Below are 55,076 nucleotides of genomic sequence, written 5' to 3' on the forward strand. Positions count from 1 at the left end.
AACAGGTCGAGGAGCTTGGCCGCGTCGTCCAGACCGTGTGCTCCGAACGCATCGCCCAGCTCGAAGAGACCGCCCGCGAAGCCAGCTGATCGGCTGGCTTCCTTTCCTCTTTAAACGCTCTCTTCGACCACGATGTCGAGGGTCAATTGCAGCACATCCTCGTCCGCATCGGCGGCTTCCGGCTGCAGGGTTTCCTGGCCGCAAGCGAGCGTGATCCACTCGAAATTTGAGTCCAGATCGACCCGGTCACCGTCTTCGTGACGCGTGATGCAAACTTGTGCCGCGCCTTCGACCGCGAGGGCAAAACGGCAGCTGGAAGCATCGTCCAGAAACGTCCCACGCAGCAAGGTTCCATCCGAAAACGCCAGCGAGAAGCCCTCGGCAATCCCGCGCGCAGGCACATCGAGACGCGTCTCGATATCGCCTGTCAGAAGCAGGCTCGATTTGCCTCCAACCTCAATGTGAACACCCATGCTGCCATGCCTCCATGCGACTCGATGCGGGTGCTCTGGTATAGAACATAGAGCGAACATCGTGAAGGCCGTTTCCTCGGCGGGTCGGATGAGGGGAGGCAGACGGGGGTGATCGCAGGAGAGGGGAATAGGGCGTAAGGCAAGGTAAAGGCAGGTGTCTCGCACCCCCTGCTAACTATCTGTCTGCACATCGTTTTTGTGGGAGATTAGGTGTGCTTGGCGATGCTCGCGTGCCTCCACGACGAGATTGCGCGGGAAAATCGCATGGATTTGCGTGGGTTTGGCGCGAGACATCGGTGGAGGACCTTGAAGCGTTGGGGCGGTCCTCCCTCATCGGGTCTTTTGGACCTGGAGGTGAACCTGATGGACGACGACTTCGATGTCTGGCTTGGCCATATGGGCAAGGAGCGCCCCCTTCGCCACGACCTGCGCCGCGCGGTCAACCAGGCCGGAGGGTACGGAGCCCGCAAGGCCCTGGCCCGTGGTCGGTTTACCGGCAGCCGGATAGGGCGGGGATCAACGATCGGAACGGTGCTGGGAAACGCCGGGCGTTTTTCCAATCCGCGCGCCCGGCGCGTGATCGTCAAGGCGCGCTTCGTGAAGCTGGCGGGGAAGGGCGGCAAGGCCGCCGCCGCGCACCTGCGCTATCTGCAGCGCGACGGCACCACGCGCGAGGGCGAACGTGGCGATCTTTACGGCCCTGATCGCGACGAGGTCGACGGCAAGGCTTTCCTCGAACGCGGCACTGGCGATCGCCACCAGTTCCGCTTCATCGTCTCGGCCGAGGACGGAGCGCAATATCCGGACCTCAAGCCACTGACCCGCGATCTCATGAAGGACGTCGAGAAGGACCTGGGCACGCGCCTCGACTGGGTCGCGGTCGACCACTTCAACACCGGCCATCCCCACACCCATATCGTTGTGCGCGGTGTCGATGAACGCGGGCACAATCTGATCATTGCCCGCGACTACATCCGCCACGGCATCGCCGGACGCGCGAGCGACATCGTCAACCGCGATCTGGGCCCGCGCACCGAGCACGAGATCGCGCAAGGCAACGCGCGCGAAGTGAGCCAGGAACGCTTCACCGGGATCGACCGCCGCCTGCTGCGCGATCGCGACGAGAACGGCATGGCTTCGGCCTGGCACCGCGACCCGGCCGAGCAGGCCTTGCGTGCCGCTCGGCTCGGCACCCTCCAGCGCATGGGACTGGCCCACGAGGAGGGCAAAGGGCGCTACCGGCTCGAAGAGGGGCTGGAAGCGTCGCTGCGGAGCATGGGGACGCGCCACGACATCATCGCCACCATGCACCGCGAGTTGAAAGCCACCCCGCAGGTGCTGGCGCATGACTACGCGATCTACGAACCGGGCAAGAGCCAGGAGCTGCTTGGCCGTATCCAGGCGCGCGGGCTCTCCGATGAAATCCGCGATCGCCACTACCTCATCGTCGAGGCGACCGACGGGCGCTCGCACTACGTCGATCTGGGCCACGATCTGGCCGATGGGGCGATGACCGGGCGCCTGGTCGAGATCGCGCCCAGCCGCCACGGCCTGCGCGCCTCGGACAAGACCATCATGGAGGTCGCTGAGGCGAATGGAGGGCGCTACAGCATTGCCGCGCACCAGGCCCACGATCCGGGCGCGACGCGCACCTTTGCCGAGGCGCATGTCCGAAGGCTCGAAGCGATCCGCAAGGCGACCCGGAAGCTGGAGCGCGCAAGCGATGGCAGCTGGGCGATCGGACGCGATCACACCGCGCTCGTTGAGGGCTACGAACAGGCCCGTGGCCAGCGCCAGCCCGTGCAAGTCTCTGTGGTAACCGAGCGCGACCTGACGAGCCTTGCCCGTCACGACGGTCCGACCTGGCTTGACCGCAAATGCCTGGAGCCCGGACGGCTGCAACTTGACGGCAAGATCGGCGTCGAAATCCGCGATGGGCTCGCACGGCGCCAGCAATGGCTGATCGAGCAGGACCTGGCCCGGCAGGAAGGGGAGGCGATGGTTTACAAGCCCGACCTGATCGCGAGCCTCAAACAGCGCGAGCTGACGCGCGTCGCCGGGCAGCTCGCGAAGGAGCTGGGCCTCGACTATTCGCAGAGCAAGGGCGGGTATCTGGAGGGCATCTACAAGCAGCCCGTCCAGATTGGCGAGGACAAGTTCGCCGTGGTCGCGCGTTCGCGCGACTTCACGCTGGTCCCCTGGCAGCCGGTGCTCGAACGTGAGCGGGGCCGCTTTGTCTCGGGGATTCAGCGCGGAGGCGCGATCAGCTGGACCATCGGCAAGGGCCGCGATCGCGGTCCGGAAATCGGCATGTAGATCGGCAGGGGCCCTAGCTGGCACCGGAGAGGTTCTGTCGGACCATCGCGCGCCGGTGCATCCTCGTGCGCATGCAGACGACCAAGACCCGCCATCAGTTCTACCTGCCCGACGTTCTCTCGGCCAAGCTCGAGGTGGCCGCCGCCGCGCCCGAGAGCTCGAAGACCGACGTCCTGACAAAGGCGCTGACCGCGTGGTTCGCGGCCGAGGAGGGGCAGGCGATCGAAGCGAAGTTCGGGGTGACGCTTGCCCGTCAGGTGAAGGCCAGTGAAGCCCTCGAACGGCAGATGGCGCATCTCACCGAAGTGGTCGGTTTGCTGGTGCGCCATCAGCTCACGATGACCGCGCACCACCCCGCCTTCGACGCCGAGACCCGCCACCTGGGCAAGCTTCGCTACGAGCAGTTCGTGCGCATGGCTGGTGAGCTTGCCGCGAAGGGCAAGGCGCCGGGCCCTGATCCCAAACCGGAAATCCAGCAGGAGTTCGATCTATGAGCGACAAGACCCAAGCCCCGACCGAGCCCATCTCGGTGCGCATACCCGAGGCCTGTCGGCTCACCGGGATCGGGCGTTCCAAGCTTTACGAACTCATCGCCGAAGGCCGCATCGAGGTTGTCAAGGTGGGGGCGATCACCCTCGTGCCCTACGCCAGTCTGCGCGGACTTATCGAGAAGGGCTGAACGTCCCGACAATCACGAAAGGAGATCGATCCCATGAATACCCTGGACCTGCGCCGTATCGAGGCGGTCATCACCGCCAGTATCGTGACCATGCCGATGAAGCTGCGCCGTGAGTTCGCCGGCGATTGCAACCAGTTGCTCGGCGATCAGGACTACGTTCTCATCCGGCGGATCATGGATGCGTTGCGAAACTGGGAGAAAGAGATGGATGAGGCGGAGGCGAGGGATCGTTAGGCTATCCATCGATCAGAAGCTCGATCGAGGTAGTTGGACTGGCCGCTGATGGGACATCCGCGACAGTCAGGTTCGGGGAAGCCGCCCGAGGAATGCGGACATTCTCGACGACACGCTGTGACGACCGCTTTTGGGACCTTCGCGACCGTCGGCTTCGGAGGGCCGCATTTTCGGTTCCGGACGCCGAGTAGAAGCGAAGCTACCGTCCGTTGGCGCTCACTTAGCAGACGTTAAACCGTCAAAGCCGGCCGCCGTTTACCAGAAGTCCCGAAACTGATGCCGTTTCGGGTGAGAATGTTCAGGGTGCGCAGAATTGAATACCCAGGGGCGGGCGACGGCAGAGATTGATGAAAATGAATGCCTACCCCCTTAATAACCGTTCTCGAACAGCTGCTTTGCGACCCGAGGAAGTTTGCTGAAATTTCCAATCCCGAGCTGATGACACTCTATCTTGCTGCGCGTTGTAATTTCCGAAGTCTAGGCGATCGATGTGCTCAAATTTCGCGAGGACCCGGTGGGTTTCCATCAACCGTAAACGAATGTACTGGGCGTCGATCCTATTCACCCGTATCCGGGATTGCGGTTGGATCGGAAATCAGATTTTTGGCACGGAGGATTTGTACTCCCGCTTACGTTGCAACTTGACTATGATCGCAGTCGACTAGCCGCAGCCGAGATATTTGAGGGGTGAATAGATAGTGCATGGAAAACTCGGGGGGCGGGGGCAAAACCGTCCACGAAACTACGTCGATACGGTGTCGATCAATTTCTACCGGCTTGAGAACCTGATCCGCATCTTTGCTGACAGGGCTAAGGATCGTGTCTTCTGGTGGACCCCACTTGGTATTGCCGTCACCCTTCTGTTTACGCTCGTCGTATCCGACTTCAAAGCGAACTTCGCCGGCCTTTCGGCCGAGCAGTGGCGTCTCCTCGCCATGCTCGGTTTGGCCGCCGCGTTCGTCACGATGGTCATCGCGATTGCACGCGCAATTCGCGGTCAGGACCTCAATGAGCTAATGAATTCCATCTGCGCCGAAAGTATCTCACGCCCGCGCCACTATGGTATAGCTCTCTTCAAAGCCATGGACTCGCGCGGGGTCGCGCAACTGCTCGTTTATCATGACGAGGTTTGGGACTGCTTTCTGCTTCCCTATGTCCGACTACATGAAGGCCAGTCCGATCCCGAAGACGTGTCGGAACCCGCAGCGGACCGGTTCGGCCTGTCGAAGAATGAGCTTTCTGCGCGTGAACTGGATGGCCACGTATTAGATTCCGAAAAGATTTCCGCAGCCACGGGCAAGATGACCAACTACCGCTTCGCCTTTTACATCATGAGGGTTACGGGGAGGCATGCGGCCCAGTTCCGCTGCAGGGAATTCGAATTGCAGTCGCGAAAGTATAAATGGCTTACGATCGAAGAGGCGATGGCCCACCCGAAGAGTGCAGAAAAGAATGGCGATGTTTTCCGCCACCTGCGCGACCACTATCGCGCGATCTTCCAAGATGATCGCATACCCAACGCAATCGATGCCGTAATCAAATGACTCTTCCCATTTGCGAAACCGGTGGTTTGTTGGAAGCGGCGGGAGCGCGCCTCGAAGATACGAAATATGCAACAATCCCGTGGAATTATGTCGAGCGAACGAGAATCGCCGCTGCGGCATTACATCGCGCCGCTGCGGTGCTGCGCGATGGTGGCGAAAGTGTGATTCACCCTTTGGGCTTCGCCAGGATTCCTTTGTCGGCCTGGACGCTTGAACAACCGCGCATCGCCGTCCATGTTTGGTGTGGCGACTGGTCAGATGCGTATGCTCACGATATCCACGATCATTGCTATAATTTCGTTTCGATCTGTATCGCTGGTGAGATCCGTCACAGCTTTTTCGAGCCATGCGATACTGCGGAAGCAATCGCCTTTGACGCCTTGCACTACAGGGCGGGATGCTGCGATGAAAGCGAAAGCGCGCCGGGTGAAGGCCAACGGCTCGCACTAGTGGACGAGCAAACTGTAGCTGCTCCTGAGGCATTGTTGCTCCATCATAGCCAGCTTCACCGAGCTCTGCCGCTGACCGATTTTGCGATCACTGTCCAGTTTCAGTCGTCGTGTATTAAGCCTGCGGCTCGCGTTTTCCGCGCCGCCGATATCCGCGAGCATAGAAAGATCAGAAGCATGGAATCCCTATCGCGGGAACGGCTCGCATTGATGCTCGAAAGCCCGGGCCTATGACCGGTTCGTCAGCCACGATGTTGGACCTTGGCGAGAAAGGATTCCTCGCTCGAATCCTTCCTAAGCTCAGTGTCGATCCCCGCTTCGTGAACGGCTTCGGCCACGATGCCAGCGTGATCGACCTTGGCCTCGAGCATGACCTGGTGATGAAGATCGATCGTGCGGCATCGCCTATCGCTTCGTTGAATGGCTGGGCCGACTACCGCGTCTGGGGACGCATCGCTGTCACCGCGAACTGTAGCGACATCCTGGCGGTTGGGGGCGACCCGAAGGGCTTCATGCTGTCACTCAGTCTTGCCCCCGACACGCCTGCTAGCATCGCCGAGGAAATCATCAGGGGCGCCGCCGAGGAGTGCGAAAGATGTGATATCGCATTCCTCGGCGGCGACACCAAGGAGACCATTGGTCTCAACATCGTCGGCTCGGCAGTCGGGACAATCCCAAAGGGCCGGCACCACGACCGGCGTCAAGGACTTCCGGGCGACCTTCTTGTACTGGCAGGGCAGCTTGGTGGGTTCCTCGGTGGATATCGGCAATGTGTGTCCCAAGCCGCTGCTGGCGAGGCATTGCGCTACCTGTGCGAACCAAGTGCGGCATGGCGCGAGGCGCGCGCCTTGTCGCAAATCGCAGGTATTCGCTCGGCTTGCGATCTCAGTGACGGCTTGGCGTCGAGCGTTGGGCAAGTCTTGGTCGCTGGGGCCGGGGCAGTCCTGGATTTCGCTGCGTTGCCGTTCCACTTCTTGGCTATTCGCAACGCGTTGGAACGCGGTGTAGATCTCCTTAACTACGCCTTCGGGGTCGGCGATTGGGGCATAGTCTACGCCATCGCACCTGAGGATAAGGCGCGGATCGAGGATTTGCGGCTGGCCGGTCTGACAATTGCGATCGTGGGTACCGTGGTCGACGAACCCGGGCTGTTCGTTAGGCGCGACAGCCTTTTCGAAGTCTCGATTTTCGAAAACGAGCATTTCCGGCGACGTATGGAGGACCAAGACAGTTATTTCGACGAACTCGAAGCGTGTCTGGAGCTGCGTCCGATCTAGGAGCGGCACAGCCGTGCGTGGGTATGCGTTCGGGAGCCTGTCGTCAGCGACAAACTCTCGAGGGCGCCGATTAGCAAAACTTGCTTTCCTCGCGACAGTGGCTATTCCAAAAGCGAAAGGGCAATGACGATTAATGACCGCACGCGCTGAGCCACTTTCCCACCACGAGCGGCCTACCCTCGATACACTTATCTCTCGCTTCCGATCCGAAGGTACTGCGGTTGAGGTCAACTTTCGGCGCCTCATGCCTTCAGCTACGCCGAGTCGTGGCGCGCACGCCATTCATCCCTATCCGGCAAAGCTGCTGGTCAATATCCCACAGTTTTTTCTAGCGGCTCTTGCCCCAGATAGTGGAAGCAAACTTCTCGACCCATTTTGCGGTTCTGGCACCGTCCTTTACGAGGCGGCTCTTGCGGGACTGCGTCCCTTTGGTTCCGACTCCAACCCCTTGGCCCGGCTAGTGACGCGGGCGAAGCTGACCCCAATCGACCGCGAGTTGGTGAGCGAGGAGCTGGCGCTAATTATGCAGCGCTATCCACTGCTGGAGCCCGACATTCCCGACGTCGTCAACCGGGAATACTGGTTCTCAGACCGGATATCGCAAACGCTCGGCAAATTGCGGGCAGCCATCTTGCAATGCGTATCACTGCACCATCGGCCACTATTCGACACCAGTTTCTCTGCTACCGTCAAGCGCGTAAGCTACGCCGATCCGAGGCTTTCGGTCCCCGTCAGGATCAACCCTGCGCGAAGCGCGCGCTACGGCGCTAAAGGCGAAGAGGTCCTGCGGCGACTTAAGCGCCTCGAAAGCGTGGATGTGGCGGGCGTGTTCTGGAGTATCGTCAATCAGAATAGTCGACGATCGCGTCAGGTGCGTGAGAGCTGCGCGGGGAGCTCCGTCACAATCTTCGACGACGCCCGCTCCCTCAAGCTCCCCGATGCAGCGATCGACATTGCGATCACGTCGCCGCCCTATGTCGGGGCGCAGAAATATATCCGCGCGTCAAGCCTTTCTCTCGGCTGGCTTGGCTTCACGCCTGAATGCAAGCTGCGCCCACATGAACGGATGTCGATCGGCAGGGAGCACTTGGGACGCGATGAGACCTGGCAGAGTGACGGTATCGGAATCCCCGTCGCAGATGCCTTGCTTGACGAGATCGCAGTGCGAAACGTGCTTCGCGCGCGAATCGCGCAAAGATACCTGCTCGAGATGCGGGATGCTTTGGCCGAGCTCGCCCGGGTTATGAGGCCCGGGGCGCAACTCGTCCTCGTCGTCGGCCCCAATCTGGTCGCAGGCCTCGAGTTTCCAACGCCGGCGTTCCTAGAACAGCTGGCTTGGCGTGCCGGTTTCGCGACGCAACTACATCTGATCGATTCGATCGATTCTCGCGGGTTGATGACCAAGCGAAACCGTACGGCGGGAGTAATTCAACAGGAATCGGTCTTCCTGCTTACGCGCGATCCGATCAATGTATAGCCGCAGCGCGCACGATGTGATCGTCAATGAACTTCAGGCGAAGATTATGACTCTTCACAAGTCGATCTGGGAGCGCCGGGCCGCTTGGCCGCAAGTGATCAAATGGCTCGAGCAGTTCGACGAGGATGCCGATCCTGCGGCCGACGAACAGCTACATGCGCTCCGGCTGCTTTCAAACTTCATGTATTTCGGCGTGAACGAGATCCGCGCCCTGCTTCGTTCGCTCTATCGCGATACGTTTCGGCCGCAGGTGGCTAAGGAGGTCAGGACCCGCCTCGGCGCGTCGGTCGACTTTACCGCGATCGCCAGACAGGTGCATAGCGATCTTGATCGCACGCGCTTTGTATCGCTCGGCAACCCATCGGAAAGCAGCGCGCTCCTGCTATATTATTTCCGGCAGGAGAATTCGTTGCCGAAGGACCTATTCATTCACGCCTCTGATATATTCGATTTATCCAGTGTGGGAATGAGCGGGTCAGTAAGCCTACGCGATCCCACGATCTCGCGATACGTGTTTATTGACGACCTGTGCGGTTCCGGCCACCAAGCCGAGGAGTATGCCAAAAACATCGTGGCCCCCCTCAAGCGCATCGATGCGGCTATCCGCACATATTATTACCCGCTCTTCGGGCTTTCCACGGGTATTGAATATCTGAGAGGTTGTACTGAGTTCGATCTTGTCGCTCCGGTGATGGAGCTCGACGATTCGTTTCGGGCCTTCGCCCCCGAGTCACGCTTGTTTGTCGACGAAACACTGGCCCTCCTGCGGCCCGCGATCGAAGCTACTTGCCGGCGCTATGGCGACCAGCTCTTGCCTGGCCATCCACTCGGCTATGACGACGGCCAGTTATTTATCGGCTTTGCACACAATACGCCCGACAATAGTCTTCCGATATTCTGGAGCGATAATACTGCACCCTTACCCTGGCTCCCGATATTTAGACGATACCCGAAGGTTTTCTGGTGATGGCAGGGATCGAACCCGACAATCCGTTCAGCCTGACCAAGGCAAACGATCTGAGTGACGATCAGATTCTTGACCTGTGGGTCGACATCGCGTCGCCCGACAAGCCGCAGTCTCTTTTTAGCTCTGGGAGGTTCGCCTCGCCGATGCCCACTTACATCTTGGGCAGCAAGGGCAGCGGCAAAACGCATCTAATGCGCTATGCTTCATTTCCGCTTCAGAAGAAGCGATTTGCGCGCGATCAGCTCGGGTTATGCGATGGCGCCAGGCGGGATGGTTACGTCGGCATCTATATGCTGTGCAGCGGTTTGGAGACAGGAAGATTTCAAGGTAAGGACCAGTCGGCTGAAGCTTGGCATGAGGTATTTTCCTATTACCTAGAACTATCGCTCGGCGTCGCTGCGCTTCGCGTGGCGGAGGAACTCGTCTTCGCGAGCGACTCAGTTGACAAAACGCCCGCTCTTTGCGCCGAGATAGGCAGACTTTTTGACATCGATGCTCCGGTTGGCAGGAGCTTTTCGGATTTGATCGGCGAGTTTGAGGGGCGGCGCCGCGCGCTCGACGCCGAAGTGAACAATGCCGCCTTCACCGGACAACTAAAGCTGAACATCACCGCCAGCCGGGGGAGGTTGATCTTTGGAATTCCGCAAGCGGTGCAGGCATGCATCCCCGAACTCTCCGGTATTCTGTTCGCGTATCAGATCGATGAAATGGAAAATCTCACTGAAGCGCAGCAGAAGCACGTCAATACACTAGTGAGGGCTAGGAACGGCCCAGCGAGCCTGAAGATCGGCGCGCGGCAATTCGGAATCAAAACGCACGAGACAATGAGCGCCGGAGAGATCAACCTCAAGGATTCTGAGTTCGAAGAACTGCGGCTGGACCAGTTATTCCGTCGCAACGAAACCACGTATCGCAGCCTCGTCAGCAATCTAGTGGAAAGGAGACTGGAAAGTTTCTGGCCACATTCTCGTTCTGGTCTATCAGGACGCGGACGGAAACTGTCTGAATGGTTCGAGGAACCCAAGCGCGACCCTTTCGACCCGGTGTTCATGAGCCTCGTCAAATCAGCACCATCTGGGGAGCGCCTGCACATGGCTCGGCTTCGGTCTGCGCTCGAGGCATACATGGCACGCGGTGAAGTCCCAGGCGTATCCGAGGCAGCGCACATCGATCAGATAATGTGCGATACGGCAGTCGCTGACGCGCCCCTTCTCGAAAAGCTAAATACGGTAATCGTGTTCAATGCCTGGGCCAAGAACTCCAACGTGTGCAATGCGGCTGCAAACGTCCGGGACGACTGCGCTGATTTTATCATGACGCGTCAAAAGGGGCGCTATCGTCAGAAGCTCGATCATTATAAATCGGACTTAGTAGCACAGATGTATCGGGAAGCGTCGGTCCGTCAGGCCTATGGCGGCCTCGATGAATTCACCCGCATGTCCGAAGGGCAACCCCGCGCGCTGATAACCTTGCTTAAGCAAACATTCGACTGGGCCACATTCCAGGGCGAACATCCATTCGAGGTCGGTAGTATAAGCATTGATGCTGAAAGCAAGGGAGCGCTCGCAGCGTCTGACTGGTTCTATAACAATTTAAGCAGGGCGGGCGATGATGGCAGAGCCATCTTGATCGCCACGGATCGCCTTGCGGAACTTTTTCGAATCAATCGTTATGCGGACAATCCTGTCGAATGTTCCCTCATTGGTTTCAGCGTCAGCCAAAGTATTGGGTCAGATGCGGCGCGCCGGACCCTGCGTCTAGCGCTTGACCACTCCTTTCTAGTGGAGATCCTGGGCGGGCAAGCGGAACGCAATTCGGAGCAGATTACTGGCAAGTATCAGTTAAACAGAATGCTGGTCCCAAAATGGGGACTTGCAACTGGAAGGCGCGGCATCAAGCCATTGGGCGAAAAAGAGTTTGACGCGATCTTTGATCCTAACGCCCAAGAGGACTTCAACTTGCTTAAAGTCGATTGGTCGAGCCGCATGAACGCACCCTTTCAGCGGGCGCGAAGGCCGGCTACCAAGCTTCAATTAAGAGATGATCGGGATGATCAGGCCGATTTATTTCAGGATTAATTGATGACTTTTGATTACGGCCTTTTTCTCCGCGAAGAGATCTACGGCACCAGCGGCTGGCAGCGCCTGGAATCATATGACCTGTTCCTCTCCGCATTCAACCTTGGCGAGCGAATAAAGATTGTTTTCAACGAAGTGCGCGCAGCCAAGAAAATCTGGTTGATTCATGAGGAATACGAGCTCGGCACCGAAGATCTCCCGGAGGGCGACCGATTCGCGCAGTCGGGCTCGGATGAGTCAACTTATTGCCGCGCTTTGATCGACGGCTTGATAGCCGCGGGCACCTTAGACCCAGCGACCTCACGGCTATGCATCGATATTACTGGAATTTTGCGCCCGCATCTGATGTTTCTGATTCTATATCTAAAACGCCTCGGATTTCGGTGCGTCGATCTGATCTATGCTGAGCCGAGGCACTATGCGCTTAAAGAGAAAACACCGTTCTCAACTGGCTCGATCTACGATGTTCGGCCGGTGCGAGGGTTCGAAGGTTCTCCCAGTGCCCGCGGCAGCAACGATTTCCTAGTAATCGGCATGGGTTACGACGACCGGCTTCTTGGAGCTGTCGCCGAGACGAAGGACAAGGCGGACAAGCATCAAATCTTCGGTTTGCCATCGCTTCGCGCCGACATGTATCAGGAAAGCGTCTTACGGTCGCGTAAAGTTGCCGACGAACTCGGCGATCCGGGATTCTCAGAGTACCACCGCTCCTTCGCTCCTGCCAATGATCCCTTCGGGACGGCGGCTGTGTTGCGCGAAATCATCGAGCGACGGTTGTCAAGTGTGCCCGACACGAGCGTCATGCTCTGCCCGCTCGGCACCAAGCCTCAAGCGCTAGGCTTTGCCCTCTATCACCTGTTCGATTGCGAGCAGATCGGTGCGCGGATATTGTTTCCGTTCAGCAAAGGGTACTCTGCAAAAACTGGGACTGATCTCGCTCGGGCCTGGCTATACCGCGTCGAGCTTTGAGCGCAGGTCAAATCATGAAAATGAAGGCGGGTTGTCCACCTGTTCTGAGCACGGCCTATTCTCTTGCCCAAGTCATAAGCCGACCTTCAGGATTGTCCGAATTTCCTGACAGTGGGCGATCTGGACGAAAGCAGGAGAACATGTCCGCTTTTGGGAAGTCGAAAACCGGCCCTGGACGACTTAGAAGGGTCGGTTGCAGCCCTGCCTTGTGGTTACTCAGAAATCTTGGCGATGGAGCTCACGCGCGACCAACGCGCATAGAAAATTTGGCCCAAGAATTCATCAATTCTCGGCGCTTATCGAAAAAATCTGTGCGGCGATAGGCGGCCTCGACTGCCTTGGGCACCGTGTGGGCAAGGGCCGCTTCGGCCACTTCACCGGGAAAGTTCGTCTGTTCCGCAGCCCAATCACGAAATGTCGAGCGGAAACCATGTACCGTGAAGAGGACCTTCATGTCACGAAGTGCCTTGGTCAGCGTCATGTCGCTCAATGCTTTCCCACTGGCAGATGGAAAAATCAGATCGGTCTCTGGGCTCCTTTTCGAAGCCGCCTTGCGCAATAGCGCAACCGCTTCAGGCGATAGCGGAACGCGATGCATGCGGCGCGCCTTCATGCGTTCAGCCGGGACCGTCCAGACCGCAGCTTCGAGATCCATCTCGTTCCAGGTCGCACCGCGTACCTCGCCGCTACGAGCGGCGGTCAGGATGACCGCTCGCAAGGCTAGCGCGCCCATGCCTCCCTTGTCGGTTAGACGAGCCATGAGTGCGGGTAATTCGGCGTATGGCATCGCATCGAAGTTCCCCCGCTTGGGCTGCGCAGGCAAACGGTCGGCAACTGCTGGACCCAGTGTGCCGATAAACAACGCGCCATCGGGCCGGGCAAAGCGCAGTGTGCGAATTATGAGGCTGCGAACTTTGCGAGCCGTTTCGGGCTTGGTGCTCCAGATCGGACGAAGGCAAGCGGCAATGACGTCGGCGTCGATGCTTTGCACCTGAAGCTTGCCAAGCGCGGGGAAGGCGTAGGCCTTTAGCTGCGATAGGTTTTGCTTGTACTTTGCATCGGAAATTTTTGCATCTGCGGACTTGGCGTCGAGAAAGCCTAGCGCAGCTTCCCGGAACGTACGCGTCATTTCTTTGGGTGGCTTCAGCTCAAGGTGTGGATCGCGCCCGGCCACGAGGGCCGCTTTTACGAGCATGGCCTTTTCGCGTGCTTCCCTGAGCCCAACAGCCTTTAGGCCGCCTAACCCGAACTCTCGGCGCGCGCCGTCTTGCTGAATGCGGGCGACCCAGCTCGCCTGACCGGATTCGCGAACGAACAGGATCAGCCCGTCACCGTCATGGTGCCGTCCAGGCTTGCTCAGCGCCGCCCGGATATGTGCCTGTGTCAGTTTGCCCATCGAGATTCGAACATTTGCCTGAAATTCGTTCCCCCATTCCGTCCCCCGCTCATAGCGCAAAACGGGCGAAAAGGGAAGGACGCGAGCGGACGCTTGCGAAGCAAAATGTCTAAGTTTGGAGGGACTTTCCCGGACGTTCGTGAACGTCCGAGGAAAGGAAAGTGGCTCCCCGAGTAGGATTCGAACCTACGACAACTCGATTAACAGTCGAGGGCTCTACCGCTGAGCTATCGGGGAGCAGCCAGTCAGTGTTTCCACCGCCGCGGCAGGACTGGCCCTATACGCAGGGTGTTTTGGGTTGGCAACCCTGATCTTGGCAAAAATTTGATTTTTTTTGAGGGGCTCGCAGAAAACCGCCTCAGACTTGGAATTGTTCGGCGAAGATGCGTTCCTCGAGGGTGAACCCGGGGTCGAAGAGTAGGGTCATTTCCCTTTCGGTCGAGGTGCTTATCCGAACGGTGCGGACGTCGCGCACTTCCTTCTGGTCGGCGACGGCCGCGACCGGGCGCTTGCCTGGCTCGCGGATGCGGAACTCCACTTCGGCGCTCTCGGGCAGGATCGCGCCCTTCCAGCGGCGCGGGCGGAAGGGGCTGATCGGGGTGAGGGCGAGCATGCGGCATCCCAGCGGCAGGATCGGCCCGTTGGCGGAGAGGTTGTAGGCGGTCGAACCGACCGGCGTCGCCACGAGAATGCCATCGCCCGCCATCTCGCCCATGCGCACGCGTCCGTTGATACGGATCTCCAGCTTGGCGGTCTGGCGCGTCTCGCGCAGGAGCGAGACCTCGTTGATCGCGTAGTAGCTGAATTCCTCGCCCGACTGGGTGGTGGCGTGCATGCGCAGCGGGCTGACCGGAATGCGCCGTGCGGCGTGGATCCGTTCGAGGACGGTCGCATCGCCATGGAGGCTGTTCATGAGGAAGCCTACGGTTCCCAGGTTGATGCCGTAGCAGGGCTTGGAAATTCCCTTGTCGAGCATCTCGTGCAGCACATGCAGCATGAAGCCATCGCCACCCACGACCACCAGGATTTCGGCCTCCTCGGGCTCCACCCAAGGATGGGCCTCGCGCAGCTCCTCCGCGCGGGTCTGAGCCTGTGCGCTGTCAGAGAGGATGAGGGCGAGCCGCAAGGGCGGGCTAACCGCTTCATCCGAAGGGGAAATCTGACTCATGGAAACTCCGCAGCAATGTGTTCCCGAACGGGACAGCTGTTCCCGGCCTGGGCCATGGGGCTGGTAAATTTTGAACGGTTTGGCAAGGCCTTTGCCATAAAGGAGAAAAGATGACGACGTCGCACCCTGGCCAGGCCGAACGCCTTGCGCTGAGACTGGAAGATCGCCTGAGCGGCCTTCCCGGCGTGGAGCTCGTCAATGAACGCATGGCCGCATGGCAGGCCGAGGCGCTGGAAAACCTGGCTCCGGTGCACGTCCACGCGATGCTCATCAGCCTGCGCCGCCTTGATGCCATCAACATGGCCTATGGTGCGGCTGCCGGCGACGGCGCGCTCGAGGAAATTGCCGCCCGGGTCAGCCATTACGCTTCGGAAGAGCTCGACGCGCCCTGGGTGCTGACCCGTACAGGCGGCGGCAATTTTCTGCTGGTCGCCAACATCTCGTGCAGTCGCGAGCGCTGGCAGCTTCTGGCCGACCAGCTTTCGCACCTGCTTTCGCGGCCCATCGCCGTACCATCGGGGGTGATCCGCCTCTCGCCGCGGTTCGCCCTGATCCGGACGCTGGCCGAGGAAGTGGTCGAATCGATGCTCGAGCGGCTCGGCGTTGCGCTCCAGGCGGTCAACGAGCAGCAGGGCGCGCGTCTGGTCTGGGCCGATGGCGAGGCAATCCCGCCCGGTATCTCGACCGCGCAGCTCGAAGCCGACCTTCTGGGCGCGATTGATCGTGATGAGATCGAGGTCCTCTTCCAGCCGCAGTTCAGCCTGGAGGACGACCACTTGACCGGAGCCGAGGCGCTGGCGCGCTGGGACCATCCCGAATTGGGGCGGATCGGGGCAGGGGCACTGTTTAATCTGGCTGAGCGGACAGATCATGTCGGCCCGCTGTCGCAGCATATTGCGCGCAAGGCGCTGTGGGCCGCGCGCAACTGGCCCGAGAACCTGCGGCTTTCGATCAATGTGACGCCCGAGGACCTCGCCTTCGAGAGTTATACCTCCCAGATGCTCGATCTTGTCGGAGAGAGCGGTTTTCCGCTGCGCCAGCTGACGCTCGAGATTACCGAGCAGTCGCTGATCGCCGATGTGACAGCGGCCGCGCAGATCATGGCGGAATTCTCGGCGCAGGGGATCCGCATCGCGCTCGATGACTTCGGCGCGGGCTTCTGCAATTTCCGGTACCTGAAGGTGCTGCCGATCCACTACATCAAGCTCGACCGGGCGATGATCGAGGGGATCACCACCGACCCGCGCGATGTCGCGATCCTGCGCGCGATCGTGGCGATGGCCACGGCGCTCGACCTGGAGGTGATTGCCGAGGGGATCGAGCGGGCTGACCAGCGAGACGCCGTCGCGCGCGAACATTGCGGATACTATCAGGGTTTCCTGCGCGCCCAGCCGATGAGCGTGGCCCTGTTCGAGAAGCTGGCGCGGACCGAGATGGAGAGGGCCTAAGCCTGATCCCGGTCCGCGCGCGCCTGTGGCCCGTGCTTACTTGCCCTGTGCGTAGAAGGCCTCGAGATCGAGGCGCATCTGGTGCAGCGCTTCGGGGTTCAGATAGATCATGTGTCCGGCCTCATAGTACTTGAACTGGAGGTTCCCGCGCAGCTTGGGCTCCAGCATCATGTGCTTGAGGTCCCGCTCGGTCGAGTGGAACGGCGTTGCCATGTCGTAGTAGCCGTTCAGCGACAGCACGCGCATGTACGGGTTGGTACGCATGGCGCGGCTGAGGTCCTGCGTCACGTCGACCTGGTTCTGGAAGCTCGAATAGCCGTAGCCCGGCGCCTTGTGGGACCAGTCCCAGTCAAAGTTGCCGGCTTCGCGCGCGCTGCGCCGGTACGTGAGGTCGGTGTCATACCCGAAGGTCGTGTGCAGCTGGTCCATGAAGCTGGAGATATAGAGCCCGGTGATCCCCGTGCTGGAGGGATCGTACTCGGGCCCTTCGCCCGCCGCATCCGCATCCGTGCCGGTGTAGCGCGAATCGAAGCGGCCCAGCGTCTCGCGCTCGGTGCGCAGCAGTTCCTTGCGGAAGCGGCTGAGATCGACGCGCAGGTTTGCGTCCTTCAGAAAGTCGACCGAGAGGCCGGTGTAGCGGCTCATCTGGCGCGCGACGGCATCTTCCTCCTCGGGCGTGATGTCCGAGCCTTTGCCCAGCGCGGTGGCGTAGGGGCCATTGGCGAACTGGCGGGCTTCCTCGACGAACTGGGCGAGCGAGGCGGGGCGGTCGGCAACGCGGTTGTGGTACCAGGCGGTCGCGGCGTAGCTTGGCAGGTAGCCGATGTGGATGTTGTCGAAGCCCGACTGGCGCACGCCGTAGTTCATGATGGAGGAGAGCAGGACCACGCCGTTGAGCGCCATGCCACGCCCTTCCATCTCCTCGGCCAGCGCGCCCGAGCGGGTCGTGCCGTAGCTTTCGCCGAAGATATACTTGGGATCGCCCCAGCGCCCGTTCTTGGAGATGTAGCGCTGGATCGCGTCGGCAAAGGCGCCCACGTCCTGGTCCACGCCGTAGAACGAGGCCGGGTCGGTATCGCCCAGCGCGCGCGAATAGCCCGAGCCCGGAGCATCGAGGAAGACCATGTCGGTCGAGCCGATCAGGCTGTCGGGATTGGGGCCGACATCATAGGGGGCAGGGGCCACCGCTATGGGGTCGCTCGTGCGCACGTGGGTCGGCGCGAAGCTGCCCATACGCAGCCATAGGCTCGCCGAGCCGGGGCCACCGTTGTAGAAGAAGGTGACTGGGCGGTTCTTCCCCGGCGCGGTGTAGGCGGTGTAGAAGATGCTCTGGGTCGGCTTGCCTTTGGCATCGCGAATGGTGAGCGTGCCCGCTGTCGCGGTGTAGGCGATGGAGCGGCCATCGACGTTGACCGAGCCCTTGGCGGTCTTGCTGATTTCTTCCACCGGAGCGCTGGCCCAGCCAGCCGCCACTTCCTCGGCCACGGCCTTGTCGTGTTCGCGCGCGGCATCTGGCCCTTCGCCCTTCTGCGCCAGCGCGGGATGCGCGAGCACGAGGAGGGAGGCGGCGGCGAGCGACGTAATTCGTTTCATGGGTGTCCCTGTCTGTCTTTCGAGTGTGACCTCGCGGCCCAGACTGGTCGCCCCCCGGTTTCAAGGCAAGGATATATTGTATATCGTTTCTGAAACTTTCTGTCGCAGCCTCACTTGGCCTTGCGCGCCACCCCGGCCAGGCCCTTGGTCAGCTGGAACAGGCCGTTGAGGCGCGACTTGGGATCGCCCCAGGCGCGCTGGAGCACCAGCTTGTGGTCCGGGCGCAGCTTGATCGCGCCCTTGAGCCGCTCGGCATAGGCGATGAGGCCGGTGGGGTTGGGGAAGCTGTCGTTGTGGAAGCTGACCAGCGTACCGCGCGGGCCCACGTCGATCTTGGCAATGTGGGCGGCAATCGCCTGGCGCTTGATCTGGATGAGCTGGATGAGGTTCGCGGTCGGATCGGGAAGGGGCCCGAAGCGGTCGATCATCTCGGCCGAGAGCGATTCCACCTCGTCCTGGTTCTCCGCGTCGTTGAGGCGGCGGTAGAGCGCCATGCGCACGGCCAGATCGGGGACGTAATCGTCCGGGATCATGATCGGCGCATCGACGGTGATCTGGGGGGAGAGGCCCGTGGTGTCCTTCTCCAGCCCCACGCCGCCCGCGCGTGCGGCCATGATCGCGTCCTCCAGCATCGACTGGTAGAGCTCGAAGCCGACCTCGCGGATGTGGCCGGACTGTTCATCGCCCAGGAGGTTGCCCGCGCCGCGAATGTCGAGGTCGTGGCTGGCAAGCTGGAAACCTGCGCCCAGGCTGTCGAGATCGCCCAGCACCTTGAGGCGCTTTTCCGAGACTTCGGTGAGCGCCTGGTTGGCGGGCGTCGTCAGGTACGCATAGGCGCGCAGCTTGGAGCGGCCTACACGTCCGCGCAGCTGGTAAAGCTGGGCAAGGCCGAAGCGGTCGGCGCGGTGGATGATGATGGTGTTGGCGCGGGGAATGTCGATGCCGCTTTCAACGATGGTGGTCGAAAGCAGGACTTCGTACTTGCCGTCGTAGAAGGCGCTCATGCGCTCTTCCACTTCGCTGGCCGACATCTGGCCGTGGGCGGCGATGACCTTCACCTCGGGCACGTACTTGGCCAGCCACTGCTCGACCTCGGGCATGTCCGAGATGCGCGGCACGACGATGAAGCTCTGGCCGCCGCGGTGGTGTTCGCGCAGCAGCGCCTCGCGCATCACCATGTCGTCCCATTCCATCACGTAGGTGCGCACCGCAAGGCGGTCGACCGGCGGGGTCTGGATGGTGGAAAGCTCGCGCAGGCCCGACATCGCCATCTGCAGCGTGCGCGGGATCGGCGTGGCGGTGAGGGTCAGGACGTGGACGTCGGCGCGCAGCTGCTTGAGCTTCTCCTTGTGGGTCACACCGAAGCGCTGTTCCTCGTCGACGATGACAAGGCCCAGGTTCTTGAACTCGACGGTCTTGGAGAGGATCGCGTGGGTGCCGCACACGACATCGACATTGCCGCTCGCCAGCCCCTCGCGGGTGGTGCGCGCTTCCTTCTCGGGGACGAGGCGCGAGAGGCGCCCCACGTTGAGGGGGAAGCCGTTGAAGCGCTCGGCAAAGCCTGAATAGTGCTGGCGCGCAAGGAGGGTCGTGGGGGCGACCACCGCGACCTGCTGGCCGGCCATGGCCGCGACGAAGGCGGCGCGAAGAGCCACTTCGGTCTTGCCGAAGCCGACATCGCCGCAGACGAGGCGGTCCATCGGCTTGCCGCTGCCCAGGTCATCGAGCACGTCGGCGATGGCGTGCTCCTGGTCGTCGGTTTCCTGCCAGGGAAAGCGGTCGACGAACTGGTTGAAGCTCGATTCGTCGGGGAGCAGCGCGGGGGCCTTGCGCAGCGCACGTTCGGCGGCGGTCTTCATCAGCTCGCCCGCGATCTCGCGGATGCGCTCCTTGAGGCGGGCGCGGCGCTTCTGCCAGGCCTCGCCGCCCAGCTTGTCGAGCTGGACGCCCTCGGATTCGCTGCCGTAGCGAGAGAGGACGTCGAGGTTCTCGACCGGGATATAGAGCTTGTCGCCGCCATGGTAGGTCAGCATCACGCAGTCGTGCGGGGACTGGCCAACCGGGATCGACTGCAGGCCCTCGTAGCGGCCGATGCCGTGGTCCATGTGGACGATGAGATCGCCGGGCGTCAGCGCGGCGAGCTCGGCCATGAAGGCGTCGGCGTCCTTCTTGCGCTTCTTGCGCCGGACGAGGCGGTCACCCAGGATATCCTGCTCGGTGACGACCTCGAGCGCCTCGTTGGCAAAGCCGGTCTCGAGCGGGAGAACCAGCGCCGCGGCGCGGCCCTGGACCGCCATGCCCAGGGCCTCCTGCCAGGTCTCGGCAAGGCGCGGCTCAGTGCCCGAAGCCTCGCCCAGGATCGAGACGAGGCGCGCGCGGCTGCCCGTCGAATAGGCGGCGAGGATGGGTTTGCGGCCCTGCTTGCCGAGCGCGGCAAAGTGTTTGGCGGCGGCCTCGTAGGCGTTGTCGCCGCGCGCGCGTTCGGGCGCGAAATCGCGGGCGTGGAGAAGCCGAAGTCGAGGACCCTGGCGCTCTCGGGCTGGGCGAAAGGATCGGCCTTGTGCGCGGGCTGGGCCTCTGTCAGTCCCGCCAGTTCTTCGGGCGCCAGATAGAGCGCATCGGTGGCCAGAGGGCGGTAGGATCCTGCTTTCTGTCCAGAGGTTTCCTTGCGGTTCTTGAAGTAGTCCGCAATGTCGCCAAAGCGCTCTTCGGACGCGCCTGCGACGGTGCTGTCGAGGACCATCACGTCCTCGGGCGCGAGGTGATCGAAGAGGGTGACGAGGCGATCCTCGAAAAGCGGGAGCCAGTGCTCCATGCCCGCCAGGCGGCGCCCGTCGCTGACCGCCTGGTAGAGCGGGTCGGCGGTGGCGTTCGCGCCGAAGAGTTCGCGGTAGCGGGTGCGGAAGCGCTTGACGCTGGCCTCGTCGATCAGCGCCTCGCTCGCAGGCACGAGGAGGTGCTCCTTGACCGTGCCGGTCGAGCGCTGGGTGTTGGTGTCGAAGAGGCGCAGTGTTTCCAGCTCATCGCCGAAGAAGTCGAGACGAAGCCCGGCATCGAGGCCCGAGGGCACGATGTCGAAGATCGAGCCGCGCACCGCGAATTCACCCGCGTCGATGGCGGTGTCGGTGCGCTGGTAGCCCTGACGGCGCAGGAGCGCGATCAGGCTTTCGTGGCCGATCTCGAGGCCCGGCTTCAGAAGCTTCACCGATTCGCGGATGCGGAACGGGGTTAGCACGCGCTGGGTCAGCGCGTTGGTCGTGGTGACAAGAAGCTGCGGTCCGGTGCGCTTGGCCTGGAGCTGGTGCAGCGCGGCGAGACGCCGGGCGCTGACCGAAAGCGCGGGGCTCGCACGGTCGTAGGGCAGGCAGTCCCACGAGGGAAACTCGATCACCTGCAATTCGGGCGCAAAGAAGCGCGCGGCCTCGGCCAGCGCGCTCATGCTCGCCTCGTTGTCGGCGACGAAGACCGCGCGGCCCTTGGCGGCGCGCGCGAGGTCGGCCATCACCAGCGGCTGGCTGCCGCGCGTAACGGAAGCCAGCGTGAGAGGCGAAGTGGCGGAAAGAATGCGGGAAAAGTCGGTCATGGCTTCTGCGTGTGGCGAACGGCCGTCGCCACGCTCAGGCCAGGAATACGGGTGGGAGCGGGAAAGCTCAGTACGGAATTTCGACGTAGTCGAGCTTCATCATGCGGTCCATCATCGGGCCCTGGAACTTTTCGGGGACCGGCTCGGTCTTGAGCGCCCAGGCCATGATCTCGACGTCCTCTTCCTCGATCAGGGTCTCGAACCAGTCCATGTCGGCCTCGGACCAGGTTTCGTGGAAACGGTCGAAGAAGCAGCCGATCATGTAGTCGGCCTCGCGCGTGCCACGGTGCCAGGCACGAAAGCGAAGTCGGGCGAGACGGGACGAGGTATCAGTCATGACCCGCGCCGTTACAATGCGGCGCGGGCCGGGGCAAGGTTTTCAGTGGTGCGAATGGTGCACCCGGGACGTCGAAGGGCTCAGGCCCGTAGCGCCGCGACGATCTCGGGGCCCGAGCGGCCGGTGAGGGTCTTGGGCACTTCTTTCAGGATCGTGGCTTCCAGCGTCTTGTGGTAGTGGCGGCGCATCTCGCCCAGCGATTTCGGGTCCGCAATGACCACCAGCTTGTCCATGTGGTTTTCCATGGCCTGCTTGTTGAGCCAGTCCGTCACCGCCGCGACATGGGCGGCCTCATCAAGACGCGAGGTGCGGTCCTTGGGGTTGGCGGGATAGCGCGAGCCGGCGTCGTGGTCCTTCATCCCGGCGCTGTAGTTGGTGGGCGCAAGATCGGGCACGTCGACCGCGGTCAGCTCGGGCGAGGCTTCCTTCCCGGCGTTGCGGTAGAGTTCGAAGTTCTCCCCGTCGACCAGCGCAAACATCGTTCCATGGGGCAAGAGCATGCTCTCTCTCCTTTTTTCGTTGCCGTTTGCTCCCATCAACGGGGAAAGTTGTCGGTATGTTCCACGGGCTCTGGTGAAATGCCCGAGAGGCGCGCTAAGAGGCGGCCATGCGGCCCGAAGCGCTCAACTCCCTGTTCGTCGATTCCGAGTCCCTCGACGGGGTCGGCCCCCGGATCCGTCGTCCGCTTGAAAAGCTGGGCCTGACGCGGATCAAGGATCTTGCCTACCATCTGCCCGACCGTTTCGTGGAGCGGCGTATGGTGACCCGCCTCGATGAGGCGGGGATCGGCGAAAACGTGATCGTGCGCCTGACCGTGCGCGAGCACCGCGCCTCCACGGGACGCGGGCCCTACCGCATCGTCACCGAGGACGATGCAGGTGATATCTGCACGATCGCCTACTTCGGACGCGCCTCCTACACCGGCAAGAAACAGCTCCCGGTGGGTGAGACTCGCTGGGTGGCAGGGCGCATCGACGAGTACGGGCAGACCCGTCAGATGGTGCACCCTGAACACGTCTCGGAAAGCGATACCGCGCCCATCGGCCAGCAGCGCGAAGCCGTCTACGGCCTGTCGGAAGGGATGACGCAGGGGCGCATGGGCTCGCTTGTGAAACAGGCGCTGGAACACGTGCCCGTGCTGCCCGAGTGGATCGAAAGCAGCCAGATGGCCAAGAGCGACTGGCCCGCCTGGCACGAGGCCCTGCGAGAGGCGCATCGTGGCCCTAACGAACCGGCGCGCGATCGCCTCGCTTACGATGAACTCTTCGCCAACGCGCTGGCGCTCATGCTGGTGCGCGCAAGCAACCGTTCACAGCGCGGCACGCCGCTGCAGGGCGACGGACACTTGCGCGCCAAGCTCAGCTTGCCCTTCGCGTTGACGGGGGCGCAGGCCCGTTCGATCCGCGAGATCGAGGGGGATCTGGCCCAGACTGCGCCGATGCTGCGTCTGCTGCAGGGCGATGTCGGCGCGGGCAAGACGGTGGTTGCGCTCTCGGCGCTGCTGATCGCGGTGGAGGCCGGAGCGCAAGGCGCGATGCTCGCCCCGACCGAGATCCTCGCGCGCCAGCACTACACCACGCTGCGCAAGATGCTGGAAGGAACAGGCGTCGAGATTGCGCTCCTGACCGGGCGCGACAAGGGCAAGGCGCGCGAGGCGATCCTGATGGGCCTGCTCGACGGCTCGATCCAGATCGTGGTGGGCACCCACGCGATCTTCCAGGACGCGGTCGCCTACCACAATCTGGCCCTCGTCGTGATCGACGAGCAGCACCGCTTCGGCGTCGGCCAGCGCCTGATGCTGGCGCGCAAGGGGCGGCGCACGCCGCACACGCTGGCGATGACGGCGACCCCGATCCCGCGCACGCTGACACTGGCGCAGTACGGCGAAATGGAAGTCTCGCGGCTCGACGAACTGCCGCCCGGACGCCAGGCCATCGACACGCGCGTCGTCTCGACCGATCGGATGGACGACGTGGTCGGCGCGCTTTCGCGTCACATCCAGTCCGGCCAGCAGGCCTACTGGGTCTGCCCGATGGTGACCGAGAGCGAGACCGACGACATTGCCGCTGCCGAGGCGCGCTACGAAGCGCTCAAGGAACGCTTCGGCAACCGCGTCGTCATGGTGCACGGCCAGCTCAAGGGCGAGGAAAAGGATGCCGGGATGGAGCGCTTTTCCTCGGGCGAGGCGAGCCTCCTGGTTGCAACGACCGTGATCGAGGTCGGCGTTGACGTTCCCAACGCCACGCTCATGGTGATCGAACAGGCCGAGCGTTTCGGCCTGGCCCAGCTGCACCAGCTGCGCGGGCGTGTCGGACGTGGCTCGGAGAAATCGACCTGTCTGCTGCTGCGCGGAAAGGCGCTCAGCCAGACCGGCCGCCAGCGCCTTGCGCTGATGCGCGAGACGCAGGACGGCTTCCGCCTTGCCGAAGAGGACCTGCAGCTGCGCGGCGGCGGCGAGCTTCTCGGCACGCGCCAGTCGGGCGACACGCCCTTTCGCCTTGCCAGCCTCGAGCAGATCACCAAGCTGCTTCCGCTTGCCCACGATGACGCGCGCCTGTTGATGGAGCGCGATGGTGGCCTGGAAGGCGCGCGGGGCGAGGCGGCGCGCATTCTTCTCTATCTTTTCGAGCGCGACTACGGCGTGCAACTCCTGCGTGGGGGCTGAGCGCCCTGGGTTCAGGGTGTTTCAGGGGGGAAGGCGAGCCCTTCCTCGACAAGCCGCTGGCCCCAGGCGTGGACGCGCAGAAGCCGCTCGGTGTTGGCGCTCAGGGTCTCGAAGTCAGCGCGGGAGAGAGTGACGGCAGGGCTACCGGGTCCGTCAGCGCGCGGGGCAGGGTGATCCGAGCCGGGGGCAGCGGCGTGGCCGGGCGTACGGCCAGCGGGGCCTGAACATGCGACGCGCATGCCGCCGTCATCGGCAAAACGGCCAGCGCGAGCGCGCCACAGATCGGCTTCGTGAAGGGCATTATCGGCTTCCTTTGCAAGACGGGAATGGGTGCGCTCGGTGGCAAGACGTTCTTCCTGGGCGCGCCTGGCAGCCTCTTTCTGCGCGGTCTGGTAGTTCGCCTTGGTCGCGGCGTGGCTGGTAGCTTCGCTGCGGGCGCGTTCGCGCCAATGGCGCGCGCGGCCGTGCTGCAGCCAGGCGAAGGCGGCAAGGGCGAGCGCCAGCGTCGGCCACGGGTATGTGCGAAGCAGGCGCCAGGGCCAGGCGAAGGCGCGGAGCAGGCCGAGGGGGAGCGGGATCATCGCGCGGTCTCCTTCTCGATGGCGCGCGAGCGGGCGACCTGGCGGTCTTTCAGGGCCGCGACGCCGCCTGCGGTGCCGATCAGAAGGACAAGGCCGCCGGGAAAGGCCGTGCAGTAGGTGGCAAGGTCGAAGGGGCGGCCGCGTCCGATCGTTTCGAACAGCAGAAGGCCGTGGGCCCCCAGAGCATAGAGGAGCACGCCGAAGGTGCCGAGCACGCGGGTCGTCTCGAACTCGCCGCTCGCTGCGCGCAGGATCGCCGAGAGGCCGCTCATGCCACGTGCTCCGCAAAGACCCATTGGCCCGGCGCAATGGCGATCCAGTCGCGGCGGCGCTCGGTGACCTCGACGGGCGTGCCCCGCGGCAGCGCGCGCAGGACCGGGTGGTCAAGGCCGGGCCCGCTGCGCACCCTGAGCGAGGAGGCCGTGACCCGAGCGCGCAGGGATGCGCCCAGCACTTGCGCACGGAACGCGGGCATGTCGAAGGCGGGGCCGGGGTCGAGCTTGCGGCCCGGCGCGATGTCGTCATGCCCGACGATCTCGTGGATCGGGTAGGTTTCGGCGAGGGCCCGGGCAACGGCGATGGCGGCCGTGATCTGGGCTTCGGGATAGACCTCCCATCCGCGGACCGGACCGCCATGGCGGTGGGCGGCCTCGATGGCGGCAATGGTCGTGCCACTCGCATCGCACCATCCCTGAGGCGACCAGGTGAGGGGGCCGCGGTTGGCAAGCTCGATGCCGATGGCGTGGCTATTGAGGTCGGACAGACCCTGCCAGGCCGAGCGTCCGGCATGCCAGGCGCGCCTTTCCAGGTTGACGCACTGGATGATCGCCCCGTCACGGCCGATCACGAGGTGGGCCGAAGCGCCCGCAGCCGGGTTGGCAAGCCAGCTTGCCGAGGACGCCGCACTGCCACCGGCTGTGTAGTGCATCACGATGAGGCGCGGGGGGCTGCGGAATGCGCCCGAATGGTTGGGGCTGGGAACCTGCGTGACGGCGGCGTCCTGGGCGTGGAGCACGCCCTTGCGGATCGAGAATGGCATGAGCCTCCTGTGCGCCCTGTGGGCGCGTGCGGGATGGGAGGGGGCGGACAGCATCGGCATGGCGCGGTGGTGCGAGGTGCGCCGCAGGCCAGACGTGTGTCCGGGATCATCGCTTTGCGGAGATGGCGCGCTGCCTTGGCAGGGTCACCGTTACGCAGGATTACATCGTGCGTGTGGGTGTAGGAAAGTTGTTTTTGCGAAGGCTGCGGTGCGGCGCGGAGTGTCAGCGTGGGACATGAGGCCCGTTTTGCTTGCTCAAATCCGTAAAAATCCGGAAGAATACACCATGAAAGCGGAGCGCCGTCGGGCGAGTCTGCGCCTGTGGAGGGGCTCAATGAAACGCGTATTGCCGTTGGCGCTGGTACCGGCTCTTGCCTTGGCTCTGGCCCTGAATCTGGCAGGGTGCGGTCTCGATCCCGCCGAGCAGATGGAGCGCGCGCGCGCCTCCTATGCCGCGCACGACTTCACCCGCGCCCGGCTCGATCTGGTCAGTCTGCTCCAGGAGGAGCCGCAGAACGAGGCGGCCCGCAAGCTTCTCGCCCGCACGCTTCTGGCCATGGGGGATGGGGAGGGCGCGCGTCAGGCGCTCGAACGGATCGCGCCCGGCCAGCGCAGCGCCGATCACGCCGTGCTGCTTGGCGAGGCGGCTCTGCTGCGCGAACGGCCCGATGAGGCGCTGGCCCTGGTGGACGGTGTCGGAGGCAGTGGGGCGCAGTGGGTTCGGGGCATGGCCCATCTGCTCAAGGGCGATCCCGCAAGGGCGCGCAGTGCCTTTGCCCTGGGGCTGGAGGAGGGGCCTGAGAATGCGCGCCTCCTTGCCGATCTTGCGCGGCTCGAATTGAAGGAAGGGCACGTTCGTAAAGCGCGTGACCTTGTCGACCGGGCGCTTACGGTCGATCCTCAGGTCCGCGAGGCGCTGCTCGCCGATGGGCAGGTGGCCACGGCCCAGGGGGATCTGCTGCGCGCGCTCAAGGCCTATTCTGCCGCGCTCGAAGCCTATCCCGGGAACCTGGCCGCGCTGACCGGCAAGGCCGCGATCCTGGGCGATCTGGGTCGGCCCAAGGAGATGGAAACCGTGCTGGCAGCGGTTCCGGAAGGTACAGGCGCGAGCCCGGAGCTTGTCTATCTGCGCGCCCGGCTGGCTGGAGCACAAGGCGATTGGGCGAAGGTGCGCGGGATCTTGCAGTCCAGTTCCGAACTCGTGCGCACGCGCGACGAGGCGGCCATCCTCTATGCCCGCGCATTGGTGGAACTCGGACAGGACGAGCAGGCGCGCGCAGTCTTGCAGCCCGTGCTGACCCGGGCGCCATCCAACGTCGCGGCGCGGCGCGAACTTGCCCGCATCCAGATCGCGCAGAAGGACTTTACCGCCGCGCTGGCAACCTTGGAGCCGCTGGTGGCCAAATCTACGGCATCGGGCAGCGACCGGCGCCTGTATGCTGCGGCGGCGAAAGGGGCCGGGCGGAGCGATGCTGCGCAGGCCGCGCAGAGGGCGCGCGCACCCTCGCCGCAGGCTCTCGCAGCCCAGCTGGCCGAGGCCGACACCGCGATGAAGGCGGGCAACTGGGCCAACGCGAGCGCGCTCTACAAGGGCCTGCTCGCCGTCACCGATGGTACCAATCCGCTTGTTCTCAACAATCTGGCGCTGGCGGAAAGCCGTCTCGGGCGTGAGCAGGAGGGGCTCGCCTTTGCGCTGCGTGCACTGGAGTCCGCACCGGAACATGCCTCGGTGATGGATACGGCGGGGTGGCTTCTGGTGGAGACCGACACCGATCACGCGCGCGGTTTGCGCTTGCTCGAAGCGGCCGCGAAGAAGGCCCCCGGCAACGCCACGATTGCGGGTCATCTGGCGGCCGCCCGCAAGGGAGCCTGATCACGCGACATGTGCCGGATACGAAAAGAGGGCCCGTCTTGCGACGAGCCCTCTTTGTCTGGTCCGGATCTGACCTTCAGGCCATGGCGTAGGCCGGACGCAGGCTGCCGCGGGCGACAACCGCACGTCGGCGGTTGATGGCGAGGCCGATGAGGGCAACGCCAAAGAGCGCCAGCATGCCCGGTTCGGGAACGTCCGAGCCGCCGCTCGTCGAGGAGACGGTGCCCGCGCCGCTGGCCGAGGTGATGCCCGATACGCCGGTGATCGACTGGTAGCGTACGTAGAAGTTGCTCAGCGAGAGTGTGTCGGTGGGGCTCGCGAACGAGAGGGTCAGCGTGCCGTCACCGCTGCCGCCAAGCTCGATGCCGCCGCCGCCGCCGCCCGCACAGCTGCCCGTCGAGGCATCCTTGAAGCAGACGTCGACCGTGCCGATGCCGTTCGGGTAGGTCGAATTCAGCGTCGTGTAGCTGAAGGCGCCCGTGCTCGAGGCTGCGGAGATCGTGGGGTCGGTGTTGAAGGCAAAACCGGAGATGCGCGATCCGGTGACTGGCGCCGAGGTGGTGTTCGAAACATTATAGGCGAACATGTAGTCGTTGCCCGAAATGCCCGTCAGCGTCAGTCGGATCCTGGCGGTGAGGCCATCGATTGTCGAGCCATCGGAGAACCCGTCGTACATGAGGGTGTATTCCGAGCCGACATCGGCATCCGAGAGGGTTATCTCGTCGGCAAGGGCAGGTTGCACCGCCAATCCCGTTACGAGCGCGGCAAGGCCGCATATGCTCTTCTTCATGACTTTCCCCTTTCTCCCGTTCTTCCGCAGAAGAACCGAAAGAGAAGAGGCAAAGATCGTGCCATCTACGGATTTGTTGCGTTAATTAGTTAACGCTCATTCTGTGTTGTAAACATTCCCGACATCATTCCGTCCAGAATCCAAGAGGACGTGTCCTGCAAAGGGCTCTGATGAATACGGGGAGAGGAAAACGTCCCGTATGCGCGTCTGCCAGAATAGTTGACGCGCATACGGAGCGAGTCCGCGAACTGGGGATCAGAAGCGCAGGCTGATCCAGGTTCCGAAGAAGTCGGAATCGCCGTAGCCGGCTTCGCGCAGGGCCGGTCCTGCAAAGACGTGTTCGTAGCGCGCCGTAATGCCCACGCGCGGCGAGATGTTCCACTGCACCTGCAGGCGCGGCATCTCGGCGGTCTTGTGGGACGTCGAGAGCTGCGTGCCTGCGAGCGGACGCGTGTTGGCGCGGTAGATCGCATCGTTGGTTGTCGCGCGCCAGGCGAAGCTGTAATCGGCGAGGATCTTGACCGACTTGACCGGGCTCAGCGCCAGGGTCGGGGCGAGTTCGACCAGGTTGCTCGCGGTCAGGAACAGGTGGTGGCTGAAGGGCGTATTGGCGCCGTGCGGCGAGATCGCGTTGCGCATCTTGCCCGCACCGGGGCCATCCTCGTTGCCGCCGCCGCCGCTGGCGTAGTCGAAGTTGAAGCCGATGCGCGGCGCGCCCTTTTGCGCGCCCAGGGCGACCGTCTGGCTCGTAAAGACCTGCCAGGCGTCAACCGCGCGATCCTCGAAGCTGCCGGACTGGTGGTTGACGGTCCAGTCGATGTTGACCGGGCCGACATCGCCCCAGGCATGGGCGCCGACATAGACACGCTCTTCGCGTCCGACGGTTCCGACCCACGCGGCCTCGCGGCGGCGCAGGCGCCATACGAAGGGATCGAACGAGAGCTTCGATCCGCCAAGCAGATCGCGCGGAAGCTGGGTGCCCACGGTCACGCCGCTGAAGCGGATCTCGTCGTTGATCCGGTCATCGCCGGTGCCCTGGCGGCCATAGGCGGTGGGCTTGAAGTCGAACAGGTCGACTCGAACGTCCCGGCCACGTGCCCACAGGCGCAGGCCGTTCTGGGTGTAGTGGATGGCGTTGTTGTCGCGCTGGCTGACTAGCATCTTCGAGCCATCGTAGAACATCTGACGTCCGTAACGTGCGCCGAGATCAAGGCCGCCGAGCGTGCCGGTAACCTCGACGAAGCTCTGCTCCACGACGAGATCGTTCTCCTGGTAGACCGACGGCGTGCCGATGTTGTGGCCGCTGCTGTCGGCGTGCGAGAGCTCGCCGTAGAGGCGCACGTGTTCGCCCAGGTGGAGGTCGGCGCCGCCGGTCACGCGCAGGATGTCGTGGCGCTGGTGCTCGCCCTTCACAAGGCCCGGGTTGCTGGTGAAGTTGGTGCGCAGGCGCATTTCACCGGCCAGCGTCAGGTAGATGTCGTCGTCGCTGTCGAGGCGGATGTGCTTGAGGCGGTCGAGCGGATCGTCGATTTTGCGAACTTCGCCCGGCGCGCTCCAGTCCTCGGCCCAGCGCGCGGTGGCGTAGGCGTTGGTGACGCGGCCCTCGCCATTGGCCGCAGGCGGGTAGGCCGTGTGCTCAGTGGTGCTCTGGGCAAGGGCCGGGCTCGCGCACAGCGCGCAGCCGAGGGCAACGGCCATAAGTGGCCGGTTGTCGATGGTCATGGATTTCAGCTCTTGTGTGGTGCGACCCGAAGGGCTGTTGAGGGGAAGGGAGGGGCGCTTCGTGCGACGGCTTTGCCGTTCGCCTTGTAGCCCTCCCGCTATGTCAGGTTTGGAATGCGGTCATGTTCGTGGTCTCATTCCGCCGCAGTGATGGCGGCCGCGGCGGCGTCCGGATCGGCCGGGGCGCGGCCGTTCTTGGCGATGGCGGCGCGGAAGGCTGCGGGATCAAGCGACTTTTCCCAGCGCGAGACGACGACGGTGGCCACCGCGTTGCCCACGAAGTTGGTGAGGCTGCGGCACTCGGACATGAAGCGGTCGATACCCAGGATCAGCGCCATGCCAGCAACCGGCACGGAAGGCACGATCGAAAGCGTTGCGGCCAGCGTGATGAACCCGGCGCCGGTGACGCCCGCCGCGCCCTTGGAGGACAGCATGGCAACCGCAAGCAGCAGGATCTGCTGGCCAAGGGTCAGGTCCACGCCGCAGGCCTGTGCGATGAACAGCGCCGCCAGCGTCATGTAGATGTTGGTGCCATCGAGATTGAACGAGTAGCCGGTGGGAACGACGAGGCCGACAATGGTCTTGGGGCAGCCGGCCGCTTCCATCTTCGCGATCAGCGAGGGCAGCGCGCTCTCCGAGGAGGAGGTGCCCAGGACCAGCAGCAGCTCTTCCTTGAGGTAGCGGATGAGCGCGAAGATCGAGAAACCGGCAAAGCGGGCCACCGTGCCCAGCACGACGATCACGAACAGCAGCGACGTGATATAGAACAGCGCGACCAGTTCGGCGAGGTTGGCAAGGCTGCCTACGCCGTACTTGCCGATGGTGAAGGCCATCGCGCCGAACGCACCGATGGGAGCGGTCTTCATCACGATCGAGACAAGGCGGAAGAACACGCTCGACACGTCTTCGAGGATCGCGAGCAGCTTGTCGCCGCGCTCGCCCATGCCCGCCAGCGAAACGCCGAAGAGGATGGCGATGACAAGAACCTGCAGGATGTTGCCCTGGGTCATCGAGGACAGGAACGTGTCCGGGATCATCGAGGTAAGGAAGCCGACGAGCGAGGTCTCGTGCGCCTTTTCGGAATAGGAGGCGACGGCAGCCGCGTCGAGCGAGGACGGGTCGATGTTGAGCCCGTCACCCGGACGCATCACGTTGGCAATGATCATGCCGATGATGAGCGCGAGCGTCGAAAAGGTCAGGAAGTAGGCGAAGGCCTTGGCCGCGACCCGGCCCACCGCGCGCAAGTCGCGCATCGAGGCGATGCCGGTCACGATGGTCAGGAAGATGACCGGGGCGATGACCATCTTCACCAGCTTGATGAAGGCATCGCCAAGCGGCTTGAAGCTTCGCCGGTCTGGGGTGCGAAGTGGCCAAGAGCCACGCCCGCGGCGATGGCCACGATCACCTGGACATAGAGATGCGTGTACCAGCGGCGGCGCGACCCGGCCTGTGGCGTGGTGGGGGAGGGGCTATGCATGGTGTACCTTTTCGTCCTCTCGCAAGCGGGAGACTTCGCCTCCTCGCAACTTGGTGCAAGGAATTGCCCGCTGGGGGGATGCGGGGCCAGCGCAATCGTGCTTGCGTTAAACGGACGCATTTACAGGGGTTTGAGGACGTTTCCAGAATGTTTCTGTGGCGAAAATTGCATGCAATGCCTGCAAATGTGTCGGAAATTGCACATGACGCGCGCGCCGCGTATTGAGGCAAGGATGATTCGGACCAACTCCCTCCTGCCCGTTCTGGGCTGCCTTGTGCTCGCGCTGCTGGTGGGGCTGGGGGCTGGCTATCTTGCCCGCGAGCGCGCTCTCGATGCGCTTCTGGTTTCCGGGGAGGCGGACGCCCGGATACGTCAGGCCCTGATCGAAAGCGAAGTGGCGCGCTATCGGCTTTTGCCGCTCGCGCTTGCCGATGACCGCGACGTGATCGCGGCCGAGCGGGGGGGAGAGCGACGCGGCCGTGGCGGTTCTCAATGGCAAGCTGAAGGATCTTGCCCAGACCACCGGTGCCTCGGCCATCTATGTGGTGAACCGGGCCGGACGCGCGATCGCGGCCAGCAACTGGGACAAGCCCTATAGCTTCGTGGGCTCGAACTACAGCTTCCGCCGGTACATCCGCGAGGCGCAGAATTCGGGGGCAGGGCGGCAGTTCGCGCTGGGCACGGTCAGTCGCAAGCCGGGGCTTTACCTTGCCCAGCGCACGCGCGGGGGCGGTGCGGTCGTGGTCAAGCTCGAGTTCGACTGGATCGAGGACCAGTGGCGTCAGGCCGGAGGGATCACCTTCGTGACCAATCCCATGGGGGTCATCTTCGTGACCAGCCGTCCGGCCTGGCGTTTCGCGGCGACGCGCGAACTCAATGCGCAGGAGCGGGCACAGACCCAGCGCGACAGCGGCGCGAATGCGATCCATCCGCGGCCTTGGGACCAGCGCCGCGATGGCCTGCTCGAGGTGCCGGGGCGGGAGGGGCCTTTCGTCCGCATCGATACGCCCGGAGGAAACGAGGGCTGGCAACTGTTCCTGCTGCTGCCTGCAAAGGGCGCGGTCGCCGGGCAGGCCCGCTTGGTGGGCGTGACCGCAGGGGGCGGGGCTCTGGTGGTGAGCCTGTTCGTACTCTGGCTTCTGCTGCGCAGCCGGCGCCGGCGCGCCCGCACGCTCGAACTGGAAAGCGCGGTTGTCGCGCGCACGGCCCAGTTGCGCGAGGAGATGGAGCAGCGCGCCCAGGTCGAGAGCCGGGCCGCCCAGCTGCGCGAGGAACTCCGGCTCGCCAATCGGCTGGCCACGCTCGGCCAGGTCAGCGCCAGCGTTGCGCATGAGACCGCGCAGCCGGTTTCGGCGATCCGCAATTACGCCGCGAACGCGAAGGTCTTCCTGGAGCGCGGGGACAGCGAGCAGGTGGCCGAGAACCTGGGGGCGATCGATCGGTTGGCCGAGCGTATCGGCGTCGTGACCGCGCAGCTGCGCGGATTTGCCCGCAAGAAGACTGTCGGAGGCACGCAGTGTGCTCTTGGTGAAGTGCTGGAGGGGGCCGAACTGCTCCTGCGTGACCGGCTTGTCGGCGTCGATGCGGTGATCCCCGATCTGTCCGCAGACCTGCTGGTGACGGGGGACAAGGTTCGGGGCGAGCAGATTCTCGTGAACCTCCTGCAAAACGCGCTCGATGCTCTTGGCGGTCATTTAACTCCGAGGGCCGATCCGAGGATTGTCATCGAGGTCGCGGTGGATCGTCCGCGCGGGCAGGTTGCCGTGGTTGTCCGCGACAACGGGCCGGGGATTTCGGACGAGGTGGCCGAGAAGCTCTTCACGCCGTTCGCGACGAGCCGCGAGGAGGGGCTGGGGCTCGGACTTGTCATTGCGCAGGACATCGCCGCCGAATTCGGTGGCTCGCTGCGCTGCATGATGGCGCGCGGCGCCTTGCCCTCGGCGCAAGGGCAGGGCGGCGCGGCCTTTGAATTGATCTTGAGGATTGCCCGATGAGCGAAGCTGCCCCCATCAATCGCATCGCCCTGGTTGAGGACGATGAGGACCTCGCCCGTTCGACAGCTCAACTCCTGAAGCTTGCCGGCTTCGAGGTGACGCTGTTCGACCGCGCGCAATCCGCACTCGACGTGCTCGATGCCGATTGGCCGGGCGTGGTCGTGACCGATGTGCGCATGCCCGGAATATCCGGGATCGACCTGTTTCGCACCGTTCGCGAACGCGATGCCGAGCTTCCGGTCGTGCTCATCACCGGACACGGGGATGTCGATATGGCGGTCGATATGCTCAAGTCCGGGGCCTGGGATTTCCTCACCAAGCCTTTCGATCCCGATGGGCTGGTGACGGTCTGCGCGCGCGCGATACGGGCGCGAGAACTGGCACTGGAGAATCGGCAGCTGCGCGCGCTTGCCGGCGACGAGGCGGCTCCGGTCTTGCTGGGGCAGAGCCCCTCCATCCGGCGTCTGCGTGAAATGATACCAATGCTCGCCAATGCGGACATCGACATTCTCATCGAAGGGGAGACCGGCACGGGCAAGGATCTGCTTGCGCGCCTCATTCACCGCTCGGGCAAGCGTGCGCGGCGGCGGTTCCTGCCGCTGCCCTGTGCCGGAATGGACGAGGCGCTGGTGACGCGGACCTTCGGTCCAGCCAGTGATCCGGCGATTCTCGCAGTGGACCGGGGCACGCTCTATCTCGACGATGTCGACCGTGCGCCGTCGCGGCTCCAGGATCGCCTGATCTCCTTCGTCGAGAAACGCAGTGTGGAATCGGGACCCAACGAGGTTCCGCTCGATTTCCGGATCGTCGCGACAAGCCTTCCGCTCGAGGAGGGCGAGGCGATGCCGGTGCAGCCGGCCCTGTTCTATCGCTTGGCCGCGATGCGGCTGGTGCTGCCACCCTTGCGCGAGCGGCGCGAGGATGTCTCGCTCCTGTTCGCGCGCTTTGCCGCGGCTTGCGCGCAGCGTCTCGGGCGCAATGTGCCGCCCTTGTCCGACGCCGTGCGCACGCGCCTCGCCACGCACGACTGGCCCGGAAACGTGCGCGAACTGCGCAATTTTGCCGAGCTTTTCGTCATGGATCTCGTCGGAGATCCGTCGGGAGAAGAGGCTGGGGGCGATGGTCGTGCGCCGGGCGGTGAACACGCAAGCCTTGCTGAACGGGTCGATGCCTTCGAACGCGGAGAGATCGTCCAGGCAGTGCGCGCCACAGGGGGCGAGATCGGCGCGGCCATCCGCGCACTCGGCCTGCCGCGCAAGACTTTCTATTACAAGGTCGCCAAGCACGGCATCGATCTTCCAAGCCTCAAGAAAGGGGGAGGCTGAAGGAGAGGGGAGCGCTTTGCGTCCTGTAGGTGCGCTTGTGATCGGACCCAAAGGGCGCCTGCGCGTACGCCAGACACTAAAAAAGCCCAACGTTTCCGCTGGGCTTTTTTAGTGGTCGGGGAGAGAGGATTCGAACCTCCGGCCCCTGCCTCCCGAAGACGCTGCACCTCGAAGCGCATGGCGCATTTCAGCCGTTTGTGAATCGCCGCTCCGTGCGATTTCGGGCGAATGTTCTTCTGACGTTCCGCTAGTAGGTTCAGCCCGAACTTACAACCCCTGTCCATCGGCTTTGCTGGGGATAGCGGCATGAGCGGCCTCACCATCCATGATGTGCAGTCCGAGGGTGTCGAACTCACCCTTCAGTCGCTTCGTGCCTACTGGTCCGACCATCAGCATTTCGCTGTCGCCTGGTCCGCCGGAAAGGACAGCACCACGCTGCTCACCATGCTTGTCCACTTCATCGACGTGGGCCTGCTCCCGCAACCAGAATGCCTCTGGGTGTTCTACGCTGATACGCGGCAGGAGCTACCGCCTATCCAGCGGGCGGCCGAGCAAATCATGGCGAAGTTGCGCACTCGGAACTGGATCCGCGTCGTCACCGTGCGCGCACCGCTCGACAAGCGCTTCATGGTCTACATCCTCGGTCGCGGTGTTCCTCCGCCGAACAACAACACGCTTCGCTGGTGCACCCGCCAGATCAAGGTCGAGCCGATGGCCGCCGCGCTCGAGCAGGCGCTCGAGCAGCTGCCCGGCAAGGCCCTGATGCTCACCGGCGTGCGCCAGGGCGAAAGCGCGATCCGAGATGGACGCATTGCCATGTCCTGCTCGAAGGACGGAGCCGAGTGCGGCCAGGGCTGGTATCAACAGGTGCTGCCCGATGAGAAGGGCATCAAGGGCCGCCTCGCGACGCTCGCGCCGCTGCTGCACTGGCGGGTGTGCTGGATCTGGGACTGGCTCAAGATCTACGCCCCCATGCCGGAATTCGGCGGATGGCCGACACAGATCCTGGCCGATGCCTATGGCGGTGACGATGCCACCGAAATTAATGCGCGCACCGGCTGTATTGGATGCCCGCTGGCCCAGAAGGATACCGCGCTTGAAACGATCGTGCGTATCCCTGCGTGGGAGCATCTCGATCCGCTACTTGAGCTAAAGCCGCTCTACCGCTGGATGCGCGAGCCCACCCAGCGCCTTCGCAAGGCAGGTCTCGAACGCCTGAAGAACGGCCAGATCGCCAAGAATCCGCAGCGCATGGGTCCACTCACGCTAGAAGCCCGCGCCGAGGCGCTTGAGCGTATCCTCGACATCCAGATGCGAGCCCGCGTCGAGCTGATCAACGCTGAGGAGGAAGCCCGCATCCGCGAGCTCATCGCCGCGCGTACGTTTCCCGACAAATGGACCGGGGAAGAGCCGCGCGCCGATGTCTGGCTTGATGCGGTCTACGGCGATGGCACCGAGCAACCCATCCTCTTTCGGGAGCTGGTGGGGCAATGACCGGCCAGAACACCAGCAGCGCAGTCATGCAGCAGCGCGTGGAGCCCCACGACAGCCTCGACGACTTCCCGACGCCGCCCTGGGCAACGCGGGCCATCTGCGACAAGCTGGACGGCCTCGGCTTCAACCTCGCTATGTCCGACGTGCGCGAGCCGTGCGCCAACCGCGGGCACATGGTGAAGCCGCTGCGGGAACTGTTCGGTCACGTCATGGCGAGCGACGTGTTCGACTATGGTGCTGCCTTCCCGGTCCGCGACTACCTGTTTGGCCCAGCGGATCACCTCAGCATGACCGACTGGACGTTCATGAACCCGCCGTTCCGTCTGGCCGAGCAGTTCATTGCCCGCGCGTTGGAGCGGAGCCGCGTGGGCGTCGCGGTGCTGGCGCGTTCGTCGTTCCTGGAGGGTGAGGGCCGTCAGCGGCTCTTTGCCTCTCCTGCGCCGTCCTACGTGTTCCAGCACGCCGAGCGCGTGGTGATGCTGCGCGGGCGCCTGGTCCGCGCTGGCGCGCCCGATCCGGCGAACATCGATCCGGCCACCGGCAAGCCTCGGAAGGCAAGCACGGCGACGAGCTATGCCTGGATCGTCTGGATCAAGGGGGAGGAGGACACCCGCTGGCGCCGGATCGAGAAGTGCCGGCTGCGGTTCGAGCGAGAGGGGGATTACCCGGCATGATCGATCAGCTTTTCGCCTATGCCGTGTGGCTGTTCTTCGCGCAGATGCGCTTGGGGGTGATGATTTGGGGGAGGGGGCTGTGAAGCCGATCCGCTGCCTGTTCGGCCACCACACCTGGCGCCTGTCCATCTTGCAGCCCCTCAACCTCGCCCGCGGCGAATACGCAGTCATTTGCGATGGCTGCGGCAAGCATGAGACCAAGAGCGGAGGGAAGGTGCTTCCGGCTCGTCCGCTTGGGAAGGGGCGGTCATGAGAATTGATCCGAAGAAGGTCACCGCACTCGCCAAGCATTTACAGGATGCCTGGAACCGTCAGCCGGACCTTCCTGGCATCGAGTTTACCGAAGAGGAAACGCATGAAGTTGCGGCAGAGCTTTTGAGCCGAGCTGGGGCCGAGGGCTGGGTCTTGGAAAGGTCGCCGTTATGACGGATCGCGCCCACCTCCCGATCATCACCGAATTCATTGAGCTGCTCGCCCAGCGCAGTGATGCCTTCGCCTCGATGGCAGGCGTCGGCGGCATGGAGACGGCAGGGCACCTGATCTCGTACCTCGACGAGAACCCCAAGGACCTGGAGCCTTGGCTGAATGGCGGATTCTCCGAGCTCCCCGACAACTGGATTGAGCGGGGCTCGCTCACACACCACGCGCTCAACGGCAAGATCGTCCACCCGCGCCAAGCTCGCCATGCGCGCATCATCAAATCGTTGAAGGAGCCGCGCTCATGAAGAAGCCAAGCAAACGCGGCCTAGTGTAAATTATTCATTTATAATTGAGTTCCTTGCTCTTTCTCGATCTCCCTTGGCAGTTGCAGCCTTTCGCAGCGCTTCGTCTGCCGCATTTCTCATCATGTCGTGCACACGTCGATATTCTTGTTTTAATTCGGGATCTTTAATATTTTCATCGCCTGGAACTGGTTTCATAGGGTTGAGATTGTAGTTGGGGTGTTGGTTCCGCCGAGTTTCTTCCCATCCCAGTTTAGACGTTTCCCTATCAATGGGGTCGAATTCATTCCATATGTTTTGTTGCCCATTGTCCCAATGTTGCATTGGGTCCATTACATTTTCACCTTCTGCACGCTTTGCCGATTTATGTAGTTCTTTTATCTTATCTTTAAAATGATATACGAATTTTTCAATAATTTCCGGACTTTCTTTGTACTTTTCAATAATTGAAAAATTATTTAACTTTTCTTCTATATTCAATATATTTTCTGAAATATCCTTTATGCGGATATTTATTTTACGATTATTTTCTACAATTTCTTCATTGATTTTGTTGAGTTTATCGAGGTGTTTTGAAATTATTGAATTAGAAATTTCACGTATTTTTTCCTCATCTACCGCGCCGGATTGAGGCTGAGTCTTCGTTCTTGAGCGCAGAACAAAGAATGTGGCTGTGATTATCACGAACCATGTTGTCGGATCGGAAGTTAATTGCGCTGCCTTAGTTTGCAAAAATAGCGACCGTTCGAACAGGTAGTTCCATGATAAGCCTAACAGCACGCACGCAGCTACCAGCGACCAAGGAATGATTCTTTTGGGGTGATCTGGTTTTGTTGCCTCAACGACAAACGGCATGGCGCTGCTGAAAAAAAATAACGTTATGGCGAGTTGATTAGTGTCCATCCGGACGATGTCTATCATCAATAACTTTGATTCGGGAAGCAGCTTTGCTGCCTATCCCAGTTGGTATGTCGGCAAGGGAAAATTGCCGAACTCATTGGCGAGAATGAGCGCTAGTACCTTGAAAAGTGTGGGCTGGGAGTTGCTGCGCGAGCTCGAAGGCGCTTTTTGCACGCAGAGACGCGCGGCTGCTGTTCGTTTTGTACGCCTTGTCAGCCAGCACTATCGTTTGGGCAGACAGTGCTCGAACATTTCATCGCCAGCACGGCCCATACGTGACGTCTCGGCTGCCGCATTTCGAGCAGCGAAACTTCCTCGAGAGAAGGCCCATGTTCCGGCTGATGCCGCGCGCCCCGCACGCGGTGCTGAGATCGAACGATGACAGGCGCGCCTTGTGCCCGCACCGGCACGTTATCTCCAGATCGAAGCCGTTCCGGTTGTAGTCGCTGATCGAATCGAGTCGCTTTGAGCCCATGGCGTAGCTATAGCACTGTCGAGAACGAACGGAGAACGAATGCCCATCGCCCTTGCTGTCGCCTGCATCGCATCTGTGCATGATGCGGATACCGTACGCCTCTGTAACGGTACCCGCGTGCGCCTAATCGGGATCGATGCGCCGGAGGTCAAGGGGGCGCCCAGGTGCAGGCCGGCGCAGCGCAAGCGGCTTGCAGGCTCGCGTAACCCGGCGTGGTGCGACTACGCGAAAGGAGCCAAGGCCCGGGACGCGCTGCGCGCTTACCTCAAAACCGGCCCTGTGCGGATCGAAAGCCGCGGGCACTGCCGTTCCGATTCGGGCAGATGCGAACGAACGCAATCAAGCGGGTCTGGTCACTTCCCTCTAGCTGCGTTCGCCATGTCCTCGCACTGCCCCACGATGTAGATCGTATCTGCAGTGCGCCCGTTGGCTTTGGCGATCTGGCCATCCTGCGCAACATACGCCCCGGCCCAGGCCTTCACCTGCCCAAGCATGTCCAGGCCCTCAGTGTCAGGCACAGGAGCGCTCTCGACACCTTCCGACCAGCCCTTAGGGATTAGCGCGGAGCATGAGGCAGGCGGGGTCGTTACGGTGACTGTCTTGCAGGCAGACAGCGCGCAGCACAGCGTGGCGGACAGCAGCAGGGTCTTGCGCATCTTCGATCTCCTTGGCGGCCTTATCTACGGCCTTATCGATGGTCTCGTCGGTGACGGTCCGGTCCTCCAGTACCTCGATGGCCGCCTCTGCCGCGCGGGCCGTGGCCTGCTCGGCTTCGATCGTCTGTTCAGCTTGGGCCTCTTCGCTATCATCTACCGCGCTGCACCGGGCGAGCATGAAAACTGCCGCCACGAGGATGATTGCGGCCAGCGCAATCCACGCCCAGCGCGGAGCCGATGAGAGGCCGAGGCGGGCAAGAATTTTGAGAATGAATGCCGGAATCATGGGCGGGGTCCTTCTATTTCGACGTGAACCGGATCGCCGGGCCTGCCGGTCGCCTGGTCGCTCAGCTCGATGCCATGCCGGTCAACATCGATCTTCACGCGCCGGCCAAGCGCCCAGCCAAGCGCGGTCATTCCGACCAGCACCTGGATCTCCGCGCAGATCGCGAGCCAGAAGATGAAACCGGGCTCGTTACGGAGCTGGTACATGCTGGCGACGATGATCGCGGTGAACGTGATCGCGCCGCCCCAGATCGCGAGGAAAGCCCACGCCTTCCGCCCGCCTTCGCTGTCAAAGGACGGAAGCCTCACCGCACATACTCTCCGAAGACCCATCGCCCGGGCGCGATCGAGATCCACTCGCGGCGACGCTCCAGGATCGGCACGCTCTGCCCGCGCGAAAGCCCGCCGACGACCGGATATGTCGTGCCCGGTCCGCTCCGCACATTGAGGCTCGAAGCCGTCACCGTGCCGCGCTCCGGCGCGCTGTCGCCGCCGGCCTGACCGAGCACCGCCTTGCGGAACGCGGCCATGTCGAAAGCCGGGCCCGGGTCAAGCTTGCGCGCCGGGGCTATATCGTCGTGCCCCACGATCTCGTTGATGGGATGGTAGGCAGCGATGGCGCGGGCCACCGCCTCGGCCGCCGCGATCTGCGCCGCTGGGTATACCTCCCACTTGCGCACCGGTCCGCTGTTCTTGTGCGCCGCCTCGATGTAGTCGACCGCCTTGCTTGCCGCGGTGGTACCGTCGTCGCGCAGCGGGCCCCAGTTCGCGAGCTCGATCCCGATCGAGTAGCTGTTGAGGTTGGTAAGCCCACCCCACTGCGACTTGCCCGCATGCCAGGCGCGCCGATCCACGCTCACGCACTGGATTACCGTTCCATCCCGGCAGATCACGAAGTGCGCCGAGGCCCCGGCGTTCGGATTGGCCAGCCATGTCGCGGAACCGGATCCCGATCCGCCGGCGGTGTAGTGCATCACCAGCTTGGTCGGCTTGACGCGGTAGGTGCCCGAGACATTCGGACTGGGCACCTGGCGCACAGCTGCCCCGTTCAGCTCCAAGGTTCCATTGCGAATTGTGTAGCTCATGGTTCAGTCCTCCTCACGCCGCCTGCGCGCCTGGTAGATTTCTTCCGCCCGCTCCTCGATGAGGCGCTGTTGTGCGTCGGCCTGCAGAAGCGAATTGTTCTGTGCGGTCGCCTCGGTGTTCGCCTCGAGCGCCGCGATGAGCCGGTTGATAAGCGGTTTGTCGCCGACCAGCGTGGCCGAGACGACGGCAACATCCTTGCTCGGATCCGGCTTGGGCTTGCGCAGGTATTGGACGGCCGCCGCGATCGCGAGGCCGATGCCGACTGCAATGCTCGAAACCCAGTTGGCGACCTCAGGCACTTCACTTCCGCTTGCCACAGATCGTTGTCCCCGCTTTGAAATTTTCATCAGAGCGCCGCGCATCTCGGATCGCGACCAGCATGTTTCGGGTGCTGAAAACGAACAGCCATGGGTAGATTGCCCAGCCTGTATTCGGCAGGCCGGTGGCGAACATCCCGAGGCAGACCTGAAACCAGAACAGCGTCCCGACGCCCGAACAGAAGGCGCGCAGGTGGGGGCTGCGCCGCCGGGTGCCGTTCACGTAGAGCGCAGTAAGATGCGCAGCCCCGGCGATGAAAGCGATCCAGCCCCACGCACTTTCGTTGCCGATCTGGCGCATCGCGCTCATGAACTGGTTGTTGAAGGCGCCCACGTGCATCAGGAGGATCAGCCCCCAGCTCGTTTTCATCGAGGCCAGCAACCATTCGGTTGCGCGAACGGGGAAATGGTCGGGCCAACGCAGGTAGATCATGTCGGCCTATCCGCAATGAAGCCCCACCAGCGAATGGCATTGGTGGGGATCTCGATGGCCGTCACGCGCCAATTCCGTAGAGGCTCGCAAAGCGCTGAAGGTAGAGCGCGCGCTCATCGGCGAATTCGGCCAAAGCGAAGCACTCGCTGGAAAGGGCGACTTCACGCACCATGGCGTTGAGGCCACCCACCGAGCCCCCGGCGCCGAGCTTCAAAAGCGCGCTGGTGTTGGTCGCGCCAGCCGTCGTGGCGCTCACCCAGGAACCGCCATCGACCGAAACGTAGATCGTCCCGGTTGATTCATCCCAAGCTGCCTCGACAAGCATCCAGGTATCGAGGCCCGGAATTGCAGTCTGGTTTTGCGCAAAGTCTCCCGAGCCGTTCTGCGCGCGCAGCTTGTAGCCTCCGTTGTCGAGAAACTGCATGTAATGGTAGGGCGTCAGCGTATCCGAAAGCAGGTGCTCGGCCGTGCTCAAATCGACCGTCTTCTTGACGATTGCGATCTTGGTGTAGTCAGCCCCCGTAGGGAACGAGCCGAGCCAGCTCATGAACTCAGCGGCAGTCTTGTCGAGCTCGATGACACCGTAGTCTTCCGAGCCGATCGTCTCGCCTGAGACGAAAGCGGGCTGCCGCGCAGCAGCGCCCTGCGAGAAGTCCGCCAGGCCGAGACGGTCGGACCAGAGCGAGACGTTGTTCGACCCATCGACTGCCAGGTTGGCCGCATCGGCCGTCGACCAGAAGAGACCTCCGGAGAGATCTTGCATGACGCCATCGTAGTTGACGATGCCCGGCGCCAGCGATGCCGACCAGTCGGCGCCCGGTACGGTGATAAGCATGCCCATAGTCAGAACTCCGAATAGCCAAGGCTCCAGACGCCAGCGCACAGCCAGTTCCAGAGCGGGTAGGGTTTGTCGTTGAAGTCGGGTTCATCCATGCCCGCGGTCATCCCGCGATCAGGGAGGTACTCGTAGACATCGATGGAGAGGGTTGGGTCACTGTCGCGCACACAGCCGTTGCCGAGGTGGACCGTGTTGTCCGCGAACCAGACCTTGCAGGACCCCGGATCGACGGCCCGCGCCAGAGTGAGACGGATGATCGTGCGACCGACAATGGACGCAACGGCTGCGATGTCGCCACCCTGGTCGGTCACGCGGAACCCCTTGTCATCGGGGAAGGGGCGGTTGTGTCCGGCGTACTGGAACGGCGCCTCGAAGACGACGGGGGCGTGCGGCACGTGCATGTGAATGAGGATCGAAGTCGTGCTCTCCTGCTCGACTTCAATCACGCGCAGAGGCTGGAAATTCAGCCGTTCCACAGTGACGCGGTGCCAGACCTGCCCCGCCTTGCCCGCCTGCCAGCGCGACCCGTTGGGCCCCAGGTGCCCACCCTTGTCCGGGTACGGGTAGACCGGGCCGTGGCACCACAGATCGTCTCGTGCCAGCATCAGGTCGATCTGCGCGCGCTGAACGTGGAGATCCGGATTGCCGAAACTGTCGACGTCATCGCCCCACTGCGCCGAGGTCTGATAAATGAACTTGGCGGTTGGTGCAGTGTTCACGAACCCGCGCGCAGCCACTTCATCATCGTAATCGTCCAGCAGCGTATCGAGCAGCGTGTAGAAGCTGTCGTAGTCCCACGACCCACCCCGGTCCTCGCAGTTGTACTCATTGCCGCGGTAGTCGAAGACAAGGCTGGCGATGGGGGTGGCACCGGATGCCGTGATCGATTTGCTCAGTCCATCGGTTAAGCGTCCCCAACGATTGGTGCTGTCCTGCGTGTTGACCTTGGAGAGCTGCTCGATCGTATTGCCGCCATTGGCGGGCGTGAAGGCTGCGAAGATCCGATCCGTATCGTTCTCCAACAGCGAGCGCTGGTTGAGAAGGAACTTGGCGAAGTTGACCCCACCGATGATCTGGATTTCGCCGGTCGTCTGGTCTCCGTTGACCAGCAGGTCTTCCTCTGCCTGCGTGAGGAAGTTGCCGTCTGGCGTATAGGTCGCAGCGATAAGGGGCTGCCAGGATGTCCCGCCGATGGGCGTGAAAGACTGGGCGCTGGTGTTGGCCTGTGGAATCACGAGCTGACCGAGCGAGACATTGCCGAACAGCTGCGTCTGCGACAGTGCGGGCCATGTCTCGTTGCCTGCCTGCAGCGACTGGCCGTAGCCACAATGCAGGTTGTAGCCGACGACAGGCCACTGAACATTCGTCACGCGCTGGCTCATGATCTCAGCCGAGAACAGTTCGTTACGAGCATCCTTGGCCGCAAGCGACGTCGTCGCGGTTCCACCGGAACCGACAAGCCCGTCCGGGCCGTACATCTTCGAACCGATCAGGCCGAAAACCACGTTTCCCTGGCCATCCTGGATCGCGAAGTCGTAGTTGGTGAACCGCGCCGAGCTGAGATTGAAGTCCGCACCGGTGAATTTCGGGGAGCGCATTTCCGGAGCGAATGCCGCGCCGTCACTTGTCACGGCCAGCCCCATGTTGCCTGCCGCTGTACTGTCTCGCCAGGCCACCGCGACCCCGGCATCCAGCATGCCTCCCAAGTAGAGCGAATTGCCCCCGATGAGCTCGATGTCGCGCGTCTGCGGGTCGCCCGACTTGACCCGCAGATTGTCGACCTCAAGGGCCGATTTTTGCGAGGCCGTCTGCGCCTGGTCCTTGAAGCCCTCGGCCTGTTGGCTGTCGAGGTCGTCAACGCGCGTCCATCCCGTCGACGGCGTGTCGACATATTGCCATTTGCCGTTCTCGATGACCGTGGCTGCCGTGACAGGATCGGTGACGGTGGCGCCACTCGCCGCGCCTTCGATCGTGGCCTGGTCGCCCACCTGCATGTCGGTCGCCTGCGAAAGCTGCCTTGTACCTGCTGCCAGCCCGTCGAATGGAACCGAGTTGAGCGACCGCCTAGTGTAGCTTCCTGCAAGACTAGAAATGGTGTCGTGAAATATACCGTTCGTGCCGGTGAGGATGAGGTCGCCGGTATCGACCAGCCACAGGTCATTATTGGCATCGTCACTGTCGCCCCAGACGAGCACATACTCGCCATCCATGTAGCCACTGGCAGCGGTGTCGGCCTCGACCTTGGTTTCATGCTGGTAGTCGGCGAGGTTGGCGGCACCGATCGTACTGATGGCGCTTTCGATGACGGGGCCGATCGCGCGGATTTCAGATTTCTGAGGCTCATTGATCCCAGAAAGCGGGACATTCTCGGTGACGAAGTTGCGGAAGGCCTCGTCAAAGGCTGTGGAGATGGTGCCCATTACGAATAGCTCCCAGTCATGTCCTCGACGAAGCGCAAGTCGCCGCCTTCTGCGTATCCCATCGTTCTGGGCGCGCGCATTTCACCGTCGATGCGCATCGTGCATCGTGGAGTCGCGAAATCGATCGCAGTTCCCGCAGTCGCGGCCTCGCGAAGAGGAGGGCGGATGGAGATCGTTGCGCTCGTATCGGTCTGCGAGATGATTTCGGCGACCTTGTAGCAGCGGTGGCGCCACGTCGGATGGTTGATGCTGAACCAGCCCATTGGGATGCCATTCAAGGCCGCGATATCGATCTCGATGCTGGTCGCGCGCAAGCCAGCGTCAGCCGCGAGAGAGACGTCGGAACCCGGCGTAGAATAGAGGCTCTCATCCGAAAACGAAGACCCGTCACCATGTGCTACAGCCTCATAGCTGAAGGCGGGCTGATGCGGTGTATCGCAGAGAGGCACGATGATAGCGCGAAGCCCGCCGTCCATGTAGGCATCGATCGCGTCCCAGGCACGAGCAACCTCGGTATCATCGAGGTCGAAATCGCTGAATTCGACGACTACCCGGCCTCCCCCATCGGTCCCGATGAGCGTTTCATCCTCACTCAGCGACACGCCTCCGCTGATCACACGGCGGTCGAGGTATGGTTCATTGCCGTTGGGCGAGAAGAGGCTGGCGGGGAAAACCTTCATGCGCGACAGCGTAGATTACCGCTGCCACGCGCTTACCGCCATCAGATGACCGTAACTTCGATCGGTCCTGTCTGCACTGAGGCTGTGGCATCCGCGTTGAAAGCCACCGTCCAGAGATACCAGGTGCCGGATGGAAGTGTCTCGGTGAAGGCTTCCACGACGCCAGCAGCGCCGGAGAAGTCGCCGCCGAGCTGCGAGGCGGATCCGAAGTCCGAGCTGGAAGCATACCAGAGTTCGGAGTGCCCAAAGTTTGTCGACGAGCTGTTCGTCCAGCTTCCGCTTGCCTCTCCTGTACCGCCGGTCGCGCTGAAGGAAGTGTTCGGCAGCGGCGCGAGGCTGGCTGTCGACGTGTCTACAGTCACCGTATCCGACCAATCCGAGTTCAGGCCGCCGCCGGTCGAATATGAGACGGAAACGTCGATCGAGGAGTTTGTCGGGACCACGTTGGTGATGAGCAGGACAGGAATGCCGCTATCGCTGTCGGCATACTCGCTCTCGACCCATGTGCTGGAGCTGGAGAGCTTCCAGCGAGCGTACCAGGTGATGTCCGTGCGGGTATAGTTGCCCGCGTTGATGGCGATCTGGGCATAGGCGCCATCTGCGCTCAGGATTGCCGTCGCGGTAGCAATCTCGGGTGTCTCGACAGAGGCAAGGGCGATCCGACCCCCAATCGGGGCAGGGCTACCTTCCTCAGTCGCGGGATTCCACGCATCGATGTTCGGGTCAGCCGCAACCCAGTCGAAGGTCACGCCGAGCGTCTGCATGTCCTTTTCAGGAGATGTTACGATTTCGGCGGGCCCGGTGTAGAAGTTGGCGCCGGCCTCGACATGCTTGAGCTGGATGTAGCGTTGGCCGATCATCGCGCGGCCGTCGTAGTTGGTCGTGATTGTCCCCCGATCCTGCGCATTCTGGCGGCTCATCTGACGTTTCGCCAAGCGGCGGTTCTGCGAGAAGCTTGGAGACTGGGGCGCGAAGGTCGTGCTGTTGACCTTCCCGATGTCGTCGATGCTATCCTCGTCCCGCCAGGCATCGCATTCTACCTCGCTGAAATCGTGGTCCGAGGAGATGTAGGAGACGACGATCTCGTTGAAGAGGTCCTCGTCTTCCACGAACGACTGATGGCGCGCGTTGACGATCTGGGCCGGTCCGATGGTGACGGTCGGCGGGTAATATTTTCCGGCATACACCACGTACCGCCCAAGCTCGTCCTGCGCGTACCAGCCATCGAAGGTCTTCAGGATCTCGCCGATAACCTGCGCAGGCTCGGTCGTCATCTCGTAGAGGATAGCACAGCGATACCGCCGCTCGGTTGCGGGGTTCTCGCTGTCGCTTTCCCACGTCACGGCGGAGCCATTTGTGTGGTCGTAGGCCAGGCTGCCCGAGAACGTCACCGTGAGGCCAGCGACTGAGGAAACCGTGCGCGTCTCGGTGTGGCTGGCATTGCTCTGCTCGGTGATCTCGATCGACATCCCGGCGTAGAGCCCGTTCACATCGGCGACCGTGATCGAGGTAACGCCAGCGTCGAAGTCATCAGTGAGGGATGTCTGGACCCCTTTCAGTTCGACCAGCTCGTCGCAGATGTCCGCGGCGGTTATCCAGTAGTCCAGCACCGGTAGAATCTGGGTGTCGTAGTCCACGCCGCGATCGGTCAGCAGGTACCAGAGCAAGCCGAGCACCGGATTGTCCAGTAGCGGATCGGCCACCACCCATGTGTCGGGGGCGTAAGGATCCATGCTCTCGTCGCGCGGGTCGAAGAGATAGGACATCTCGAAGACGGCCGAGAGCACGACATTGTCCGCTTGGGGGTACCGCTCGAGGTAGTGCTTGGAACTGGCAGGGTTCTTGATCAGGTAACCAGACGTGATGCCATCGCCACGGTGGGAACTAGTCCAGATGCCCGGTACCTTGGCGATCACAGCGGCGAAGGCAGTCTCGGCCGCCAGCCCAAGATTGAAACCCGCCTGAACAAGGTTGTTCCCGTAACGGCCGTCGTCGAGCTCTTGCACAATGCCGCCGGAAATCGTGACCTTGTCGTCGTTCAGGTAGACTTGGCCCAGGGAGTGCGAGCGACCGTCGAGGAAGGCGATGACATCGACCGTGGCACCATCATCGGCGGTGAGCCAGAGCATGGCTTTGCCATAGACACGGCGTTTGCCGATGCCTTTGGCGCGCAAGGGCATCGACTCCTTCTTCTGGGTCTGGGCTGCGTCTGGTTTCTGGGGGCCTGGCGTTAGGAGAAGGGTGAGCGCATTGGTGGCGATCATCGCGGAGCCTGAAACGATGAGCGCCGGATTGCCGGTCACGACGCCCACGGCAACCGTGATCGCCCCAACGATCGCGCCGACGAACTTACCCACGGTGCCACACCGCAATGACGTTTTCAGCGGGCAGCCGAACAGTCGCCAGACCTTTGTCGGTGAGAAGGGCCCATTTCTCGCCGGTGTAGATTCCGCCGATCTCGCCTTCGCCTTCCGGCGTGACAACGCAGACTATGCCGACATCTCCGGCCCGCGGTTCCAGAACCAGCTCAAGCCGATCGCCTATCCATTCGCCCCAGACCTCGGAGAGGGGGCGACCATGCGTCGCGTAATCGTCGGGGAGGGGGATGCCGACCCAGCGCGCCGGCCATGCCGTGCAGTCGTGCACGCCGTCCTTCCACGGAGTGCGGGCGGCCTCGAGGAGGTATTCAGCGAGCGTCACGATGGTCCGAACCTGCGGGTTGTTCCCTGATTGATGCTGGCGACCTGATCGCAAAACAGGTCGTCGGATGACCGCCTTCGCTGCTGGGACGAAGTGAAGTAGGACAGGCTCGGGTTGGCCAGCAGCGTGTCGGCGCTCGCCATCGACAGGGAAAGCGACCAGGCGCGTTGGCCGTCATTATCCGCCGATTCCGTGGCGATCACGCCGCCCTTGCCGGTCCACTGCCACTTGATCGGCCCGGCAACCTGCCAGTCATCGTCGAATTCGATCAGCCCGATATTCGCCTGCGCGCCGCGGACACTTTCCTTGTCTTCCAGGGCTAGGCGCAACATGGGTGCGGAAACGCCTGAAACGATGACGTCTATGCGATCTGCCTCGCCGTTGATCAGGTGCTTGAGCGTCGGGATGGAGACAAGATCACCGGCGCCGCGCCAGCGCGCGCCCGACGCATCCAGATCATCGGCGGGGGTGTCGAGATCGCCGAAGCCGCTCCAGACATAGACCGGATTGTCGCAGGCGAGGCGGAACAGGGCAGAGACGCGCTTCGAGGCCATTACTTCGTCCTGAAACGCTGGGCGCGACGGATCGAACCAGGCGCGTCCTTCATGGACCGCTGGTAGGAGGCGGCGCCCGCCTTGGCCGCGCTGTCATCGCTGATCCGCTGCATGTCCGCGTAGAGGTCTGCCGTAATCACGGCGCCCTTGAGGTTGAACTGAGGGGCGCTGACGACGGTCGTGCCAGCGCTTCCGCGAGCTGCGCTCACTCCGGTCATGCCGCGCGCGGCACTGGCGCCGGTCGAAAGCGATTCGAGGCTCTGCACACCGATCCGGCGAACGGCATCGGCCGGAACGACGTACTCGCCCTTGTGGACGACACCGGCGACCTCGTTCTTGCCACCGCTTCCGGTGTAGCCGCCCGAGGCGAAGCCGATGGAACTGATCACCGAGCCGATGGCCCCGATGATCCCGCCTTCACCGCTGCTTGCTTGTGAGAGCGCGTCGGCAAGCGGCTTCATGATCACGTCCTGGATGAACATGTTGATGAGGCCATTGATGATCGGGTCCTTGGTCCCGATGGCCTTCTGGAGGCCAGAGGAAATGCTGTCCTGCACGCCCTTGAGCTCGTCGACGACGAATCCCTCGACCTGGTCGTTCGTACTGGTCGCACCAAGATCCTGCGAGTAGCGCTGGAGTGGGCTGGCGTACTGCTGGTCGACGCCTTGCTTGTCTCCCTGCTTGAGCTGGTCGAGGACTGTCAGGCGAGCGCTGGCAATGTCCTTTTGCGCCTGCGTGGCAGTCTGGCTGGCGAGAATAGCTTCCTGCTCATTGCGCTCCTGCTCATAGGCAAGATCGACGAGGCGAAGGGCAATGTCGCGCTGCTTCTCGCGCGTCTGCGTGAGGTACTGTTGGGAGCGTAGCAGGTCCTGCTCGTTCTGCGCTTGCGCCTGCGCCCGGTCCTGCGCCTCGCGGGCGAGCGCCTGATCCTGCTCGCGGTTGATCCCCTGCCCATAGAGCGAGTTGTCGACGGTGATCGTGCCGTCCGCGTTGGCCCCGCGCTTGCCATAGAGGCGATCGACCGTCGCGAGCGCGGTCTTCTTCTGCGCTTCCGTCAGGTCCTTGTTGGCGTTGATCTCGTCGACACGCTGCTGGCGCTCCTCGTCGAGAATCTGGCGCTGCAAGTCCGCGCGGTCTTCCGCAGTGGTGGCGAGATCAAGGCGGGCCTGCAATTCCTCGGTGCGCAGGCGTGCGAGGTCCTGCTCGGCGCGGTCGGCATCGCGTTCGTAGGCCTTGGTTTTGGATGGCTTGCTGGTTCCAGTTCCAGTTCCGGTGCCGGTGCCGGTGCCAGTTCCGTCTCCCTTGAAATCAGAGAGCGACTGCGTGGTGACTTTCACCCATTCGTTCCACGCGTCTGTCTCGGTCTTGATCGCTTGGTTTAGTTCTTCCTGAGCCTTCTTGTTTTCCGCAGTTTGGGCTTCATTCCCTCCTGGAAGAATCGACCGGATAATGCCTCGTGCCCGCTGATAGGGCGTGAGGCTGTTCCGCCCCAAGAGGCTCGCAGGGTCTTCCTGAGAGGTCTGCTTGGCACGCGTTCGAGCATCGCGGACATTGGCGGATGCCTTCGTATAGGCTGCGCGCGCCTGCTCAATGGCGGCTTGCTTGGCCTCCGCAGCAACACGTGCCCATGCGTCAGCGAGCTTCCCGGCCTCACCAGTTAGATTTGCCGTTGAAACGAGCGCATCACGCTGCTCATCCGTCAGGTCGTTAGTAGCAGCCGCGACTTTCTCATGCTCACTGCGGGCAAGTTCAAATTTCGCCGCCTGCTCATCAATTGATGCGGAGAGTTCTGCCGATGCTCTGGAGGTTTCAGCCTCTCGCTTCGCGACATATACCAGCCCCGTCGCGAGAGCCCCGACTGCGAGGATAGGCAGTGCCGCGCCCAATCCTCCCATCGCAAACGTTAGCGCCTCAGCCGTAGTCGCAGCGCCAGCCATGCGAGCCTGAAGAGCGAACATTGCGGCGGAATTCGCCACAGTTGCCGCCGTCGCCGTTCCGGCCGCAACGACATAGCGTGTGCCCATCGCAAGGATGAGGATGGATAGTGCCTCGGCTACCAGATCAATGTTGTCGGCCAGGCTGCCAATGGCTTCGGTGATCAAGCCGGTGGCGCCATTCGCGCTGTCGGCCTCGCCGATGTATTTCGTGATCGAGTTGCTGAGCGTGGTGAAGGCGCCTGCGATCGTCAGCTGGGTGCTCCCAGCTTGAGCTTCCAGGTCACCCATCGCGCGGGTGATGGCGTTGAACAGCTCGACGTTGGAGACCCCTGGGCCCTTCGTGTCCTTGATCTTGCGGGTCAGACCGCTGAGGCTGTCGCCGGTCCCGTCGATGTATTTCGACGCCTCGCGCAGGAGAGGCTGCATCGTATCGAGGAGGCTGTTGAATTCCTCGGCTTGGACCCTGGGTGACCCAAGCGCCTGGCCAAGCTGGAGCAGGGCCCCGGATGCCTCATTCGTGCTCGTGCCGCTGATACGGAGCGATGCGGACACGGAGCGCGTGAGGTTGATCAGGTCCTGCGAGCTGGCGCTGAGTTCCTTCTGGTTCTGCGCTGCTCGGCTGTAGAGCGTGCCGACCGCTTCCAGTTCGACGCCGTTCTTCTGGGCAACGCCGAAGAGCTTTTCCTGCACGCCCGCAAGATCTTCCCCGGCGAGGCCTGCTACCTTGAGCTGGTTCGTGAAGCGGGTGTAGGAATCGGCCATGCTCGCGATCTCGCGGGCCGAAAAGCCTGCTGCGAGAGACGCGGCGATACCCTTCATGCTCGCGCGGATACTCGCCGATGATGACTTGATCTGGTTTTCAAGGCGGACGGCTGACTTACCCTGGCTGTCGAGTTGTGAATTCACCCGGCGGGTGACGTTCTCGACATCGACGCGGTACTTGGCAACGTCAGCACGAAGCTGCAGGATTACGGGATCGATCTCGGGCATTGCGGCAGGCTATCTGCCGGGGAGTGGCCAGATTACCGTGTTTGGGGGGGCGAATGCTCGAAATTATCGGTTGGATGGGATGCCTGTACTTTGTCGTCAAAGGCATCGAAATTTCATCAAGCTCATCGTTCCGCAATGAAGATGGATCGCCGAAACGTGGGATTACCGCCGCCTTCATGCTTTGTTGGGCAGGAGCTGTCGTTTTTGGGTTTCTACTGGCTGACCAAGCCACAACCGTTCGCGAAGTGCAATCGTCGAGCAACCTAAGCAATTCTATCATGGAGCAATGCATTCAATTGGCTGAAACTCCGGAAGCCATGGCGCAGTGCATGAAGTAAGGGCGGCCCCGAAGAGCCGCCACTATTCTCAGTTTTCGCTGTGGGCTAGCTCGGGCGCGGCAACTTCCTTGCGCTCGTAGTCGGCGCTGTGTTCCTCGAACGTCTCGGCGTCCACGATCTGCAGATCGGCACGACCGGTCATGAAGCCAGTCTTGATGATGCAGCGCACGTATTTCGTCTGGCCCGGGAAGATATTGACATCGACGCTAGAAGTCTTGTTCGTCAGGATGTAGCTGCCCATGGGCACGTCCCACTCAGCGTACTTGTTCCGGCCGAGTTCGACGATTTCCTTTCCCTTGTAACGAATGGGGCAACCAAGACCCATGCCCATGATGGCGCCTTGCCTGTACATCACGATTTTGCCCCCACTCGGCTGTGCAGCGGCGACCGGAGCGGGAGCAGCTTGCTCCGGAGTGGCTTGACCGATGGGTGCTTGATCCTGGGCGATCGCAGGCGCGATTGCCATCGCGACAGATGTGGCAGTAGTCAGAATTTTCAGCATGTTACCCCCTGCTTTTGAGGTCGTTGCTCTGCTCCTGTCGTGATGATTCGTCTAGTTCATCCGATGCGCCGCCATGAAGCGGCCAAGCCGCTCATGATCGACCGGCTCTTTGGCCGGTGCATTCGGGTCTTGATGAGCCTCGTTGTGGGCCTCAAGCGCCTCGAAGTAACCCGATAGGGACAGGCGCTCCCAGTCCAGCCCCATGCTACCGCAGTTCGCGATCAGCTGTCCTTTTCGGAGGGGCTGCGGGGATCGGGATCGGCTACTTCGCCTTCCGTCTTTTTTTTTAGATCGATGCCGTTGATGGCGGCATGGAGGATCGACCAGGCGACATGCAGACCCTCGATCAGCGGCCGGTTCGGGAAGGTGTAGGCATCGACGAGCTCGCGCGCGCGGATCGGCCCGACTTCGCATTCCTGCTGATCGACCAATCCGGAATTTCCGCCGATCAGGCCAAGGCGGATTGTCTCGCGGATCTCGGTGACCATGGCCGTGCTTCCGCCGAGGTAGACCGGGGCGTCTCCATTCAGGCCGAGGCCAGCGCCCATGGCATCGTGCATCGCGAAGACCGATTTGCCGCCACACTTGCGCTCAAGCTCGACGGCCTGAGGAAGGGCTAACCAGAAGCGGTATTCGCCATCCCCGAAGGCAAGCGTGACGGCTGTGTCAGGCATTACGCGGCGGCGGTCCAGACGAGATCGTCTTCGCCGTCGAGCGTGATGTCGATCGTGCCGGGCGCTTCATCAGTCATGGCCTGGTTATGCGCGGTCATGATGGCGGTGCCCGAATAGGTACCCATCAACTCGCCCGCATCGGTATCATCGTCCTTGTAGAGCTCGATGTTGTAGACGCTGCGAACTCCGAAGACCGCCTCGATATCGCTATAGATGTCGACGTTGTCCGATCCCGATCCAGTGATCTGCCACGAGGAACCCGTGACGCGCAGCTTGCGCTTGCCGGGCCGGTTGGGGGTGGTGCAGTCTCGCCGGTAGGTTTCGCTCGTCTGCACGGAACGGTTGATATTTACCCCCTCGACACCGCATATCAGCGTCTGAACGACAGGCGGGCCTTCCGCAGTCTGAATATAGATACGAGCAAAATCGGCGCTATTCGGATAGGCCACAGGCAATCTCCAGCATGGTTTGCCGGAGGATAGAGCTCGTCAGCCCTCGGATTTACCGCCTTCTATGGTCTGGAACCGAGCTCTCGCGCGGTCCGCAGGTGATTGATCGTCGGCCGCCGCCGAAGCGTAAAGCAGGAGGCAGCGTAACGCGTGCCCAGCATCTGTATCTCCGCCTTCGTCCAAGCCGTCGGCAGCTTCGATCACATCGTCGGGGTCGATGACGCCAGACTTGATCAGCTGCACGACAAGGGCGTTCATCACGCGCTCGGTGAGGGGGATTTCCATGCAGGCATAAATATCAGCCTTGGAATGCGCGCGCCACGACATTTGCGATGCCGTGCCAGGCACCTGCTTCGTCACCGTCACGCATGAGCCGGGACGAACTGACGGCGAAGCGGTACCGGCGACCATCTACTTCGAAGGCATGCGCATGGATTGCCTCTACGACGGCACTGTTGAGCCGTCCGGCGTGGTCGTGGGCCGTCTCAGTCATCGCGC

Annotated in this window: 54 protein-coding genes, 1 tRNA gene and 2 pseudogenes (1 of these 57 running past the window's edge); 22 read left to right on the forward strand and 35 right to left on the reverse strand. The window is 62.6% G+C overall.

Features of this window, described 5'->3' with window-relative positions; genetic code table 11:
• Positions 1-110: 110 nt before the first annotated feature.
• The gene (locus MBENS4_RS16330; protein ID WP_039392853.1) at positions 111-473 is read right to left on the reverse strand and encodes a hypothetical protein; all 363 of its coding nucleotides are present in this window, start codon (positions 471-473) and stop codon (positions 111-113) included.
• A gap of 363 nt (positions 474-836) precedes the next feature.
• Here MBENS4_RS16330 and MBENS4_RS16335 point away from each other — a divergent pair, with 363 nt between their 5' ends.
• The 11 genes from MBENS4_RS16335 to MBENS4_RS26820 all read left to right on the forward strand — a co-directional run bounded on the left by MBENS4_RS16335 (position 837) and on the right by MBENS4_RS26820 (position 12,463).
• Positions 837-2,789 (forward strand): DUF3363 domain-containing protein, encoded by a 1,953-nt coding sequence (locus tag MBENS4_RS16335; RefSeq protein WP_242404985.1) that lies wholly within the window; start codon positions 837-839, stop codon positions 2,787-2,789.
• A gap of 71 nt (positions 2,790-2,860) precedes the next feature.
• Complete coding sequence (locus tag MBENS4_RS16340; RefSeq protein ID WP_039392854.1) at positions 2,861-3,283, forward strand: hypothetical protein; 423 nt, start codon at positions 2,861-2,863, stop codon at positions 3,281-3,283.
• A complete protein-coding gene (locus tag MBENS4_RS16345) occupies positions 3,280-3,468 on the forward strand; it encodes a helix-turn-helix domain-containing protein (RefSeq protein ID WP_039392855.1) in 189 nt (62 codons plus the stop codon). Before MBENS4_RS16340 ends, MBENS4_RS16345 begins: the two co-directional genes overlap by 4 nt.
• A gap of 33 nt (positions 3,469-3,501) precedes the next feature.
• Positions 3,502-3,702, forward strand: a complete 201-nt coding sequence (locus tag MBENS4_RS16350; protein WP_039392856.1) for a hypothetical protein — start codon at positions 3,502-3,504, stop codon at positions 3,700-3,702.
• A gap of 755 nt (positions 3,703-4,457) precedes the next feature.
• Positions 4,458-5,246, forward strand: coding sequence for a hypothetical protein (locus MBENS4_RS16355; protein WP_039392857.1), 789 nt, complete (start codon positions 4,458-4,460; stop codon positions 5,244-5,246).
• Entirely contained in the window at positions 5,243-5,929 is a 687-nt protein-coding gene (locus MBENS4_RS25455) for a hypothetical protein (protein ID WP_144400970.1), read from the forward strand. The genes MBENS4_RS16355 and MBENS4_RS25455 overlap by 4 nt, the downstream gene beginning before the upstream one ends.
• The gene (locus MBENS4_RS16360) at positions 5,926-6,972 is read left to right on the forward strand and encodes a thiamine-phosphate kinase (protein WP_039392858.1); all 1,047 of its coding nucleotides are present in this window, start codon (positions 5,926-5,928) and stop codon (positions 6,970-6,972) included. Before MBENS4_RS25455 ends, MBENS4_RS16360 begins: the two co-directional genes overlap by 4 nt.
• A 133-nt stretch (positions 6,973-7,105) precedes the next feature.
• Positions 7,106-8,449 (forward strand): hypothetical protein, encoded by a 1,344-nt coding sequence (locus MBENS4_RS16365; RefSeq protein WP_084592205.1) that lies wholly within the window; start codon positions 7,106-7,108, stop codon positions 8,447-8,449.
• The gene (locus MBENS4_RS16370) at positions 8,442-9,416 is read left to right on the forward strand and encodes a phosphoribosyltransferase-like protein (protein WP_039392860.1); all 975 of its coding nucleotides are present in this window, start codon (positions 8,442-8,444) and stop codon (positions 9,414-9,416) included. Before MBENS4_RS16365 ends, MBENS4_RS16370 begins: the two co-directional genes overlap by 8 nt.
• Positions 9,416-11,494: an ORC-CDC6 family AAA ATPase gene (locus MBENS4_RS16375; protein WP_039392861.1), complete on the forward strand. Its 2,079-nt coding sequence runs from the start codon at positions 9,416-9,418 to the stop codon at positions 11,492-11,494. Before MBENS4_RS16370 ends, MBENS4_RS16375 begins: the two co-directional genes overlap by 1 nt.
• Before the next feature lie 3 nt (positions 11,495-11,497).
• Entirely contained in the window at positions 11,498-12,463 is a 966-nt protein-coding gene (locus MBENS4_RS26820; protein WP_052322462.1) for a hypothetical protein, read from the forward strand.
• A 238-nt stretch (positions 12,464-12,701) separates the two neighbouring features.
• Here MBENS4_RS26820 and MBENS4_RS16385 read toward each other — a convergent pair whose 3' ends face one another.
• The 3 genes from MBENS4_RS16385 to MBENS4_RS16395 form a co-directional block, all read right to left on the reverse strand.
• Positions 12,702-13,859 carry a tyrosine-type recombinase/integrase gene (locus MBENS4_RS16385; protein WP_039392862.1) on the reverse strand — a complete coding sequence of 386 codons (1,158 nt, stop codon included), beginning with the start codon at positions 13,857-13,859 and terminating at the stop codon, positions 12,702-12,704.
• Positions 13,860-14,021: 162 nt separating this feature from the next.
• Positions 14,022-14,096, reverse strand: a tRNA-Asn gene (locus MBENS4_RS16390).
• 121 nt (positions 14,097-14,217) lie between these two features.
• Positions 14,218-15,027, reverse strand: coding sequence for an NAD kinase (locus MBENS4_RS16395; RefSeq protein ID WP_039392863.1), 810 nt, complete (start codon positions 15,025-15,027; stop codon positions 14,218-14,220).
• 110 nt (positions 15,028-15,137) lie between these two features.
• On the opposite strand from MBENS4_RS16395, the gene MBENS4_RS16400 reads away from it, so the two are divergent.
• Complete coding sequence (locus MBENS4_RS16400) at positions 15,138-16,475, forward strand: EAL domain-containing protein (RefSeq protein ID WP_039392864.1); 1,338 nt, start codon at positions 15,138-15,140, stop codon at positions 16,473-16,475.
• A 36-nt stretch (positions 16,476-16,511) separates the two neighbouring features.
• Here MBENS4_RS16400 and MBENS4_RS16405 read toward each other — a convergent pair whose 3' ends face one another.
• The 4 genes and pseudogenes from MBENS4_RS16405 to MBENS4_RS16420 form a co-directional block, all read right to left on the reverse strand.
• Positions 16,512-18,068 carry a S10 family peptidase gene (locus MBENS4_RS16405; protein WP_039392865.1) on the reverse strand — a complete coding sequence of 519 codons (1,557 nt, stop codon included), beginning with the start codon at positions 18,066-18,068 and terminating at the stop codon, positions 16,512-16,514.
• 110 nt (positions 18,069-18,178) lie between these two features.
• A pseudogene (mfd, locus tag MBENS4_RS16410) lies at positions 18,179-21,651 on the reverse strand (transcription-repair coupling factor).
• A gap of 67 nt (positions 21,652-21,718) precedes the next feature.
• Positions 21,719-21,988, reverse strand: coding sequence for an FAD assembly factor SdhE (locus tag MBENS4_RS16415; protein WP_039392866.1), 270 nt, complete (start codon positions 21,986-21,988; stop codon positions 21,719-21,721).
• Positions 21,989-22,068: 80 nt separating this feature from the next.
• Positions 22,069-22,488: a baeRF12 domain-containing protein gene (locus MBENS4_RS16420; RefSeq protein WP_039392867.1), complete on the reverse strand. Its 420-nt coding sequence runs from the start codon at positions 22,486-22,488 to the stop codon at positions 22,069-22,071.
• Positions 22,489-22,595: 107 nt separating this feature from the next.
• Here MBENS4_RS16420 and recG point away from each other — a divergent pair, with 107 nt between their 5' ends.
• Positions 22,596-24,653: an ATP-dependent DNA helicase RecG gene (gene recG, locus MBENS4_RS16425; RefSeq protein WP_039392868.1), complete on the forward strand. Its 2,058-nt coding sequence runs from the start codon at positions 22,596-22,598 to the stop codon at positions 24,651-24,653.
• Positions 24,654-24,664: 11 nt separating this feature from the next.
• Here the strand turns inward: recG and MBENS4_RS16430 are convergent, their stop codons facing one another.
• From MBENS4_RS16430 to MBENS4_RS16440, 3 genes are read right to left on the reverse strand one after another with little or no spacing between them, the layout of a single operon-like run.
• Positions 24,665-25,234 (reverse strand): hypothetical protein, encoded by a 570-nt coding sequence (locus MBENS4_RS16430; RefSeq protein ID WP_039392869.1) that lies wholly within the window; start codon positions 25,232-25,234, stop codon positions 24,665-24,667.
• Positions 25,231-25,506, reverse strand: a complete 276-nt coding sequence (locus MBENS4_RS16435) for a hypothetical protein (protein ID WP_039392870.1) — start codon at positions 25,504-25,506, stop codon at positions 25,231-25,233. Before MBENS4_RS16435 ends, MBENS4_RS16430 begins: the two co-directional genes overlap by 4 nt.
• A complete protein-coding gene (locus MBENS4_RS16440; RefSeq protein ID WP_052322463.1) occupies positions 25,503-26,273 on the reverse strand; it encodes an N-acetylmuramoyl-L-alanine amidase in 771 nt (256 codons plus the stop codon). The genes MBENS4_RS16435 and MBENS4_RS16440 overlap by 4 nt, the downstream gene beginning before the upstream one ends.
• A gap of 334 nt (positions 26,274-26,607) precedes the next feature.
• Here MBENS4_RS16440 and MBENS4_RS16445 point away from each other — a divergent pair, with 334 nt between their 5' ends.
• Complete coding sequence (locus tag MBENS4_RS16445) at positions 26,608-28,146, forward strand: tetratricopeptide repeat protein (protein ID WP_039392871.1); 1,539 nt, start codon at positions 26,608-26,610, stop codon at positions 28,144-28,146.
• A gap of 76 nt (positions 28,147-28,222) precedes the next feature.
• On the opposite strand, the gene MBENS4_RS16450 is transcribed toward MBENS4_RS16445, so the two are convergent.
• From MBENS4_RS16450 to MBENS4_RS26825, 4 genes and pseudogenes are all read right to left on the reverse strand, one after another.
• Positions 28,223-28,936 carry a cistern family PEP-CTERM protein gene (locus tag MBENS4_RS16450; protein ID WP_052322465.1) on the reverse strand — a complete coding sequence of 238 codons (714 nt, stop codon included), beginning with the start codon at positions 28,934-28,936 and terminating at the stop codon, positions 28,223-28,225.
• A gap of 255 nt (positions 28,937-29,191) precedes the next feature.
• Positions 29,192-30,658 carry an alginate export family protein gene (locus tag MBENS4_RS16455; RefSeq protein ID WP_039392872.1) on the reverse strand — a complete coding sequence of 489 codons (1,467 nt, stop codon included), beginning with the start codon at positions 30,656-30,658 and terminating at the stop codon, positions 29,192-29,194.
• A gap of 134 nt (positions 30,659-30,792) precedes the next feature.
• Positions 30,793-32,135 (reverse strand): annotated as a pseudogene (locus tag MBENS4_RS16460) (dicarboxylate/amino acid:cation symporter).
• Between the two features lie 106 nt (positions 32,136-32,241).
• On the reverse strand, positions 32,242-32,634 hold the full coding sequence (locus tag MBENS4_RS26825) for a hypothetical protein (protein WP_242404986.1): 393 nt from the start codon (positions 32,632-32,634) through the stop codon (positions 32,242-32,244).
• On the opposite strand from MBENS4_RS26825, the gene MBENS4_RS27625 reads away from it, so the two are divergent.
• From MBENS4_RS27625 to MBENS4_RS16485, 6 genes are all read left to right on the forward strand, one after another.
• On the forward strand, positions 32,615-34,129 hold the full coding sequence (locus MBENS4_RS27625) for a sensor histidine kinase (protein ID WP_052322466.1): 1,515 nt from the start codon (positions 32,615-32,617) through the stop codon (positions 34,127-34,129). The two genes, MBENS4_RS26825 and MBENS4_RS27625, sit on opposite strands and share 20 nt — an antisense overlap.
• Positions 34,126-35,454: a sigma-54-dependent transcriptional regulator gene (locus MBENS4_RS16470; protein ID WP_039392873.1), complete on the forward strand. Its 1,329-nt coding sequence runs from the start codon at positions 34,126-34,128 to the stop codon at positions 35,452-35,454. The genes MBENS4_RS27625 and MBENS4_RS16470 overlap by 4 nt, the downstream gene beginning before the upstream one ends.
• Before the next feature lie 306 nt (positions 35,455-35,760).
• Complete coding sequence (locus tag MBENS4_RS16475) at positions 35,761-36,948, forward strand: phosphoadenosine phosphosulfate reductase domain-containing protein (RefSeq protein WP_039392874.1); 1,188 nt, start codon at positions 35,761-35,763, stop codon at positions 36,946-36,948.
• Positions 36,945-37,622: a hypothetical protein gene (locus MBENS4_RS16480; RefSeq protein ID WP_039392875.1), complete on the forward strand. Its 678-nt coding sequence runs from the start codon at positions 36,945-36,947 to the stop codon at positions 37,620-37,622. The genes MBENS4_RS16475 and MBENS4_RS16480 overlap by 4 nt, the downstream gene beginning before the upstream one ends.
• Before the next feature lie 249 nt (positions 37,623-37,871).
• Positions 37,872-38,048, forward strand: a complete 177-nt coding sequence (locus MBENS4_RS25885; protein ID WP_159108083.1) for a hypothetical protein — start codon at positions 37,872-37,874, stop codon at positions 38,046-38,048.
• Positions 38,045-38,347: a hypothetical protein gene (locus tag MBENS4_RS16485; RefSeq protein ID WP_039392876.1), complete on the forward strand. Its 303-nt coding sequence runs from the start codon at positions 38,045-38,047 to the stop codon at positions 38,345-38,347. Before MBENS4_RS25885 ends, MBENS4_RS16485 begins: the two co-directional genes overlap by 4 nt.
• A gap of 30 nt (positions 38,348-38,377) precedes the next feature.
• Here MBENS4_RS16485 and MBENS4_RS25465 read toward each other — a convergent pair whose 3' ends face one another.
• Positions 38,378-39,247: a hypothetical protein gene (locus tag MBENS4_RS25465; RefSeq protein WP_144400972.1), complete on the reverse strand. Its 870-nt coding sequence runs from the start codon at positions 39,245-39,247 to the stop codon at positions 38,378-38,380.
• 7 nt (positions 39,248-39,254) lie between these two features.
• Here MBENS4_RS25465 and MBENS4_RS25470 point away from each other — a divergent pair, with 7 nt between their 5' ends.
• Positions 39,255-39,626: a hypothetical protein gene (locus MBENS4_RS25470; RefSeq protein WP_144400973.1), complete on the forward strand. Its 372-nt coding sequence runs from the start codon at positions 39,255-39,257 to the stop codon at positions 39,624-39,626.
• A 446-nt stretch (positions 39,627-40,072) separates the two neighbouring features.
• Here MBENS4_RS25470 and MBENS4_RS25890 read toward each other — a convergent pair whose 3' ends face one another.
• The 13 genes from MBENS4_RS25890 to MBENS4_RS24275 all read right to left on the reverse strand — a co-directional run bounded on the left by MBENS4_RS25890 (position 40,073) and on the right by MBENS4_RS24275 (position 52,615).
• Positions 40,073-40,237 (reverse strand): hypothetical protein, encoded by a 165-nt coding sequence (locus tag MBENS4_RS25890; protein ID WP_159108084.1) that lies wholly within the window; start codon positions 40,235-40,237, stop codon positions 40,073-40,075.
• 31 nt (positions 40,238-40,268) lie between these two features.
• Positions 40,269-40,661 carry a hypothetical protein gene (locus MBENS4_RS16490; protein ID WP_039392877.1) on the reverse strand — a complete coding sequence of 131 codons (393 nt, stop codon included), beginning with the start codon at positions 40,659-40,661 and terminating at the stop codon, positions 40,269-40,271.
• Positions 40,658-40,969 carry a hypothetical protein gene (locus tag MBENS4_RS16495; RefSeq protein WP_039392878.1) on the reverse strand — a complete coding sequence of 104 codons (312 nt, stop codon included), beginning with the start codon at positions 40,967-40,969 and terminating at the stop codon, positions 40,658-40,660. Before MBENS4_RS16495 ends, MBENS4_RS16490 begins: the two co-directional genes overlap by 4 nt.
• Positions 40,966-41,745, reverse strand: coding sequence for an N-acetylmuramoyl-L-alanine amidase (locus tag MBENS4_RS16500; RefSeq protein ID WP_052322467.1), 780 nt, complete (start codon positions 41,743-41,745; stop codon positions 40,966-40,968). The genes MBENS4_RS16495 and MBENS4_RS16500 overlap by 4 nt, the downstream gene beginning before the upstream one ends.
• A 3-nt stretch (positions 41,746-41,748) precedes the next feature.
• Positions 41,749-42,063 (reverse strand): hypothetical protein, encoded by a 315-nt coding sequence (locus MBENS4_RS16505; protein ID WP_144400975.1) that lies wholly within the window; start codon positions 42,061-42,063, stop codon positions 41,749-41,751.
• On the reverse strand, positions 42,047-42,496 hold the full coding sequence (locus tag MBENS4_RS16510; RefSeq protein ID WP_039392880.1) for a hypothetical protein: 450 nt from the start codon (positions 42,494-42,496) through the stop codon (positions 42,047-42,049). The genes MBENS4_RS16505 and MBENS4_RS16510 overlap by 17 nt, the downstream gene beginning before the upstream one ends.
• A gap of 61 nt (positions 42,497-42,557) precedes the next feature.
• On the reverse strand, positions 42,558-43,337 hold the full coding sequence (locus MBENS4_RS16515) for a hypothetical protein (RefSeq protein ID WP_039392881.1): 780 nt from the start codon (positions 43,335-43,337) through the stop codon (positions 42,558-42,560).
• 2 nt (positions 43,338-43,339) lie between these two features.
• Positions 43,340-45,754 carry a hypothetical protein gene (locus tag MBENS4_RS16520; RefSeq protein ID WP_039392882.1) on the reverse strand — a complete coding sequence of 805 codons (2,415 nt, stop codon included), beginning with the start codon at positions 45,752-45,754 and terminating at the stop codon, positions 43,340-43,342.
• A complete protein-coding gene (locus tag MBENS4_RS16525) occupies positions 45,754-46,434 on the reverse strand; it encodes a hypothetical protein (protein WP_039392883.1) in 681 nt (226 codons plus the stop codon). Before MBENS4_RS16525 ends, MBENS4_RS16520 begins: the two co-directional genes overlap by 1 nt.
• Positions 46,435-46,475: 41 nt before the next feature.
• The gene (locus MBENS4_RS24270; RefSeq protein ID WP_052322468.1) at positions 46,476-48,791 is read right to left on the reverse strand and encodes a hypothetical protein; all 2,316 of its coding nucleotides are present in this window, start codon (positions 48,789-48,791) and stop codon (positions 46,476-46,478) included.
• Complete coding sequence (locus MBENS4_RS16535) at positions 48,784-49,134, reverse strand: hypothetical protein (protein WP_039392884.1); 351 nt, start codon at positions 49,132-49,134, stop codon at positions 48,784-48,786. The genes MBENS4_RS24270 and MBENS4_RS16535 overlap by 8 nt, the downstream gene beginning before the upstream one ends.
• Positions 49,131-49,688, reverse strand: a complete 558-nt coding sequence (locus tag MBENS4_RS16540) for a hypothetical protein (RefSeq protein WP_039392885.1) — start codon at positions 49,686-49,688, stop codon at positions 49,131-49,133. The genes MBENS4_RS16535 and MBENS4_RS16540 overlap by 4 nt, the downstream gene beginning before the upstream one ends.
• On the reverse strand, positions 49,688-52,615 hold the full coding sequence (locus tag MBENS4_RS24275) for a tape measure protein (protein WP_052322469.1): 2,928 nt from the start codon (positions 52,613-52,615) through the stop codon (positions 49,688-49,690). The genes MBENS4_RS16540 and MBENS4_RS24275 overlap by 1 nt, the downstream gene beginning before the upstream one ends.
• 53 nt (positions 52,616-52,668) lie before the next feature.
• Here MBENS4_RS24275 and MBENS4_RS25480 point away from each other — a divergent pair, with 53 nt between their 5' ends.
• Positions 52,669-52,953 carry a hypothetical protein gene (locus MBENS4_RS25480; protein ID WP_144400976.1) on the forward strand — a complete coding sequence of 95 codons (285 nt, stop codon included), beginning with the start codon at positions 52,669-52,671 and terminating at the stop codon, positions 52,951-52,953.
• A 28-nt stretch (positions 52,954-52,981) separates the two neighbouring features.
• Here MBENS4_RS25480 and MBENS4_RS16550 read toward each other — a convergent pair whose 3' ends face one another.
• The 6 genes from MBENS4_RS16550 to gp17 all read right to left on the reverse strand — a co-directional run.
• A complete protein-coding gene (locus MBENS4_RS16550; protein ID WP_039392886.1) occupies positions 52,982-53,455 on the reverse strand; it encodes a hypothetical protein in 474 nt (157 codons plus the stop codon).
• Between the two features lie 51 nt (positions 53,456-53,506).
• A complete protein-coding gene (locus MBENS4_RS25895) occupies positions 53,507-53,659 on the reverse strand; it encodes a hypothetical protein (protein WP_159108085.1) in 153 nt (50 codons plus the stop codon).
• 17 nt (positions 53,660-53,676) lie between these two features.
• Positions 53,677-54,129 carry a GTA-gp10 family protein gene (locus MBENS4_RS16555; RefSeq protein ID WP_039392887.1) on the reverse strand — a complete coding sequence of 151 codons (453 nt, stop codon included), beginning with the start codon at positions 54,127-54,129 and terminating at the stop codon, positions 53,677-53,679.
• Positions 54,129-54,464: a hypothetical protein gene (locus MBENS4_RS16560; protein ID WP_144400977.1), complete on the reverse strand. Its 336-nt coding sequence runs from the start codon at positions 54,462-54,464 to the stop codon at positions 54,129-54,131. Before MBENS4_RS16560 ends, MBENS4_RS16555 begins: the two co-directional genes overlap by 1 nt.
• A 153-nt stretch (positions 54,465-54,617) precedes the next feature.
• Entirely contained in the window at positions 54,618-54,863 is a 246-nt protein-coding gene (locus MBENS4_RS16565; RefSeq protein WP_039392889.1) for a hypothetical protein, read from the reverse strand.
• 13 nt (positions 54,864-54,876) lie between these two features.
• Positions 54,877-55,076, reverse strand: the final stretch of a protein-coding gene (gp17, locus tag MBENS4_RS16570) for a tail completion protein gp17 (protein WP_039392890.1). Its footprint extends 262 nt past the window's final position; the window shows 200 of its 462 coding nt (coding positions 263-462); its start codon lies off the right edge, out of view — the gene reads right to left on this strand; the stop codon is at positions 54,877-54,879.

This window comes from Novosphingobium sp. MBES04, from assembly GCF_000813185.1.
Taxonomy (GTDB): domain Bacteria; phylum Pseudomonadota; class Alphaproteobacteria; order Sphingomonadales; family Sphingomonadaceae; genus Novosphingobium; species Novosphingobium decolorationis.

Excerpts from the sequence above, each read along its gene's own strand:
- MBENS4_RS16365 (WP_084592205.1), top strand. The coding sequence starts at position 7,106 with ATGACCGCACGCGCTGAGCCACTTTCCCACCACGAGCGGCCTACCCTC.
- MBENS4_RS16385 (WP_039392862.1), bottom strand. The coding sequence starts at position 13,859 with ATGGGCAAACTGACACAGGCACATATCCGGGCGGCGCTGAGCAAGCCT.
- MBENS4_RS16510 (WP_039392880.1), bottom strand. The coding sequence starts at position 42,496 with ATGATCTACCTGCGTTGGCCCGACCATTTCCCCGTTCGCGCAACCGAA.
- recG (WP_039392868.1), top strand. The coding sequence starts at position 22,596 with ATGCGGCCCGAAGCGCTCAACTCCCTGTTCGTCGATTCCGAGTCCCTC.
- MBENS4_RS16475 (WP_039392874.1), top strand. The coding sequence starts at position 35,761 with ATGAGCGGCCTCACCATCCATGATGTGCAGTCCGAGGGTGTCGAACTC.
- MBENS4_RS16330 (WP_039392853.1), bottom strand. The coding sequence starts at position 473 with ATGGGTGTTCACATTGAGGTTGGAGGCAAATCGAGCCTGCTTCTGACA.
- MBENS4_RS16370 (WP_039392860.1), top strand. The coding sequence starts at position 8,442 with ATGTATAGCCGCAGCGCGCACGATGTGATCGTCAATGAACTTCAGGCG.
- MBENS4_RS16395 (WP_039392863.1), bottom strand. The coding sequence starts at position 15,027 with ATGAGTCAGATTTCCCCTTCGGATGAAGCGGTTAGCCCGCCCTTGCGG.
- MBENS4_RS16455 (WP_039392872.1), bottom strand. The coding sequence starts at position 30,658 with ATGACCATCGACAACCGGCCACTTATGGCCGTTGCCCTCGGCTGCGCG.
- MBENS4_RS16350 (WP_039392856.1), top strand. The coding sequence starts at position 3,502 with ATGAATACCCTGGACCTGCGCCGTATCGAGGCGGTCATCACCGCCAGT.
- MBENS4_RS16405 (WP_039392865.1), bottom strand. The coding sequence starts at position 18,068 with ATGAAACGAATTACGTCGCTCGCCGCCGCCTCCCTCCTCGTGCTCGCG.
- MBENS4_RS25895 (WP_159108085.1), bottom strand. The coding sequence starts at position 53,659 with ATGGGGCTGGACTGGGAGCGCCTGTCCCTATCGGGTTACTTCGAGGCG.
- MBENS4_RS16470 (WP_039392873.1), top strand. The coding sequence starts at position 34,126 with ATGAGCGAAGCTGCCCCCATCAATCGCATCGCCCTGGTTGAGGACGAT.
- MBENS4_RS25465 (WP_144400972.1), bottom strand. The coding sequence starts at position 39,247 with ATGGACACTAATCAACTCGCCATAACGTTATTTTTTTTCAGCAGCGCC.
- MBENS4_RS25480 (WP_144400976.1), top strand. The coding sequence starts at position 52,669 with ATGCTCGAAATTATCGGTTGGATGGGATGCCTGTACTTTGTCGTCAAA.
- MBENS4_RS16480 (WP_039392875.1), top strand. The coding sequence starts at position 36,945 with ATGACCGGCCAGAACACCAGCAGCGCAGTCATGCAGCAGCGCGTGGAG.
- MBENS4_RS16500 (WP_052322467.1), bottom strand. The coding sequence starts at position 41,745 with ATGAGCTACACAATTCGCAATGGAACCTTGGAGCTGAACGGGGCAGCT.
- MBENS4_RS25885 (WP_159108083.1), top strand. The coding sequence starts at position 37,872 with ATGAGAATTGATCCGAAGAAGGTCACCGCACTCGCCAAGCATTTACAG.
- MBENS4_RS16485 (WP_039392876.1), top strand. The coding sequence starts at position 38,045 with ATGACGGATCGCGCCCACCTCCCGATCATCACCGAATTCATTGAGCTG.
- MBENS4_RS26820 (WP_052322462.1), top strand. The coding sequence starts at position 11,498 with ATGACTTTTGATTACGGCCTTTTTCTCCGCGAAGAGATCTACGGCACC.
- MBENS4_RS16335 (WP_242404985.1), top strand. The coding sequence starts at position 837 with ATGGACGACGACTTCGATGTCTGGCTTGGCCATATGGGCAAGGAGCGC.
- MBENS4_RS16540 (WP_039392885.1), bottom strand. The coding sequence starts at position 49,688 with ATGGCCTCGAAGCGCGTCTCTGCCCTGTTCCGCCTCGCCTGCGACAAT.
- MBENS4_RS16375 (WP_039392861.1), top strand. The coding sequence starts at position 9,416 with ATGGCAGGGATCGAACCCGACAATCCGTTCAGCCTGACCAAGGCAAAC.
- MBENS4_RS16415 (WP_039392866.1), bottom strand. The coding sequence starts at position 21,988 with ATGACTGATACCTCGTCCCGTCTCGCCCGACTTCGCTTTCGTGCCTGG.
- MBENS4_RS16345 (WP_039392855.1), top strand. The coding sequence starts at position 3,280 with ATGAGCGACAAGACCCAAGCCCCGACCGAGCCCATCTCGGTGCGCATA.
- MBENS4_RS16340 (WP_039392854.1), top strand. The coding sequence starts at position 2,861 with ATGCAGACGACCAAGACCCGCCATCAGTTCTACCTGCCCGACGTTCTC.
- MBENS4_RS25470 (WP_144400973.1), top strand. The coding sequence starts at position 39,255 with ATGTCTATCATCAATAACTTTGATTCGGGAAGCAGCTTTGCTGCCTAT.
- MBENS4_RS25455 (WP_144400970.1), top strand. The coding sequence starts at position 5,243 with ATGACTCTTCCCATTTGCGAAACCGGTGGTTTGTTGGAAGCGGCGGGA.
- MBENS4_RS16400 (WP_039392864.1), top strand. The coding sequence starts at position 15,138 with ATGACGACGTCGCACCCTGGCCAGGCCGAACGCCTTGCGCTGAGACTG.
- MBENS4_RS16450 (WP_052322465.1), bottom strand. The coding sequence starts at position 28,936 with ATGAAGAAGAGCATATGCGGCCTTGCCGCGCTCGTAACGGGATTGGCG.
- MBENS4_RS16430 (WP_039392869.1), bottom strand. The coding sequence starts at position 25,234 with ATGATCCCGCTCCCCCTCGGCCTGCTCCGCGCCTTCGCCTGGCCCTGG.
- MBENS4_RS24275 (WP_052322469.1), bottom strand. The coding sequence starts at position 52,615 with ATGCCCGAGATCGATCCCGTAATCCTGCAGCTTCGTGCTGACGTTGCC.
- MBENS4_RS16555 (WP_039392887.1), bottom strand. The coding sequence starts at position 54,129 with ATGCCTGACACAGCCGTCACGCTTGCCTTCGGGGATGGCGAATACCGC.
- MBENS4_RS16520 (WP_039392882.1), bottom strand. The coding sequence starts at position 45,754 with ATGGGCACCATCTCCACAGCCTTTGACGAGGCCTTCCGCAACTTCGTC.
- MBENS4_RS16515 (WP_039392881.1), bottom strand. The coding sequence starts at position 43,337 with ATGGGCATGCTTATCACCGTACCGGGCGCCGACTGGTCGGCATCGCTG.
- MBENS4_RS16565 (WP_039392889.1), bottom strand. The coding sequence starts at position 54,863 with ATGGAAATCCCCCTCACCGAGCGCGTGATGAACGCCCTTGTCGTGCAG.
- MBENS4_RS16490 (WP_039392877.1), bottom strand. The coding sequence starts at position 40,661 with ATGATTCCGGCATTCATTCTCAAAATTCTTGCCCGCCTCGGCCTCTCA.
- MBENS4_RS16525 (WP_039392883.1), bottom strand. The coding sequence starts at position 46,434 with ATGAAGGTTTTCCCCGCCAGCCTCTTCTCGCCCAACGGCAATGAACCA.
- MBENS4_RS16435 (WP_039392870.1), bottom strand. The coding sequence starts at position 25,506 with ATGAGCGGCCTCTCGGCGATCCTGCGCGCAGCGAGCGGCGAGTTCGAG.
- MBENS4_RS16550 (WP_039392886.1), bottom strand. The coding sequence starts at position 53,455 with ATGCTGAAAATTCTGACTACTGCCACATCTGTCGCGATGGCAATCGCG.
- MBENS4_RS16360 (WP_039392858.1), top strand. The coding sequence starts at position 5,926 with ATGACCGGTTCGTCAGCCACGATGTTGGACCTTGGCGAGAAAGGATTC.
- MBENS4_RS16420 (WP_039392867.1), bottom strand. The coding sequence starts at position 22,488 with ATGCTCTTGCCCCATGGAACGATGTTTGCGCTGGTCGACGGGGAGAAC.
- MBENS4_RS16440 (WP_052322463.1), bottom strand. The coding sequence starts at position 26,273 with ATGCCATTCTCGATCCGCAAGGGCGTGCTCCACGCCCAGGACGCCGCC.
- MBENS4_RS16445 (WP_039392871.1), top strand. The coding sequence starts at position 26,608 with ATGAAACGCGTATTGCCGTTGGCGCTGGTACCGGCTCTTGCCTTGGCT.